Here is a 43,006-nt window from a genome sequence, read left to right as displayed (position 1 = left end):
CCGGCGGGGGGTGGCGGGGTCCTTCTCCAACCCTGCGCGGGGGGGGGGGGCGGGTGTTTGGGGCGCTCCCCCGGCGGGGGGGGGGGGGGGCCGAGCTCCCCCCCCCCCCCCGGGGGGGGGGGGGGGGGGGGGGGGGGGGTCACGCATCGCATGATTCCCCCAAAGGTCCCGCCGCGCATCCCCCTCACCCTAACCCTCTCCCCGGGGGGGAGAGGGAATTAACGCCGACGCCAACCCCCACCCTCATCCCCTACGACCGTCCGCTCGAAGACCTCAAGCCGCAGCTGTTCGAGTCCATCGAGGCCGGCCTCACCACCACCCGCGGCGCCATCGCCGAGACCGGCAGCCTGATCCTGTGGCCGACCGCCGACGAGCCGCGCACCCTGTCGCTGGTACCCCACATCCACGTCGCATTGCTGCGCGCCGACGCGCTCTTCGACACGTTCCTGCAGGCCATGCGCGAGCAGGGGTGGGCGGATGCAATGCCGACCAACGTGCTGCTGGTGTCAGGTCCCAGCAAGACCGCCGACATCGAGCAGACGCTGGCCTACGGCGTCCACGGCCCGAAACGGCTGGTCGTCCTGGTGGTCCATCCATGACGGCCCGCCGGCCTGCCGTCCGACCCGCGAACGAGCCGGCGGCCCGGCTCTACGAGGCGATCCTGCATCTCAGGCGCCTCGGCCACCGGGTGGAGAAATGCGAAGGGCGGCGCGGGCGACATCGGCTGGATGGAGCCGAGATCACCGACGCCGCCCTTCTCGAGCTGGCGATGACCCGCGTCCGCCGGACGGCGCGGGTGCCGTTTTCAGGTCAGGCCGGACGGACGGCGGCCGGGCGCGACACCGCCACCGTCGGCTTGCGGCCGTAGCGCTCGACGCTCAGCCCGTCCATGTCGATCTCGGTCCGGCGGCCGCTGACCACGTCGGCCAGCACGCGGGCCGAGCCGGCGGACATCGTCCAGCCCAGCGTGCCGTGGCCGGTGTTGAGATACAGGTTGCGGATGTGGGTCGGCCCCAGGATCGGCGTGCCGTCCGGCGTGTTCGGGCGCAGGCCGGTCCAGAACTCCGCCTTCGACAGGTCGCCGCCCTTGGGGAACAGGTCGCTGACCACATGGTCCAGCGGCCCGCGGCGGCTTTCGCGCAAAGTCAGGTCGAAGCCGGACAGCTCCGCCGTGCCGCCGACGCGGATGCGGTCGCCCAGGCGGGTGACGGCGATCTTGTGCGTCTCGTCCATCACCGTCGATTCCGGCGCGTGGGCGGCGTCGGTGATCGGCAGGGTCAGCGAATAGCCCTTCACCGGATAGACCGGCAGGTCGATGCCCAGCGGCTTCACCAGCTTGGGCGAATAGCTGCCCATGGCGACGATGTAGCTGTCGGCGGTCAGCGTGCCCTGGTCGGTCAGCACGCCGGTGATCTTGCGCCCGTCGCTTTCCAGCCCGCGGATGGAGACGCCATAGCGGAACTCCACCCCGCGCTTGGCGGCATAGGCGGCCAGCTTGTTGGTGAACTGGAAGCAGTCGCCGGTCTCGTCGCCCGGCAGGTGCAGCGCGCCGACCAGCTTGTCCTTCACATGGGCCAAAGCCGGCTCGACCGAGGTCAGACCGTCGCGGTCGAACAGGCTGTAGGGAACGCCGTAGCGCTCCAGCACCGCCATGTCGTAGCCGGCGGCGTCCATCTGCTTCTGGGTGCGGAAGACCTGCAGCGTGCCCTGGGTGCGCTCGTCATAGGTGATGCCGGTTTCGGCGCGGAGCGCCTTCAGGCAGTCGCGGCTGTATTCGGCGACGCGGACCATGCGGCTCTTGTTCAGCTGATAGCTCGCCTCGTTGGCGTTGGCCAGCAGCTTCAGGCACCAGGACCACATCGCCGGATCCAGCTTCGGCCGGATCACCAGCGGCGAGTGCTTCATCATCATCCACTTGGCGGCCTTCAGCATCAGCCCCGGCGCCGCCCAGGGAGCGGAATAGCCCGGCGACACCTCGCCCGCGTTGGCATAGCTGGTCTCCAGCGCCGGGCCGGCCTGACGGTCGATGACGGTCACCTCATGCCCCGCACGCGCCAGATAATAGGCGGTGGTGACACCGATGACGCCGCTGCCCAGAACGATCACGCGCATGAGACTGGCTCCCAAGGGGATGGATGACTTCGCTTGGGGGAATGGTTCGCAAAGGGCGTGCCAGAGGCGGAAATGGCGGATTTGCTGTGGTGCGGGGGGAGTGGCGGGGAGTGGCGTGTATGCAGATGTTTACGGGGGGAGGGGAAAAGGGGTGTGGAGTGTTGAGGATCAAGGGGTTGGGAAGGTGTAAAGATTTTGATACAGTGTAATGGATTGTGTACAGTGATTGCCGGATGCCCCCTCCCCAACCCTCCCCCGTTTCGCGGGAGAGGGAGTTAGCGCCGAAGCGGCGGAGTTCCCTCTCCCACCGAAGGTGGGGGAGGGTTAGGGAGGGGGCAAAAGCACCCCCTCCCCCAACACCCCGTCCCCCATGCGCATCGAAGTCACCTTCACCGACCGCGTCGGCATCGCCCATGAGATCCTCGCCGTGCTGGCGCTGCGCCGGCTCAACGTCGTCGGTGTCGAGGTCGACCCGCCGCTGATCCACATCGACGCGCCCGGCCTGGACCCGGCGGCGCTGCCCGCCCTGTCCGATGCGCTGCGCACCATCGCCGGCGTGCAGTCGGTGGCGGCCATCGACATGCTACCGGGCACGCGACGGCGGCTGCATCTCGATGCGCTGCTCGCCGCCCTGCCCGACCCGGTGCTGGCGGTGGACCGTACGGGGCGCGTGGTGGTGGCGAGCACCGCCGCCGCCCAGGTCGCGGGATTGCCGGAGTCGCGCCTCGCCGGGCTGGATATTGGCGGGCTGTTCGGCGAGCCGGCGTTGACGCGCGAATTGACCGCCGGCGGCTTCCGCATGTCGGGGCGCGAGGTGACGCTGAACGGCCAGCCCTTCCTGCTGGAGGTGATGCCCATCGTCGATGTGGAAGCCGCGGGCGCCGTCATCACCCTGTTCACCCCGTCGCGCCTGGGCGAGCGGCTCGACGCCATCCAGAATTTCGATGAGGGCGGCTTCGACCGCATCCTCGGCGAATCGCCGCCGGTCAGGGCGTTGAAGGCGCGCGCCGCGCGGGTCGCCGCGATGGAGGCGCCGCTGCTGATCCTGGGGGAGACCGGCACCGGCAAGGAGCTGATCGCCCATGCCTGCCACCGCGCCAGCCCGCGCCGCGACAAGCCCTTCCTGGCGCTGAACTGCGCCGCCGTGCCAGAGAATCTGGCGGAGAGCGAGCTGTTCGGCTATGCCCCCGGCTCCTTCACCGGGGCCCAGCGCGGCGGCAAGCCCGGCCTGCTGGAACTGGCCCATGGCGGCACCGTGTTCCTGGACGAGATCGGCGAGATGTCGGCCTATCTCCAGGCCAAGCTGCTGCGCTTCCTCAACGACGGCAGCTTCCGCCGGGTGGGCGGCGAGCGCGAGCAGAAGGTGGATGTCCGCGTCATCAGCGCCACCCACCGCTCGCTGGAGGCGATGGTCGCCGACCACAGCTTCCGCGAGGATCTGTTCTACCGCCTGAACGTGCTGTCGCTGAGCGTCCCGCCCCTGCGCGAGCGCGGCCATGACATCCTGCTGCTGGCCCGCCATTTCATCGCCCGCGCCGCGGCGCAGGCCCGCCGGCCACCCGGCCGTCTGACCCCGGCGGCGGCGGCGGCGCTGCTCGCCAACCGCTGGCCCGGCAATGTGCGTCAGCTTGAGAATGTCATCTTCCGCGCCATGACCATGAGCGACGGCGGCGCGCTGGACGCCGCTGACCTGGAATTGGCCGGCGCCGGCATGCAGTCGGCCGGGGTGCCGGCGGAGGAGGCGGACAGCTGGGAGGGCGCGGTGGAGGGGTTCGAGCGGACGCTGCTGCGCCGGCTCTATCCGCGCTTCCCGTCCAGCCGCAAGCTGGCCGCAAGGCTGAACACCTCGCACACGATGATCGCAAACAAGCTGCGGAAATACGGCATTCCGGAGCGGTGATGCCGCCGGATTCGGAACGGATCAGTGGCCGCTGGAATGTCCGGATGCCTTGGCCGGAGCGGCATGGCCGTCCGCCGCCGGCTTGGCGTGTCCGGCTGCCTTCTCCGGTGCCTTCTCGGCCGGCTTTGCGGCCGCAGGGGGCTCCAGTCCGGGGGGCGGGCCGCCGAAGGTGATGGTCACCTCGGTCACCGGGCCGGGATCGGGCTGGCTGTGGTGGAAGTTCGCCGATGCGCCGGGGCCCAGGGTCTCGGCCGACGGCTCGATGGTCCAGCTCTGCAGCAGCTTGTGCTCGGGACCGAAGGTGATGACGCGCAGCGGCGGCAGGGTGCGCTCGACATCGGTGCCGTTGGCGACCTCGCCATCGAGCAACAGGACGGTGGTTCCGCCCTCGATCTTCTGTTCGGAACGGATGTTGCGCAGTTCGAGCCCGAAGCCCGGCGGTTCGGCCGGCATGCCGATGGTGTCATAGAGCAATGCTGCGGGCGGCCAGCTGCGAACAATGGCGTCGCGGCCGAAATAGGCGCCGGCAGCGGCCCCGGCAACCAGCAGCCCCAGCAGGGCGAAGCCGATCACCGTGCTGCGCGCCGGCTTGGCTCGCGGCGCCTTGGGCGGTTTGACCTTGGTCTTCGCCGCAGTCTTGGTAGCGAGCTTGGCGGAAGTGGCCGGCCGGATTTCCGTCAGCGCGTCGGGAACCACCTCATCGGGTTCCGACCGGTCGGGCATCTGCCACCAGGTGTGGCCACAGCGGGCGCAGCGAACCTTTCGGCCGTCCTGGCCGAGCGACTCATCGGACAGGGTGTAGCGCGTCGAGCAGGTCGGACAGGAAACGATCATCGCGCCGTCGCAGAAAGGTTACCCCCTGCCTTATAGATAGGAGTGACCCCCGGCGCAACCGACACCGGCGGGACGGCTGTGCCCCCTCCCCAACCCTCCCCCGCTCACGCGGGTGAGGGAGCTGCGGCGGCATCGCAAATCTTCCCCTCTCCCGCGAAGCGGGGGAGGGAGGGACCCGCGGCGAAGCCGTGGGAGGGAGGGGGCAAAAGCCCTTTACATCCCGCCCGGATAGTTCGGCCCCCCGCCGCCTTCCGGCACGACCCAGTTGATGTTCTGGGTGGGGTCCTTGATGTCGCAGGTCTTGCAGTGGACGCAGTTCTGCGCGTTGATCTGCAGGCGCGGGTCGCTGCCGTCGTCGTTGCGGACGATCTCGTACACGCCGGCCGGGCAGTAGCGCTGCTCCGGCGCGTCGTAGAGCGCCAGATTGACGCTAATCGGGACCGACTTGTCCTTCAGCGTCAGGTGCGGCGGCTGGTCTTCCTCATGGTTGGTGTTGGAGAGGTAGACCGAGGACAGGCGGTCGAAGCTGACCTTGCCGTCCGGCTTGGGGTAGGCGATCTTCGGCGCCTCGCTGGCCTTCACCAGGGTGGTGTGGTCGGCGTGGTGCTTCAGCGTCCAGGGCGACTTGCCCTTCAATGCCGTCTCATAGGCCGCATTGGCCAGACCGGCCCACAGGCCCTTCTGGAAGCCCGGACGGATGTTGCGCACGGCGTGCAGTTCCGGCCAGACCCAGGACTGCTTCAGCCGCTCCGGATAGGCGATGACCTCCGGACCGTTGTCGGCGCCGCCGGTCAGATGGTCGAACACCGCCTCGGCCGCGACCATGCCCGACTTCATGGCAGTGTGGTTACCCTTGATCTTCGGCACGTTCAGGAAGCCGGCACCGTCGCCGATGAGGAGGCCGCCGGGGAAGGTCAGCTTCGGGATCGACTGGAAGCCGCCCTCCGACAGGGCGCGGGCGCCATAGGCCAGACGCCGGCCGCCTTCGAAGGTCGGGCGGATCGCCGGGTGGGTCTTGTAGCGCTGGAACTCCTCGAACGGGCTCATGTGCGGGTTCCAGTAGTCGAGGCCGACGACGAAGCCGACCGACACCAGATTCCCTTCCATATGATAGAGCCAGCTGCCGCCATAGGTCTTGGGGTCCATCGGCCAGCCGATGGTGTGGACGATCAGGCCCGGCTTCGACTGCGACGGATCGACCTCCCACAGCTCCTTGATGCCGATGCCGTAGGTCTGCGGCTGGCAATCGCGGCGCAGGTCGAACTTCTCGAACAGGGTCTTGGTCAGCGAGCCGCGGCAACCCTCGGCGAAGATGGTCTGCTTGGCGTGCAGTTCCATGCCGGGGGTGTAGTTGCCGGTCTTCTCGCCGTCCTTGCCGATGCCCATGTCGCCGGTGGCGACACCCTTCACCGCACCTTTGTCGTCATACAGCACCTCGGCGGCGGCGAAGCCGGGGTAGATCTCCACCCCCAGCTCCTCGGCCTGGGTCGCCATCCAGCGGGCCAGATTGCCCAGGCTGATGATGTAGTTGCCGTGGTTGTTCATCTGCGGCGGGGCGAAGGGCGACTTGTAGGCCTTCGTTTCCGTCAGGAAGAGGAAGTGGTCCTCGCGAGCCTTGGTGGTGAGGGGAGCGCCCTTTTCCTTCCAGTCCGGGATCAGCTCGTCCAGCGCATGCGGCTCGAAGACGGCGCCGGACAGCAGGTGGGCGCCCACCTCCGATCCCTTCTCGATCACGCAGACGCTAAGCTCCTGGCCGCTTTCGACCGCGCGCTGCCGCAGGCGGATCGCCGCACTCAGGCCCGACGGGCCGGCGCCGACGATCAGAACATCGTATTCCATGACCTCGCGCGGTTCGCGTTCCATCACCACACTCCCCCACCGTCTTGTTTTGGTACTGTTTCCCTCGGGACGCCCTATGGTGTTTTGCGGGCGCGTGCTTGTAGCACGGTTTGCGCCGCACCCAAATTGGGTATCTGGACATGTAAGACCACACGATCTGTGGTAAGGTCAAACGATGATTGACGTATGCGACATCCTCGACGCGCTGCGCTGGCATGCCGACGTCGGTTGCGACGAGGCCATCGGCGACGAGCCGACCGACTGGGCCGCCCTCACCGCCCGGCCGGTTGGGCGGGCGCCGTCTTCGGGCGCGCCCGCGGCGGGTGCGGCCCCCGGCACCGGTATGGCGCGCGGCCCGTCACCGACTCGGGCGCCCGCCCCGGCGGCCCCCGCCTCCGCACGTCCGGCCGCCCTCTTCGCCTCCCCCGACCAGCCGCTGGGCGCCAGCGAGGCCGGCATCCAGGCCCGTGCCAGGGCCGGAGAGGCGCAGACGCTGGAGGCGCTGGAAGCGGCCCTGCGCAGCTTCGACGGCTGCCCGCTGAAGGCCACGGCGATGAACACGGTCTTCGCCGACGGCAACCCGCAAGCGCCGGTCATGCTGATCGGCGAGGCGCCGGGCGAGGACGAGGACCGGCAGGGCAAGCCCTTCGTCGGGGTCAGCGGCAAGCTGCTGGACCGCATGCTGGCCCAGATCGGGCTGGACCGCGGCAAGGTCTACATCTCCAACATCCTGCCCTGGCGCCCGCCCGGCAACCGCAGCCCGACCCAGGCGGAAATCGCCGCCTGCCTGCCCTTCCTGGAACGGCATGTCGAACTGGTGCGGCCGAAGCTGCTGGTGGCGCTGGGCGGAGTGTCGGCCAAGACCCTGCTGAACCGGGCAGAGGGGATCACCCGCCTGCGCGGGCAATGGAAGACGTATGAAGTCGCGGGAACGGCGGTCCCGCTGATGCCGATGCTCCATCCGGCGTACCTCCTGCGCAACCCTATCGCAAAGCGGGAAGCATGGCGGGACATGCTTGCGTTGCAGCAAAGGATCGGAGAAGAAGGCATCAAGTATTCCGAAGACTAAAATCGATGTCACAGCGCCGCCTAAATCGTTCGTATGACTGCGGTCGCCGCGCAGCACAAATGCCATCGCCCCATGCCGAAAGGCACCTTCCCAATGGGCTAGAGCCTTTTTCCCAGGCTTGTTAAGCCGTTGTAACATTTGCCGAATACCAGCCATGACACATTCCGTGCGAATCCGTTGCTTGCGGTTCGCGCGGTCGTGGGGTATCCCGGAGCCATGCTCCGGATATTTTGCAGTGCAGCATACCGGGTCGCGAGCGCGGCCCCGCTGCGGCGGAACCTTCTGGGGGTGCTGGGTCTCACGGTGGCTTTCACCATGGGACCCGACGGCGCGGTCGGGTTCCGGCCCGCTTGCGCCGCCCTCATCATCCACGCGCCGGACGGTCACGCCGTCGTCCCGCCCGGCGGGGATTCCGTGCCTGACCCCGACAGCCCCGTTTTCGGCGAATCGCTTGGCGATCCGGCCGCGGGGCTCCCCGAAATCGCAGCCCCCTCGTCCGCCGACGGCAGCCCGCTGGCCGCCCCCACGGCGAATGAGGCGCCCGACCCGGCCGGCGTGCCGCTTCTGCTCGCGACCGACGACGATGCCCGCGCCGTCCAGCTGGACGAGGAGGATGCCGCCCGCTACCGCCGCATCTTCGCGGCGCAGGATCGGGCGGACTGGGATGCCGCCGATGCCGAGATGGCGAAGCTGAAGGACCGCCGTCTGGTCGGTTACGTCCTGCGCCAGCGCTATCTCCACCCCGACCGACGCGCCAGCTACGAGGAACTCGCCCGCTGGATGCAGGATTACGGCGACCTCGCCGGGGCGGAGCGGGTCCACAGTCTGGCCCAGAAGCGCCAGCCCGCCGGCCAGCGTGCGCCCAAGCCGCCGCGGGGCGAGGAGCGCGTGCGGCTCGTCGGATCGCTGGAACGGCTGGGCGGCCTGCGCACCGTCGCCAGCAACGACGACGACGAGGACGACAGCGTCACCGTCGCGCCGCGCAGCCGCACCGTGTCCCGCGCCCGCAGCGACCGCGCGGCGGTGGCCCGGGTGGAGGAACTGCTGCGATCCGGCCGCACCGCCACCGCCCTGAGCCTGCTGGGCCAGGACGAGTTCGGCGGCAAGCTCGACACCGTGCAGTATGACGCCGCCCGCGCCCGCATCGCCGCATCTCTCTTCTATGCCGGCGAGACGGCGCAGGCGCTGACTCTCGCCTCGGCCAGCGCCGCGCGGTCGGGCGACATGCTGCCGGAAGCGCACTGGATCGCCGGGCTCGCCGCCTGGCGGCTGAAGCAGACCGACCGGGCCGCACGCCATTTCGAAGGCATGGCCGCGGCCGGCCCGCGCTCCCCCTGGAAGGCCGCGGCTGCCGATTACTGGGCGGCCCGCGCGCTGGCCCGCAAGCCCGGCAAGGAGAAGGAGGCGGCCGAGCATCTGGCCGCAGCCGCCCGCTATCCGCACACCTTCTATGGCCTGATCGCGCTGCGCACCCTGGACGGGCTGGAAAAGGTGCACTGGCAGGCGCCGGAACTGACCGGACGCCAGTTGGCGGCGGTGGCGGCCAAGCCGGCAGGTTCCCGCGCCATCGCCCTGCTCCAGGCCGGTCAGCGCGAGCTGGCGGGAATGGAGCTGCAACGCATCGATCCGCAGGGCGACCAGCTGGTCGAACAGGCGATGGTGGCGCTGACCGACCGCGCCGGCGTCGCCTCGCTGTCCCTGCGGCTGGGCAATGCGGTGGCCGGGCCGGACGGCGCGCCCTATGCCGCCGCGCTCTACCCGCTGCCGCACTGGAAACCGCGCGACGGCTTCGCGCTGGACCGTGCGCTGGTCTTCGCGGTGATGCGCCAGGAATCGCGCTTCGATCCGCGTCTGGTCAGCTCCGCCGGGGCGACCGGGCTGATGCAGATCCTGCCCAGCACCGCCCAGCATGTGCGCGAACGCAACGCCGACATCGGCAGCGACGACGCCAGCCGCGACGCGCTGTTCGACCCGTCCCGCAACATGGAGCTGGGCCAGCGCTACCTGTCGGAACTGCTGGGCATGCCGGAAATCGACGGCAACCTGTTCCTGGCCGCCGCCGCCTACAATGCCGGGCCGGGCAATCTGGCGCGCTGGCGGCGCGACCTGAGCGACATCACCGATCCGCTGCTGTTCATCGAAAGCCTTTCCTTCGGCGAGACACGCGACTATGTGGAGAAGGTGATGGCGAACTTCTGGATCTACCGGCTGCGGCTGGGCCAGGAGACCGCGTCGCTCACCGCCGTCGCCGATGGGAAGTGGCCGACCTACACCGCGGTGGAGGCCCGCCCGACCGAGGTCGCTACCCGCCCGGAGCCGCTGTCCGCGGTCAAGCCGGCGCCCCCCGTCGCGGTGGAAACGGTGGCGGAGCGGGGAGAGGCCAGCCCGACACCCTGACCGCCGGCGCCCCCTTGTCGGGCTCCGGCCCGACATGAGGACACGCCTGCCGCCATGCCGAAGATCGACGAGAGCCGCCCCTTCCTTCCCGTGAACATCGCCGTGGTAACGGTGTCCGACACCCGCGTCGCCGCCGACGACCGCTCCGGCGACGCGCTGGCGGAGCGGATCGCCGGGGCCGGCCACAAGGTCGCCGCCCGCACCATCGTCAAGGACGACATCGCGGCGATCCGTGCCCAGGTCCAGGCCTATATCGCCGATCCACAGATCGATGTGGTGCTGACCACCGGCGGCACCGGCGTCACCGGCCGCGACGTGACGCCGGAGGCGGTCGAGGCACTCTATGAGAAGGCGATCCCCGGCTTCGGCGAGCTGTTCCGCTATCTCAGCTATGCCAAGGTCGGAACCTCCACCATCCAGAGCCGGGCAACCGGCGGCGTCGCCAACGGCACCTACATCTTCGCCCTGCCCGGCTCGCCCAGCGCCTGCCGCGATGCCTGGGACGACATCCTGGTCTGGCAGCTCGACAACCGCCACCGACCCTGCAACCTGGTGGAGCTGATGCCCCGTCTGCGCGAGCATATGGCGTGAGCGGACCGGCTGGATTCTCGATTGCGGCCCTGAACGCCGCGCTGACCCGGCTCCCGCGTCTTGCCGACCTGTCCGCCGACGCGCTGGAACCGATGCCGCTGAAGGGCGTCGCCCACGACCATGTGCGGCTGCGCGGCCGGCGGCTGGTTGCCCGCATCCCGCGCTGGAGCCAGCTCGGCCTAGACGCCTGGACGGCGCTGGAGCGGCAGGCGACCGCCTTTCAGCGGTCGGAGCCGTCGGGCCACACCCCGCGCTTCGCCGGCCTGCTGCCGCCCGGCGATGGGCTGCCGCTCGGCGCTTTGGTGGTGGGCGAGGTGGAGGGGCGTACCCCCGTCCTGCCCGGCGACATGCCGGCCATTGCCCGCGCGCTGGCGGCATTGCACCGCATGGCGCCGCCGGATTTCTTTGAGCCGCTTCCCGCCCCGCCCGACCCGGTCGTCGCCTTGCTGGCGCAGGTCGAACGGCAGGCGGAATGGTTCGACCGCGCTGACCTGTCTCACGAATCTCGTGCCCTGATCGCGGAGGAGCTTGCCGCCGCCCGTGCCGGCGACCTCGCCCCGCCGCGAGAGACCCCGATGCCGCTGACCGCGGTGGGGGTGGACGTGCATCCCGGCAATTTCCTGATCGACGCCCACGGCAAGGCGTGGTTCACCGATCTGGAAAAGCTGCAATACGGCCACCCGGCCAGCGATCTCGCCCATGCCAGTCTCTACACCTCGACCAAGTGGGATCCGGAGGTGAATGCGGAACTGGCCCCGGCAGACGTCGATGCCTTCATCGAGGCCTGGACCATCGCGGTGCCGGGTGACCTCGCCGACGAGGTGCGGCCCTGGCTGAGGCCGCTGCGCCGGCTGACATGGCTGCGCACGCTCTCCTGGATGGCCCGCTGGTCGGTCGAGGGCGCCACCCTGTCTCCCGGCATGCCGGAGGCGTTGCGCGCCCATATGGACGCCCACGCCACCGACATCCTGCGCCCGGAGCGGATCGAAAAGGTGCGGCGGGAGTGGCGGTAGCGGTTGCGAAAAGTGGACTCGCACGAAAGTCTCTTGCCCGCGCCCTGCCGAAAATGATGGGATACCGACTCGGAAAACGAGGTGACGAGAGCATGACGAGTTTCCGACGCCGGTTGCTGCCGATCTCCCTGGCCATCCTGATGGCCGGGACTGCCTTGGCGCCCGCCCTTGCCGCCGGGCCGGCGGCGGGTCCTGCCACGGATGACGGCACCGGTTCCGCGACCGGCAGCTATCTGGCCGGCCGCTACGCCCAGCACCAGGACGACTGGACTGCGGCTGCGCGCTTCACCGCGCAGGCTCTGGCCGCCGATCCCGACGACCCGGCCTTGCTGCGTCGGACCTTCCTGCTGCGGCTGGGCGAGGGGCGGATCGACACGGCCGTCGGCTATGCCAGCCGGTTGCTCGATGAAAAGGGCGAGCCGCAGATGGCGTTGACCCTGCTGGCCGCCGACGCGCTGGCCAAGGGCAAGCTGGACGAGGCCGACGGCTATACCGCCCGCCTGCCGACCGACGGGCTCGGCCGTTTCCTGGCGCCGCTGACCCGCGCCTGGCTGGCAACCGCCCGCGGCAAGGCGGACGAGGCGCTGACGGCGCTGCAACCGCTGTCCGGAGTCCAGGGCTTCGAAGCGCTCTACAACCTGCATGCCGGTCTGATCCTCGACCTCGCCGGCCGTAACGACGAAGCGGCGGCCCGCTACGCCAAGGTGACGGAGACCGATGCGCCGCTGCGCGTCGTGCAGATCGTCGGCAGCTTCATGACCCGCACCGGCCGCAAGGACGAAGCGCGCAAGCTCTACGAGGCCTTCCAGGGCAGCAACCCCGACGGGCTGCTGGTGGAGCCGGCGCTGGCCGCCATGGCGAACGCCCCGTCCGACACCCGCCCGGTCCCCGATGCCCGCTCCGGCCTTGCCGAGGCGCTGTTCGACCTGGGCAGCGCGCTGCATCATGAGAATGCCGACGAGCCGGCGCTGCTGTTCGGCCGCATCGCGCTGCACCTGCGCGACGATCTGGCGCTGGCCCATCTGCTGATCGGCGACATCACCGCGTCGCGCGACCATCACGAGGAGGCGCTGGCCGCTTATAGGCAGTTGGAGAAGGACCCGTTGCTGGGCTGGACCGCCCGCATGCGCGAGGCCGACAGCCTCGCCCGCATGGATCGCAACGACGAGGCCATCGCGGTCCTCAAGGACCTCGCCGCCGAACGGCCGGAACGCACCGACGCGATCACCCGGCTGGGGGACATCTATCGCTACGCCAAGCGCTATGCCGAGGCCATCCCCGCCTACACCACCGCGCTGGAGCGGATCGGCACCCCGCAGGAGCGGCATTGGCCGCTGCTGTATGCCCGCGCCATGTGCTACGAGAAGACCAAGCAATGGCCGCAGGCCGAAGCCGACCTGCAGGCGGCGCTGAAGCTGCGGCCGGACGAGCCGTCGCTGCTCAACTTCCTCGGCTACAGCTGGATCGACCGCGGCGAGCATCTGGACAAGGCCAGGGCAATGGTGGAGCGGGCGGTGGAACTGCGCCCGCGCGACGGCTACATCGTCGACAGCCTGGGCTGGGCGCTCTACACACTGGGCGACTACGAAGCCGCCGTCGCCAAGCTGGAACGCGCGGTGGAGTTGAAGCCGGTCGATCCGACCATCAACGACCATCTCGGCGACGCCTACTGGCGGGCCGGCCGCCGCGTTGAGGCCCGCTTCCAGTGGATGCGCGCGCTGCGCAGCGCCGACGACGACACCGACAAGGCCGCGATACAGGCCAAGCTTGACAAGGGCCTGCCGGAACAGAAGGCCGCCGCGAAGCAGTGAGTTCAGGCCCTCTCCCCCGGGATAGGGTCAGCCCGCCCCTACATAGGGCTTGTACAGGCTGTCGGTCTGCTGGATGTGCTCCACGAACCAGTCCTTCAACAGCAGGATCAGGTCCATGCGCAGCATCGTGGGGTTGTCGCCGTCGAAGTCGCGGGCCAGCTTTTCCACCTCGTCGGCGAAATAGCGGTGGGCGGCGAGGTGGCCGTCCAGTTCGGGATAGCCGCAGCGTTCCATCATCGCCTCTTCCCGCGCGAAATGGACGGCGACATAGTCGCGGAGACTGGCGAGCAGACTGGACAATTCCTCCCGGTTGGCGGGGGTGATGCCGCTTTCCAGCAGACCGTTGAACAGGTCGAGAAGGCGCCGGTGCTCGTCGTCGAGCACGGGCACGCCGACGCTCATGGATTTGTCCCAAACGACGTAGCTCATCGCAGCGATCTCCCCCCTCGCGACCCGCGATCGCAGGCGCATCCCGCGGACTGAGGCGGTTGCGGCCGGCCATGGCTGGGTTGTGGACATCTTGACAGGGATCCTAAAACCGGCAACCGTGCCCGTCCAAGCGGCAAATCCCCGCAGGGGGCGCGGCAAGACGCGCATCGTGCCAAGCCCTCCCCTGCTAAAGCGACAGAGTGACCGATGGCCCTGCTCGACGAGATCGCGGAGAAGAAACGGGCGCTGGACGCCGCGCGTCCCCTGCCGCAGGAGGTCGTGCACGGCATCGCCGACCGGTTCGAGCTGGATCTGACCGTCGCCGCCGCGGCGCTGGAGGAGATTCCGCTCAAGCGCGCGGACGTCAAGGCGATCCTGGAGCGCGGCAGCATTCTGCGCCACCGCGGGGTGGAGGAACAGCGCTTCGTCCTGAACCACCGCGCGGCGCTGGAACTGATGGCCCGGCTTTCCTTCGATCCCTCGGGCGCCGTCACCGAACGCACGGTCACCGCCTTTCACAGCGTGCTCTATCGCGGAATCGAGGACGAGGCCGGAAAATACCGCGACGGTCCGCCGAAGGACGACCCGGCCGAAACGGCTCCCGACCCGGCCAAGCTGCGCGTGTCGATGTCGGCGTTGTCGACCTGGATGCGCAAGTCCGACGCCGGTCCCGACACGGCTTTCGAGGCGCATCACCGGCTGAGCGCCATCCGTCCCTTCCATGCCGGCAACCGGGCGACGGCGCTGCTGCTGTGCAATCTGATCCTGAACCGCGCCGGCTATCCGCCGGTGGTGGTCCAGGCCGACGACCGCGGCCTCTATCTGGACCTCGTCGAGCGGGCCTGGTCGGTCGGCGACAAGACGCCCTTCCGCGACCTGATGATGCGATTCCTGTCCCAGAGCCTGGATTTCTGCCTGGAAGCGGCAGGGAAAGGCGAAGACGAGGCGGACGGAGGCGAGGCTCCCTAAGCGGCCGATCCGGCCGGCAGACGCAGACGCGACGGCCGGTCGGGACCGCTGTGGATCAGCAGGGTGATCGGCAGCGCATCGACCCGGCGGGTCTCGCCCGGCTCCGCCCCGGTGCCGGGATTGACCGGATAGGCCGGGAAACAGGACCCGGCAAGGCTGAGGCGCAGCGCCGATCCCGGCGCGAGCGTGGCGCAGGCCGCCCGCATGCCGATGGTCAGCGGCCGGGTCGGATCGCCCGGCTCCACCCGCGCATGGCCCTGGGTCAGCGGCAGCACCTGCCCGTCGGGCCGCAGCACCGACAGCACGGCGCTGACGTCGAAGGATGGCGCGTCGGCCTCCACCCACACATCCAGCGCCACCCGGCCGGCCAGCATCAGCGATTCGTCCAGCGGCAGGCTGGTGTAGGTCGCGACGTCCGGGCGGCGGTCGACGGCGGCGCGGTCGGGACGCCCGGCGGCATCCGGCACCGCATGGCCGCCCACCGTCGGCACCGGCATGCGCGGGTCGTGCACCACCACGTCGAGCGCCTCCAGATCGGGCATCTCCAACTCCAGCCGCCCTCCCTGACGGTTGGCGAGGCCGTCGCTGGCCAGATGCAGAACCGCTTCGGCCGCCGGCAGATTGGACAGATCGTGCCAGCGTCCGGTCTCCACATCGTGCAGGCGGACCGGTCCGCCGCGATCCCCTCCCTCGCCCTTCAGCACCCGGTCGAACCAGGCCAGTTGCAGCGTGTCGAGCGTCGGCGCCTGCCCAGGCGCGGCGGCGGGTCCCTCGGCGCCCCAAGGACCGACGACCAGTCGCACCGGCGCCCTCTGGCTTGCGGCGAAACGCTCATGGGCGTCCAGCATGCCGGCAAGCCGCGGGTCGTACCAGCCGCCGATCTGCAGGACCGACACGTCGGCCGGCATGGCGTCCTGCATCGCCTTGGGCGACAGCGCGGCCCAGGATGGGCCGGGCACCGGGTTGGTCAGCCAATCGTCGTAATGGGTGTAGCGGGCGTAGTCGCGCAGGGCCTGCGGCCGGGACGGGATCTCGTCGTCGATGGGCAGGCTGCGCGCCGCGTCCGATAGCAACCGGTGCCCGGTTCCGTCCTCGACCCGCCGCGCGGCATCGGCCGCGGTGCGCAGGGCCCAGCCCATGGCGTCGGCCAACCGGAAGGCCCCGCCCTCATAGGCCCAGTCGGAGAAGACATCCCACCCGGCGAAGGCCGGCGTCACCGCGCGCAGGGCCGCCGGCGCCTCGGCCAGCGCCAGCCATTGCGCCATTCCGGCATAGCCGCAGCCGTACATCGCCACAGATCCCGACGATCCCGGCAGGGAGGCCGCCCAGGCGACGGCATCGGCGCCATCCTCCCGTTCCGCCTCGAAGGGACGGAAGCGGCCGTCGGAAGTGCCGCAGCCGCGCATGTCCTGCACCACCACCACATACCCGCGCGCCGCGTACCAGCGCGGATGGGCGTAGTGGCTGGTCAGGGCGGTGCGCCGGCCGCAGGGGACGCGCAGGAGTAGCACCGGCCATGTGCCGGCGGCGTCGGGCCGGTAGAGATCGGCATCCAACCGCACGCCGTCCCGCGTCCGCATCGACACGGTTTCCGGCGGCCGGACCGGCAGCAGGCTGTGGGAGTGGTGGATCACCGGGGCCAGATGGGTCATGGCTGATCGGGCTCGCTCGATGACGAACAACAGATAATGTGTCGTCGTGGCAAAGCCCATGCCAGAGGAGGGAAGGCGATCGGCCTAAATTTTAAGGTCGCGAATCCGGGCATGGAAAGCCCGCTCCCCTTGCGGGAAATGGGCTTTTCCAGGTTTCGCGGCCGTTTCGTGGTCGGTGCCGATCAATGCGAGGATAAATTACAGCCGCCCATTCCCCAGGCCGATGCCGCTTTCACGAGCATACCGCCCAATCAGGCGGCAATCAGCTCGAAACGGTCGACATCGACCATGCCACGGTCGGTGATCTTCAGGTGCGGGATGACCGGCAGCGGCAGGAAGGCCAACTGCAGGAAGGGCTCGGCCAGCGGACAGCCCATGGCGCGGACGGCGGCACGCAGGGACCGGAGTTTCACCTCCACGGCCTCGAACGGCTCCAGGCTCATCAGCCCGGCCAGCGGCAGTGCCAGTTCGCCGACCACCTGCCCGTTGCGCACGGCGACGAAGCCGCCCTGCAACTCGATCAACCGGTTCACCGCGACCCTCATATCGGCATCGCCGGCACCCACCACGCAGATGTTGTGGCTGTCATGGCCGACCGACGAGGCCAGCGCCCCTTCCGCGAAGCCGAAGCCCTGGACGAAGCCGCGGCCGATGTTGCGGTTGCTGCCGTGGCGGGCGAAGACACAGATCTTCAGCAGGTCGCGTGACGGATCGGCCACCATCCGGCCGCCGACCACCGGCACCTCGATCCGCCGGTGTTCGGTCAGGATCTTGCCCGGTTCGAGCCCGATCACCGATTGGACGGAGCCGCCGGCCGGCACGGCGAAATCCTCCTCGGCAACCGGCTCCAGCTTCACCGAATCCAGACCCACCGGCGTCACCGCCGGCCGGCCATCGAAGCTGTGCGGCCCGACGATCTTGCCGTTGCGGATGACGCGGTTGACCGCGCAGTCCTCCAGATCGTCCAGCAGGACCAGATCGGCGCGATGCCCCGGCGCCACCAACCCGCGGTCGTACAGACGGAAGCCGCGGGCGGCCGACCATGTGGCGGCACGATAGACATGGGCGACCGGCGCGCCGAGGCGGATGGCGCTACGGATCAGGTGATCCATGTGCCCCTCCTCCGCGATGTCCAGCGGATTGCGGTCGTCGGTGCAGAAGCCGAGGAACGGTGAGGTCTCCGGCCCGATGACTTCGGCAAGGGCATGGACGTCCTTCGACACCGACCCGTCACGGATCAGCACCTGCATGCCCTTGCGCAGCTTCTCCATCGCCTCATCGGCACTGGTCGTCTCGTGGCAGTTGCGGATGCCGCAGGACAGATAGGCGTTCAGTTCCTTCCCAGTCACCAGCGGGGCGTGGCCGTCGATGTGGCGCCCGTCGAAGGCGGCCAGTTTGTCCAGCACCCCGTCCACCTTGTGGAAGACGCCGGGAAAGTTCATGAATTCCGCCAGTCCCAGCACGCGCGGATGGTCCATGTGGCGGATCAGGTCCGGCGCCTCCAGCCGGGCACCCGAGGTCTCCAGTTCCGTCGCCGGCACGCAGGAGGACAGCTGAACGAACAGGTCGAGCGCCGTGCCCCCGGCACTGTCGAGGAAATAGCTGAGGCCCCTCTCGCCCAACACATTGCAGATCTCGTGCGGGTCACAGATGGCGGTGGTGGTGCCGCGGGGCAGGACGCAGCGGTCGAACTCCTGCGGGGTTACGCAGGTGGATTCGCAGTGGACATGGGTGTCGATGAAGCCGGGAACCACGGTCAGGCCGCGCCCGTCGATCTCCTCCACCCCGTCATAGGACTCGTAGGTGCCGACGATGACCTCGCCGCAGACGGCGATGTCACCCTCCGCGATCTCGCCGGTGACGACGTTGAGGAAGCGCGTGTTCTTGATGACCAGATCGGCCTTCGCCTCACCCAGCGCCTGCCCGATGCGCGTCTTCAGATCGTCCCGCCCCACTGCCCGGCTGACCGACATGTCCCACTCCGCCTGTCGTCTATTCAAAGAGGGAAAGTGGCCCGGCGCGCCGTGCCGTGCAAGCGGCTATCGGCCGGCGCGACGCCGGAGGTCAGGAGAAGTTCTTGCTGCGATGAAGCGCCAGATAATCTTTTTCCCGGTCCCGCAACGGAAGCCTAAGCGGTGCGGGAAGTCCTAGCACAGACCGGTCATTGCTTGAGATTGCGTCCGAAAGCAGCATCGCCCCATCATCCTCGAAAGAGATCAGCCCCCGATCGAACAACGCATCGATGGTCGCCGACAGGATCAGGCCGTTATTGGGATCCAGACGCTCACTGTTTTCGGACTCGCACCAGGGCTTGATATGAGAGGCCCGCAGCGCCTCCGAAACGGCGCAACCGGTCACCGCGCAGGCGTTGTTCCAGCGCTCCAGCAGACGGCGGCGAAACAACCCCTGCCCAATTCGGGCCTGATGTAATGCCTGTCGCTCGGTCTCAGGTAAATCCTCATCCAGAAGCTGGTCGATGTCGTAAGATACAGCGGACTGACCGCCGGAAATTTCATCAAATATATTTTGCCATTCCGGTGTTCTAAGGCTGCGAGGAACAAATTCCATAACCTTTATGGCCATCGCTCTGTCGATAGACTGGTAGCTGTTGAACATAGGCGTGAATATTTCCTTACCGGTGATAGATGGAGCGCTAATCTCTACCACCCCCTCGGGACTTGGCGAATAATACTGCTCCAGAGGGCAAATCCAATTAGGAATCCAATGCACTTCATCTTTCCATTGATTAAGAAATTTCTTTTTGTTTTCTTTATAACATTTTCTGACGAGAGCCTGCTCCCAAGCATCTTCCTTGAAATCGTCGATGTGAAGGTTCTTTACGATGTCCTCACGCTGCTGACGACGGTCCCTATCAATCATACAGGTCGCGCTGCCAGCAATACCGACCAGCTGCTGTATGCCATCATGGGATGCATACATGAACACAAAGATGCTTCCATCATGGTCTTCCACACACGTGCTTTTCAGTCCCTCGGTATGAAAAACCTTTATGCCCTGACCATCGCTGCGGTACTGCATGCGAGGACTGCCGTTCCATTCCTCATGTCCATATCCAAAATCAGCAGGATATCCACTTTTTGCTTTATGGCCGGCTGGCTTCAAATATCCATTTGCATTCCAATGCACCGGCTTCATCACAAAAAGCGTCATGCTTCTTCTCCATTAAAAATGCGAACGAAATATCCCAAAATGGGCGCCAACAAAGCAATCTTAGGTCTATATATCTGCTCTACAGCCAAAAAATATCATATATCGCCACATACACCATCCAAAAGATAATCCACCTCTCCATGCAATCAGCTATTGCTGGATCCGCCAGCGGAATGGGGAGCGGGCCTGTTCCTGCGCATAAGCGGCGAGAACCTTGGCGTTGTCCAGTTCCAGCCCTTCCGCCACCGCACGGCGCATGTTGGTGTGCAGGAACCAGTGGCAGGCATGGGAGAGTTTCGGCAGGAACCCTCGCGCCAGCTTGTGCGGGCCGCCGCGCCCGCTGTCCACACGGCTCAACCCCCGGGCAATCGCCCGTTCGACGGTGCGGTAATAGCAGATCTCGAAATGGACCAGCTGCGCGCCCTCCCTCGCCCCCCAGTTTCGGACATGGAGGCAGCCATCTCCTTCCATGGTCAGCAAGGCGCCAATCGTATCACCGCCTGTTTCTGCGAAAGTCAATGTAAGGGCGTCACCAAAGGCGGCGCAGAGCCGCATGACGAAATCAAAGGTCAGCGCTTGGCGCCGTCCCTTGCGGGCATGGAGGTCGGCCAGCAAATCCAGGAAAACCGCGACATCGGCCTCCCCGACCCGGCTGCCCGGCACGTCGCGAATCCGCACCCCACTCTCGATGATCTTGCGGCGTTCCCACAGCATCACGCTGCGCCGACGGCTCGACAGGGCCGCGGTGAATTCGGTGAAGTCGCCATAACCCGCGTTCCGCCACTCGTAATCGACGGTATGGCGGGTCAGCCATCCCGCCTTCTCGAAACGGGCACGGTCTTCCTCATCCGGAAAGCTCACATGGATGGAAGACAGACCATGATTGTGGGCCAGTGAACGCATAGCCCCTGTCAGTGCATCTGCCACGCCGGATGGCGCTCCCTCCCGCAGCAAAATCCGCGCGCCGGTCACCGGCGTGTAGGGGACCTCCATGACCAGCTTCGGAAAATAGCGTCCACCCGACGCCTGAAAGCCGTCGATCCATGCTTGATCGGGCCAGAACTCGTCCGTGGACCGGTCGCGCAGATAGAGGGGCGCCGCGCCAACTGTCCGGCCCAATGCATCCTTTACGATCATATGGGCGGGGCGCCAGCCATTGTCCGGCCCGGCCAGACCGCTGTCTTCGACCGCGCTCAGATAGGCATGCCGCAGGAACGGCCCCTTGCCGGCGGCACAGGCATCCCATTCCAGCGGGTCGACCCCGGAAATCCCGAACACCATCGCGACCGACAATGGTTCGCTCTGCCGGTCGCCGTCCTGCGCAACCGGTCCCTGTCTCATGACCATGTCGTTCCCTGATTATTCGCCGTCGTAGGGCGGCGCCACCGGAAGCCGTACGCTGACCGTCGTGCCTTCCCCCTCGCGGCTGCGGATGTCCAGCGTGCCGTTCAGCAGATCGACGAAGGACCGCACCAGCGGCAGGCCCAGCCCAGTGCCGCCCGAGCGGCGGGACAGTTGGCTGTCGACCTGACCGAAGGGCTGCAGGGCGATGGCGATCCCGTCCGCATTCATGCCGATCCCGCTGTCGGCCACCTCGATCAGGATTCGGTCGCATTCCGGGCGGACCCGCAGGGCGACGCTGCCGCCGGTCGGGGTGAACTTCACCGCGTTGGTCAACAGGTTCAGCAGGATTTGCTTCACCCGCACCGGGTCGCCCAGCAGGCGGGGGGTTTCGGGGGCGATGTCCTGGGTCAGGGTCAGCCCGCCTTCCTCCGCCCGTTCGGCGATCAGCAGAAGCGAGCTTTCCACGGCGTCGCGCACGTCCATCGGCTGCGGATGCATTTCCAACTTGCCGGCCTCGATCTTGGCAACATCCAGGATGTCGCTGATGACCGCCAGCAGATGCTGGCTCGACTTGCCGATCACCTTGGCGTAGTCGAGGTATTTGGGATGGCCGAGCGGCCCGACGATCTCGCTCTCCATCATCGAGGAAAAGCCGATGATGGCGTTCAGCGGCGTGCGCAGCTCGTGACTCATGTTGGCGAGGAACTCGCTCTTGGCGCGGTTGGCGAGTTCGGCCTGTTCCTTTGCCTGAATCAGCGCCTGTTCGGCGCGGCGGCGTTCCTGGACCTCCTGCATCAAAGCGCGGGTACGCTCGGCCACCCGCATCTCCAGCTCGTCGCGGGCCTGACGCAGAGCCAGTTCCGCCCGCTTGCGGCGTGTGATGTCCTGGCCGACGCAGAGGATGCCCGCCGGCGCGCCGTCGGCCTCCGGCAGCCGGTTCAGGTTCCACAGAAGCACACGCTCGCTCATGCAGTCCTGCTCGCGCAGGGCCTGCTCGAAATTGCGGACCTCCATTCCCTCGGCGGCGACCTTGAGCTGGGCGGCGAAGGCGCCGGTCGGCTGCTCCCCCATCATCTCGGTCCAGGGGCGGCCGATGGCGGTGCCGGGCTCCAGCCCAAAGGCGCGTTCGGCATCACGATTGGCCTCCAGCACACGGCCATCGTCTCCCAGCACCAGGATGATGCTGGCCGCCGTGCGCAGCAGGGAGCGGAAGCGCGCCTCCCCTGCCCGCGCCTCGCTCTGGCGCAATGCGGCTTCCAACTCGGCGATGCGCCGTTCCAGCCGGCGGATGGTATCGGCCGGGTCGCCTCCCGGCGACGGGGCCGGGTCGGCGAAGAAGATCGGATCGGTCACGCCGCGGCGTTTTCCGGCTGCATCATGTCGCCCAGCTTCGCCAGCAGGAACTCCAGATCCTCCGGCGCCAGATCCTCGTACTGGGTCAGGATGCGCTCGATGACGCGGCGGCGGTGGCGCTCGCGGTCGCCGGGTTCGCCGTCATAGGGGGTCTCCTTCAGCACGTCGATGGCGATGCGGCAGGCCGGCAGCAGGGCCGGCGGCAGCTTCGCCTTGTCATACAGCGACTTCAGCCCCAGCCGTCCGGCATCATGGATCAGCAGCCGGGCGTTGGTCAGCGGCACGTTCGCCATGCGCGACATCGCCATCTCGAAGAAGGCGATGTCGCCGGTGCACAGCGAGCGGACCAGCAGCGACGGCGTCAGGCGGCCGGTACGGGCAAGCTGGGTGACCAGCCGGTCCAGCGCCCCTTCGTCGCTCTCCCCGGTGAACAGGGCGACGGTCGCCCGTTCACGGCTTTGCAGGATCAGCTCCGACGCGACCTTCGACGGCAGTTCGTGGTGCGAGACCAGATGCTGGCGCAGCCGTTCCGACACGACGGCGACCAGACGCTCGGCGATGGTGATCGGCAGCTTGGACCGGTGGACCAGCGGATCCTGCACCGCCTCGCTGGCGCCGAAGCGGTCGATGACGCGACCCAGGGTCTGCTCGCCAAGCTCCGCCCCCTCGTTGGCGACCAGTGCCGCGACCGCGTGTTCGGAACCGCTTTCGATCAGCGCGTCGGCGACGACGGCCGGTACGGTCGGGCGTTGGGCGATGGCGGTGCTCTTTGCGTCCGCACCCGTCCGCACGATCTCGACCAGATCGGCCGGTGTCAGCACGGTGGAGACGCTCAGCACCGGGATCGCCACCGCCTCCACATCGCGGGCCAGGGTCAGGGCGACGTCGCGCGGCAGGGATGGGCTCGATTTCAGATTCTCGGCCAGGGTCTGACGGACGCGCAGGACCGTGTCCGTGACCATCACGCGGATGATGTCCTCCGCCAGCATGCGCTCCGACTGCGACAGCTCCGGGCTGTCGAACTGCTGAGCCAGCTTGGCGGCCAGATCGGTCCGGCTGTTCGGCGACGGGTCGGCCAGAAGCCGCGCCACGTCCTGCTGGGTCAGATGACCCGACTTGAAACCGTCACTCATGGGTCCCGGACCCTTCCTGCCCTGGTCCGTCTCCATATGGGTCGCGAACCGCAAAACCCGCGCGAGTGTGGGCGGAGACTTGTCCACAAGGGTTAAGGATCTTCCGAAACGGTTGAACCTTCCTTAACGCCCTGCGGTCATAAGCCCATGGCCTTTGGCCATAAGTCCATGGGAGGAGGAGCCGCTCACGGCATTCCGACGAAGCTGGGCGGCTCCGGCAGGATGGACCGGCGTCGCCGCGCCCCGCGCAGATGCAGCGCCACCTCGGCGATCTGCTGCTCCACAGCGATGTGGCGCTGCGAGGCGACCTCCAGCCCGCGGTCCTCGTAGACGTAGGCGTCGGGATGGCTCTCCGCCCAGCGCTGGATGGCGGCATCGCGGTCGCGCAGCAATTCGACGATGGTCGGGCGGAACAGCCGCATCATCGCGGTGATCCAGCGGTTGGCCGGCCAGGACGGCCGGGCATGGTCGACCTCGAAGGAGTCGAGCATGGCGATCACGTCGTCGGCCTTGTACCAGGTCTCCCCGGTCACCCAGCGGTTGGTGGTGAACAGCCGCACCGGCTGGCCAGCCACGTCCATCGCGATGCCGATCAGGTGGGACAACGCGTCATTGTCGTTGTCCGGGGCCGAGAAATCGGCCAACGGCGCCGGCCGCAACCCCGGCGGCATGCCGTGCGGGCGCAGGAAGGTGTGGAAATGCCCATGCTCGCCGTTGGGCCGTTCACCTTCCGGATGGCAGTGATAGTAATACTGGGCATGGAACTCGGCGTCGTAAACATCGCCGGGCGGATAGTGCTTCCACTCGTACAGCGTGCCGTGACCGCGCAGAAGCTCACCCACCACCGTGTCGCCGGTCTTGGCCAGGACGCGCTGGCACAGGCGAACCTCGCGTCCCGCCTCGGCCATCGCCTCCAACTCTTCGCGGGACACTTCCGACAAATCCGTCATCGCCCGATCCTGCGCTGCGCGAACACCCCTATTACGTACGCGGCTATGCGGGCGTGGCAAGGTCTTTTCGATCATCGAACCTGCGGTTGCGGCGCAGCCTGCGCTCAGGCACTCCACGGCCGCCCGATCAACTGCCGGAAGGGTGGAAACGCTGCGACAGCGACCAGGTCACCAATTCCCCGGTGACCCGGCCCAGCGCCTCGTCGAATGCGGCGATCACGTCGGTGAAGGAGCGTCCGCGCACCGGTGCCGACGCCTCGAAAGTCTCGCCGGCCTCGATCGTCCGGCGCGGCATGGCGACCAGCTTGGCCGACAGGCGCACATGCACCCGGTCGGGCATGGCGGCACCCGGCGTGGCGTATTCGGCCTGGAAATCGCGCAGTTCCGACTTCAGCACATAGTCGGAACGCAAGCCCACCGTGTCGCGCCCGACCGAGACAATGCGTCCGCTGTCTTCGAAGGTCTGGACGATCAGCCCCTGCACCATGTTCGGCGCCCGGTCGGCCCAGGATACGTCGGCGAAATAATCGAGCGAGGTCGGCGTGCGGGCCAGGGCGATACGCGGCGTGTCGATCCCCGCCGCAGCCGACGGCGTCTCCACCAGCAATTGCCAGTCCGCCTTGGGGCCGGGGGCGACGGTGGCCCGCGGGGTCAGGGTGTAGAGATGCGGCGCCGTCGGGTTCAGCGTCGAACAGGCGGCAAGCCCCAGCAGCAGGACCGCCCCCAGCATCCTGCGCACGACAGTCCCTGCCGATCCGCCTCGCTCCATCCTCGCAAGCCTCATTTCCCACGCACCTCCACGCCCTGCCGCGTCCCGCCGAAAAGGAAGTTCGACGGGTCGTTCTCGATCCGCGTGACCACCCGGGACAGCTGGCCCGACAGATCGCGCAGCTGGGTGATCAGCAGCGTCAGTTCATACAGTCCCGTGGCGGTAAAGTCGCGCACCGGCTCGCGATTTTCGGCGACGAGGCCGTTCAGCGTGTCGGAGGTGCGTTTCAGCGACCGCAGCAGCTCGCGCGCCTCGCCACCCAGCTGCTTGGCGGTGCCGTCCACCGTCGCCAGCGTATCGTGCGTCTGGGCCAGCGTGCGGTCAAGCTGTGGCCCGACCGCCTCGAACCCGTTCAGCGTCCGCCGCGCCTGGGCCATGGTTTCCTCCAGACCGGCACTGGCGCGGGCAAGCTCGACGCTGATGGTACGGGCATTGGCAAGGATGTCGCCGATCGCCTTCTGGTTCTCGCCGTTCAGCATCTCGCCAAGCTTGGTGATGACCTCCAGCGAGCGGTTGACCAGCTGCGGCGCGCTGTCCACCACCGCGGTCAGCGAACTGGGCCGCGACGGAATGGTCAGCACCCCGTCGGCATCGGTGGCGGTCAGCCGCTTGCCCCCCATCGCCCCGCCGGAGATCTGGACATAGGCGCCGCCGGTGATCCCCTGCACCTCCAGCGAGGCGATGGAATCGGACATGATCGGCGTGCCGTTCTGCACCTCGATCGTCACCCTCACCCGCGTCACGTTGTCGGGGTCGAGCCGGATGTCCGACACGGTGCCCACTGGCACGCCGCGGTAGCGCACCGGGCTTCCCTGCTGCAACCCGGTGACGGAGCCGGTGAAATAGATGCGGTAGGTCTCGCGCGTCTCGTCCAGCTGGACCTTGGCGATCCAGGCGGTGAAGACCAGCAGGCCGGCGACCAGCGCCAGCACGAAGCTGCCGACCAGGATATAGCTGGCGCGGGTTTCCATGACGTGCCCCTACCCTTTCGCAAGCTGGCGAGCGTCATTGCGCTCTTTCGCGTCGAGGGCCGCGCGGCCGCGCGGTCCGTGGAAATAATCGTGGATCCACGGGTGCGGATCGGCCAGATGCTGGGCCAGGGTTCCCACCCGGATCTTCTTGTCGACCAGCACGGCGATGCGGTCGCAGATCGAGGTCAGGCTGTCCAGATCGTGGGTGACCATGAAGACGGTCAGCCCCAGGCTGCGTTGCAAGCTCTGGATCAGCGTGTCGAAGGCGGCGGCGCCGATGGGATCGAGGCCGGCGGTCGGTTCGTCCAGGAACAGGATGTCGGGGTCGAGCGCCAGCGCGCGGGCCAGACCGGCGCGCTTGATCATCCCGCCGGACAACTGCGCCGGATGCTTGGTGCCGGCATCGGGTGGCAAGCCGGCCATGGCGATCTTCACCCGGGCCACCTCCGCGATCAGCGCCGGGGGCAGGTCGGTGTGCTCCTTCAGAGGCAGCATCACATTCTCCGCCACCGTCATGGAGCTGAACAGGGCGCCGTTCTGGAACAGCACGCCGGTGCGGGCCTGGAGAGCCGTGCGCTCCGCCCGGTCCAGTTCGGCGGTGTCGTGGCCCAGCAGCTCGATCCGCCCGGCGGCGGGCTCGATCAGCCCGAGGATCTCCTTCAGCAGCACCGATTTTCCGGTGCCGGAGCCACCGACGACGCCCAGCACCTCCCCCCGCTCGACGTCGAGGTCGAGTCCGTCATGGACGGTCTGCGGGCCGAAGCGGGTGACCAGTCCACGCACGCGGATGACGGGAGCGCCGGCCATCACACCCCCAGCATGGAAAAGAGGACGGAGAAGACCGCGTCGATGACGATCACCAGGAAGATGCCCTCCACCACCGCCTTGGTGGTCATGATGCCGACGCTTTCGGCGCTGCCGGAGACCTTCAGCCCCTCGTAACAGCCGACCATGGCGATCACCAGGGCGAAGACCGGCGCCTTGATCAGGCCGGCGATCACCGTGTTGATGCCGACCGCGCTGTGAAGCTGGCGGATGAACTGCCCGAAGGTGATGTCCAGCGTGGCATAGGCCATCACCGCCCCGCCGAACAGCCCCATCACATCGGCGTAGAAGGCCAGCAGCGGCAGGGTGATCATCAGCGCCAGCGCCCGCGGCACCACCAGCAGCTCCACCGGATCGAGACCCATGGTGCCGATGGCGTCGACCTCCTGGTTCACCTTCATGGTGCCGATCTGCGCGGTGAAGGCGGAGCCGGAGCGGCCGGCGACGATGATCGCCGTCATCAGGATGCCGATCTCGCGCAGGACGGAGATTCCCAGCAGGTTGACGACATACAGCTCCGCGCCGAAGCGCTTCAGCTGGTCCGCCCCCTGGAAGGCCAGCACCACGCCGATCAGGAAAGACAGCAGCCCAAGGATCGGCAGGGCGTTCAGACCGGTCTGCTCGATGTGGAACAGAACGGACGTCAGGCGCAGGCGCGACGGGCGCAGGATCAGCCGGGCGAAGGTGACGGTGACGAGACCGAGGAAACCGACGAGGTCGAGGATTTCCTTGACGGCGTTCACCGTCGTCTCGCCGGTGCGGACGATCATGTCGAGGATCGGGTGATGCTCGCGCTCTATCGGATGCGGCGGCGCCTTGCCGGCGTCGCGCACGGCATCGAACAGGGCGGCATGCTCCGGCCGCAGACCGACGATCGCCACCGCATGTCCGTTGGCCCCCAGCCGCTCGGCCATCCGGTTCAGCAGATAGGCGCCGACGGTGTCGAGCGCCTCCACCCGCGCCATGTCGAGACGCACCGCGGCACCCTCCTGCGGTTTCGGAGCGCGGTCGAGCGCATCGGACGCTGCGGTGGCAGCATCCAGGGTCCAGCGCCCGGCGGCGCCGATCCGCCACCCGCCGTCCTCCGGTCCGGCATCGATCCGGATCTCGTCCGCCGCCCCATCCGTCGCCAAAGTCCCAGCCACAGGTTCCGCCGCACGCCTCCGCACATCCACCGGTACGTGGCCGGTGCGCCTGGAACGTGGCTGAGCATCGCCGGATGGTCAACCCCATGCGGTAAAATGGCGGCACTGCCAAAGCGTCCATTCCCGCCTTTGCGCCGGAGTTGGCAGCCGCTAGAGTGCCCGGCGGCGGACCGGGCCGTTCATGCCGGCACCTGATTTATTACGGACACGACTTCCGATGAACCTGAAAGACCATATCCGCGGCATCCCGGATTTCCCAAAGCCCGGCATCCTGTTCTACGACGTCTCGCCGCTGCTGGCGAACGGCGGCGCCTGGAAAGCCGCCATCGACGAGCTGGCCGAGGCGGTGCGCCCGCACAAGCCGGATCTGCTGGTCGGAATCGAATCGCGCGGCTTCCTGGTCGCCGCCCCACTGGCGCTGGCGCTGGGCATCGGCTTCATCATGGTGCGCAAGCACGGCAAGCTGCCGGGCGACAAGATCGCCCATTCCTATGACCTGGAATACGGCACTGACACCATCGAGGTTCAGGCCGACGCGGTGAAGCCCGGCCAGCGGGTGGTGGTGCTGGACGATCTGCTGGCGACCGGCGGCACCATGGCCGCCGCCATCAACCTGCTGCGTCAGGTCGGCGCCGACGTCCGCGCCGCCGCCTTCCTTGTTGAATTGACCTTCCTGAATGGCCGCGACCGCATCGACGTGCCCAGCATCTCGCTGACGGCGTATGACGCGTGAGGTCAGCGCCGGGCGCGCCAGCCATCGACGCTGAACCGCCCGGCCCCCGACGCCACCAGTGACAGGAAGCCGCCGATGATGGCGAGGTTCTTCATGAACTGGATCTGCTGCATCTTCATGGCGTCGGGTGCCGCGTCCCAATAGCGGTGGGCGATCAGGGTCGCGGCGACGGTGAAGACCGCGACCGCCAGCGCCGCCAGCCGGGTCCAGGCGCCCAGCACGATGGCAAGCCCGCCGAGCGCCTCGACCAGCGCGCCAACGGGGGCGACGATCGTGGCCATCGGCACGCCCTGGCTCTCCATCCCGGCGATGAAGCCGCCGAGCGCCATCAGCTTGCCGAAGCCGCTCTGCACGAAGATGGCGCCCAGCAGGATGCGGGCGGCCAGCAGCAGGGCATCCTGCCAGGATGTGGCGGCGCCGGTCTCGTAGGCGGTGGCATGGTTCGTCATCGCTTGTCCCTTTCCCAATGGCTTTGGAAAAGGACGGCGGCGGGGCGGCGGTTATTCCATGAAAAATGCGGGATCAGGCGGTCCTCCACAGGCTGATGATCATGACGCCGGCGACGGTCAGGGCGGCGCCGGCCAACTGTAGCCAGCCCATCGGCTCGGCCAGCACCAGATAGCCGAAGACGGCGGCGGCGACCGGGCCGATGGCGCCGCTCAGCGCCACCAGATTGGGACCGACCCGCCGCAGCGCCTCCGCCGTCATCAGCACCGGCAGCACGGTGCAGACCACCGCCATCACCACCGACAGACCGAAGACCGCCGGCGGCAGGTCGAGCGCCGACAGGGGGCGCAGCACCAGGAACTGCAGGATGCAGCAGAGGCAGGCCGCCGTCATCGCATAGGCGGTGAAGCGCATGGAGCCGATCCGCTGCACCACCCGGCTGCTGCCGACCAGATAGATCGAATAGAGGAAGGCGCCCATGAAGACCAGCCCCGCCCCGGTCATGAAGTCGGGATGGCCGGTCCCGACCTCCGACCACACCACCAGGGCGACGCCGGCGTAGGAAACCACCAGCGCCACCACCTCGCGCAGGCCGATCCGCTTGCCGAGGAACAGGGCGGACAGGACCACGACGATGGTCGGGTAGAGGAACAGCAGCAACCGCCCCATCCCGGCCGAGACATAGCGCAAGCCCAGGAAATCGCAGAAGCTGGCGGCGTAATAGCCGGTGATCCCGAGCGCCACGGTCAGGGCAAGGTCGCGCCCGGCGATCGGCGCGCGCTCTCCCTTCTTCACCCCCGACCACAGCGCCATGCCCAGGAAGAAGGGCAGCGCGAAGACCATGCGGAGCATGATCAGGGTGACCGGATCGACGTTGTAGCGGTAGGCCAGCTTGATGATGACCGGCCGCAGCGAAAAGGCGATCACCCCGGCGACGGCAAGGCCCAGCCCGACCAGGATCTGGACCGGCGGCAGGAACCGCGTCGCGGCGGCTTCGGAGGACAGGCTGGACTGGGACAAGGCAGCGGTTCCGGCGGCTGGAGAGGGACCGCCATTCAAGCATCCCCGCCGCCGTTTGGCTTCAACCAAGGCGGCGGCCGGCCATGACCGCCGCCATACCCTGGATTGCGTCAGGCGGTTGCGCCGGCCGCAACGGCGGTGCCCGACATCGGCGCCAGCCCGGTGAAGGTCACCCGCGCCTGCTGGCCGATGGCGATGGAGTGGACGCCGGTCAGGGCCCCGGTGGAGACCCATTGCCCGGCCTTCAGCGGCCGGCCCAGCCGCGCCGCCATGCCCAGCGCGACCGCGACCGCGGCGGCGATGCCGCCCGGCAGCTTGGCGGCGCTGCCGACGCCGACGCTCTGCCCGTCGATCAGCACCTCTGCCCTGAGCGCGTCGGCGCCTTCCACGCCGCCCCCTTCTGTATTTCCGACAATCTCCTCGCCGACGATCAGGCCGGTGTTGTTGCCGAAGACCGAGGTGGAGGCGGTGGGGCCGAGCGTGTTGACGGGCGCCAGCGGCCCGCCCGCAACCTCGATGGCGGCATGGACGGCGGCGATGAAGGCGGCGGCCTCCGCCGGGCTGTAGTCCAGCTTGTCGGCGGGGGCGTCGGCGGCGATGCGCACCGCGAATTCCGCCTCCACGGCGCCGAAGCCGCCGGGAATGACCGGGAAGCTCAGCGGCCCGCCGTCGGCGGCCGATACCGTGCGGGCGAAGATCGGGCCGATGTAGCGCATGGTGCCCAGCGTCTCCTCCAGCGCCGGGGGCACCCGCGCCACCTTCCAGCCGGCGACCTCGTCGGGCCAGGCGGCGGTCGCCGTCGCCTGGATGGCGTAGGCGGTGGCGAGGTCGGCCGGCAGCGGGCCGGGGAAGTCGGCAAGGCCGGCCGCGCTGCGGCGGGCGGCGACGAAGCGGGTCGCGGCCTCGGCGATCACCGGGTCGGCCAGGGTCGGGGCGCTCAGCCCGATGGGGTGCGTGACGGTCATGGGAAGCTTCTCCGCTGAGGGGCGCCGCGACTGTAGCGGTCCAGGCCGATGCGGGAAAGTGCGCCGCACAACAACGGCCCCCAGGGCGGCTCCCGAAAGGCGGGGTGGACGAACCATCCGCTTGCGGAGACACTGGACCGGTCCTTGCCGCGGGAGAGGCCATGCGTTCCGACACCGACGCCGCAACGAAGCTGTTGTTCCGCCGTATAGAGTCGCGGCGCGACGATCTGGTCGCGCTGACCCAGGAACTGATCCGCATCCCCACCGTCAACCCGCCCGGCGACGTCTATACCGACTGCGCCGAGCTGATCGGCCGGCGGCTGGCGGCGCGCGGATTCGCGGTGGAGTATGTGCGGGCGGAGGGGGCGGCCGGCGACAGCGACCGCTATCCGCGCACCAACGTCATCGCCCGCATCGAGGCGCCGCGTCCGGGACCCTGCGTCCATTTCAACGGCCACATCGACGTGGTGCCGGCCGGCCAGGGCTGGACCATCGATCCCTTCGGCGGGGTGGTGAAGGACGGCCGGGTCTATGGCCGCGGCGCCTGCGACATGAAGGGCGGCATCGCCGCGTCGATCATCGCCGTGGAATCGCTGCTGGAGGAAGGGCTGCTGACGGCGGGCGCCCTGGAGATCTCCGGCACGGTGGACGAGGAATCCGGCGGTTACGGCGGCGTCGGGCATCTTGCGAAGCTCGGCTATTTCTCCCGGCCCCGCGTCGATCACGTCATCATTCCGGAGCCGCTGAACGTCGACCGCGTCTGCATCGGCCATCGCGGCGTCTGGTGGGCGGAGATCGAGACCCAGGGCCGCGTCGCCCACGGCTCCATGCCCTTCCTCGGCAACTGCGCGGTGCGCCACATGGGCGCCGTGCTGCACCGGATCGAGACCGAGCTGATCCCCCGCCTCGCCGCCAAGCGCACGGAAATGCCGGTGGTGCCGGAGGGCGCGCGCCAATCCACCATCAACATCAACGCCATCCATGGCGGCCAGCGCGAGGACCATGGCGGCCTGCCCAGCCCGATGGTGCCCGACCGCTGCCGCATGGTGATCGACCGCCGCTACCTGATCGAGGAGGACCCCGAGGCGGTGCGCGGCGAGATCGTCGCCATCCTGGAGGATCTGCGTCGAACCCGCCCCGGCTTCGCGTATGAGCTGCGCGAGGTGCTGGCCTTCCTGCCGACGATGACCGACGCCGACGCGCCGGTGGTGCGTGCGGTGGCCGCCGCCATCGAAACGGTGCTGGGCCGCCCGGCGCAGCATGTGGTTTCCCCCGGCACCTATGACCAGAAGCATGTGGTGCGCGTCGGCCAGTTGAAGGACTGCATCGCCTACGGCCCCGGCATCCTCGACCTCGCCCACCAGCCCGACGAATGGGTCGGCATCGACGACATGGTAAAGGCGGCCCAGGTGATGGCGCTGGCGACGCTGGACCTGATGGGGGGACAGGACGGGTTGCGCTTCTGACCGCGGGAGCGGCGGATGGAACGGCGTGGAACAGGTTTTGGCAGATGTTCCATCTACCGGCGCCGGGAGAAGGAACCGGCGGCGCGGCGGCTCACCGGGCCGGGGTTGAGGTTGGGGTAGTGCTCGTACTCGTTGGCGGTCCAGGGGAAGACACCCTTCGGGCCTTCGGATTCGGGTCGAGCAACAATGGCGGCGATGATCTCGGGATCGGGCGGCATGCGTTCGCGCAGGGCACCGGGGATGTCGTCGTCCAGCTCGGGGACGGTGACGGCGGGGGGATCTGCCGGTTTCGGGGCAGGTTTGGGAGCAGGTTCGGCGGCGGGTTCGGGAGCACGCTTGCCGGCCGGGGCGTCCAGGCCGGCGAAGAGGCCGAGCCGTTCGGCCAGCCAGTGCACCGTCGCCGGATCGCCGGAGGTCACCAGCCGCTCGATCTGCTCGGCGACCAGGACGCGAAGAGAGGACAGGCGCAGTTCGGCCTCGCGGTTCAGCGCCTGCCGCTCCCACCACACCCTGTGACGGAAGTCCTGTGATCCGTAATAGGCGCGCCAGAGCGTGGTGCGGCTGCAGCCCATAGCGCGCGAGACCTGCAGGAAGCTGTTGCCGCGCGCCAGCATGCCGGCGGCCATGATCCATTGCTCGTCATGGAACTGCGATCCGGGAACCAGCGAGCCTTCGGCCGGCACCGGCGGCTCTTCGGCCCAGCAGGGGTAACGGTCGCCAAGAGCTTCGGCGGCGAGGGTGCGGGGATCGACGGGCATGGCAGAACTCCACAAGCGAGGGGGCTTGTGGGGGAGGATACAGGAAGATTTTCCTTTTATGGTGGGGTTTTGCGAAAGTGCGGAGGGTGGCCGATTGGGAGAAATCGGCGGTTTGAAATTGGCCCGGTGTCTAGCTTACGGTGCTGAAGTGATAATGTCCGCAAAGCGCCAGGAGCGGACAACGTTAACTTCTGGAGTCTCCACCGATCCATCAGTAACTTAGTTTTGGTGGACAGTATCCAGAGGATGCCAAGAAACGGCAATTGAGGAACAAGAGGTGATGATAGGGCGTTGACATGTGCCCATGATGGAGTCGGGAGAGGCTCTACAGGTTCAAGAATCCAAGTCATGCAAGTCTCTGTTTTTAAAAATCTCTCAAATGCCATCCATTTCTAAGTTATTCATTGGAATCCTTGGATGATTTGGGAGGTAATGTCTTGCCACATAGAGGTAAAAGCTTGCCGATAATTTCAGAGATTGAAAGTAAAGACGTATTTAGCGCAACTTTATCGGCAAGTGATGGACTAAATCTGGCAACTTCATCTTTCGACACTTCGTGCCAGATGGGCAGAATCCGTGACTGCCCTTGAATCTCAAGAGCAACCAGACCATCAAGCTCCCGTTGTGGCCATGCCTTTGCAAAGAAGTTTTTGGACAGAATTACAATACCAAACCGGGAGCGCGCTAAACCTTGATCGATCCGCCGGCGTAGACTGTCACCCCATGTTATCGAGATTTCGTCATAGAACGGCGTGATGCCGGCGGCCGTTAGCTTTTCAGCAAACGGCCGAACAAAGCTGTCTTTATCCTCTGAGGCATGACTGATAAAAACGTCGTACTCAGGTAAGATGTCATCTTCCATTTTTGTTGCAGGCATTGAAATTGTAATGGGCGCAGCAAAAGCAGATTGCTGTTGATCGCGCAGTTGCTGTTCAAGTTGCTTAAGTTGGCGAGCACGCATATCGTCTGCCTTTTTCTGGTCGGCAGCTGCTTTTTTTCGATCTGAGTCTTCTGCCTTTTCGAGTGATGTCTGTGCGCGATTCAAATCTGCAAGCTTAGATGCGATCGACTTGGCTATATCGGCTCTCTTTTGCTGCACCGATGCTATATCGTTGGATGCACGGCTCGCTTCGTTCATTTTCGAACTAATCGTCGAAGCACTCTTGCTCGATTGAGCGGCGGTCGATGCTCGCACCATCTTAGCCGTGAGGTCGGCCTCTTTTTTTGCTTCCTGCGCATCCTTGACTCGCAAATCAGCAATGTCTTTCTGAATGCGAGCAACTCTATTTCGTTCCGTTGAAACCGACATATAGCTCTCCGCCGATATACCCTTATGGGTTGGATATGTAAATATACAGATAACATTTAGCGCCTTGACAGGCGTGCACGCTTTCAAAGGGAAGCGTCAAAGCATGATACAGCAATCTAGGAGCGTAAAGCAAAAATTGAGCCCCGTTAGCTCAGTCTGTAAAATGGAGGTTTGACGGCAAAGTTGCTACCTAAGTTGAACGTCCGCTTTGGGTCAGAAGCAGACGCAGTTGGCATAGCGAACAGGACCACACCGCACGTGGAGTCCTCCGCCGGCTGCCGCTATGGGGCCGCGTGCTCTTCGATGCAATCGACGCGTTCCGGATAAAACGCCAATTGGTCGCGGATGGCTGCCACGGCGGGATAGGGAGTCTCGTAGGTCCAGACAGCGTTGACCGCGACGCGGTCACCCACGCGCAGGCTGTAGTAAGCGGCATCCCCCTTGTAAGGGCAATGCGTCGAGTGCGCCGTGCGCTCGAAGGCCGTCATGTCGGCATCCGCGCGGGGAATATAGTGGACCATGGGCAAATTCGCCTCGGTCAGCGTCAGGGCGCGTGCCGTTTCGGCGACGACCCGGCCGGCGAAGACGACACGGATCCGATTCGGGTTGGGGACGATGGTGATGGGATGCTCGGGGCCGGGAATTTTCATAGCGATACTCCTTGCTCGCCGGCGGTCGCGCCGGTCATGGCGCTTGCGCCATGCTACTCTGGGCGGTGTGACGGAGCGTTGTCCTCGTTTCACATCCGTGCCACAGGTGGCTCCACCGAAGAAAGATTGGATCTCAATGAGCATGCAGCCATGGGAAGGGCGTGACCGGCTGGTCGCAATCGACATCGAGACGACCGGACGGCGCCTGCCGAGCCTCCAGGACATCCGTAAGGCGCCCAAGGGCCTGCGTCAGCCCGGCATCATCATCGAGATCGGGTGTCTCGAACTCATCCGCGAGGGCGATGGCTGGAGGAAAGCGCGCAGTTGGGAGTCGCGGGTCAACCCCGACGCCCCCCTCCATCCCGACGCCATCAAGGTGCACGGCATCAAGCCCGCCGACCTGAAGACGGCGCCCCGCTTTCCCGAAGTCGCCGACGCGCTTCTCGCCTTTCTGGGCGAGGATCTTCTGGTGGCCCATGCCTATGAGAACGAGATGGACTTCCTAAACTACGAGTTCGCGCGCTGCGGACGCGCCGCATGGGGTGCCGACACCTTCCCGGCCGACCGGTTCATCTGTACCAAGGAGATGTCGCACGAGGCCTTCCCCGGCGCTTCCGGCTCGCTCGATGCGCTGTGCGACCGGCTGTGGCTCGACCGGAGCGATCGCTTCGCCCACCATGGCGCGCTGCTCGACGCTGACCTGACGGCTGACGCCTTCGTCAAGATGGCGTTGGGAGATACCGGCCCGCGCGACGCCGTGTATGAGTGAGGCACGGCGCCCTATTCCGCCGACACGGGCTGCACGGGGGGCTGCACGGGGGGCTGCACCGCCGTCATCTTCTCCAGCAGCCGCTCCACCTCCTCGACCGGGATGGGGCGGCTGAACAGGAAGCCCTGGTAGCTTTCGCAGGCGAGGTCGCGCAGCAGTTGCAGCTGTTCCTGCGTCTCCACCCCCTCGGCGATCACCGACAGGCCCAGGCTGCGGCCCAGGCCGACGATGGCGCGGGGGACGGAGGAGTCGCTGGCGCCGGTCGACAGGTCGTGGATGAAGGACCGGTCGATCTTCAGCTTGTCGATCGGCAGACGGTGCAGATAGCTGAGGCTGGAATAGCCGGTGCCGAAATCGTCCAGCGCGATCAGGACTCCACGCTGCTTCAAGGCCGCCAGGGTCGCCGCCGCCGATTCGACGTCGTCGATCAGCGTGCTTTCCGTCACCTCGATCTCCAGCTCCGGGCCGCTCAGGCCGTTGGCGTCCAGCGCGCGGGCGACCTTGGCCGGCAGCTGGCCGTCGCGGAACTGGGCGCCGGACACGTTGACCGCCACCGGAATCGACAGGTCGAAGCGGGTGCGCCAGCGCCGGATCTGGGCGCAGGCCTCGAACAGCACCCAGTCGCCCATCGCCAGGACCAGACCGGTCTCCTCCGCCACCGGCAGGAAACGGCCGGGCAGGATCATCCCCTCGTCGGGGTGGCGCCAGCGGATCAGCGCCTCCAGGCCGACGATGCGGCCGGTCAGGGTATCGACCTGCGGCTGGTAGACCAGGAACAACTGGCCGTCGCGGATGGCCTGGCGCAGGCTGCCTTCCAGATCCATGCGCTCGCGCGATTTGGCGCCCATCTCCTTGGTGACGAAGCGGAAGCCGTTCCGGCCCTGCTCCTTGGCATGGTACATGGCGATGTCGGCGCAGCGGATCAGCCCTTCGGGATCCTCGGCGTCGTCGGGATACAGGCTGATGCCGATGCTGGGCGTCACCACGAAATTCTGGCCGCCGACGGCGAAGGGGCTGGCCAGATGCGCCACCACCTTTTCCGCCACGCAGGCCGCATCGTTCGGCTCCATCACCCGGCGGACGACGATCAGGAACTCGTCGCCGCCCAGCCGGCCGACGGTGTCGGATTCCCGCAGACCCGATTGCAGCCGGCGCGCCACCGACCGCAGAACCTCGTCGCCGAAGCTGTGGCCCAGGCTGTCGTTGATGACCTTGAAGCGGTCGAGATCGATGAACAGCACCGCCACCTTGGTGCCGTCGCGCCGCCCCTCGCGCAGGGCCTGGGCGATGCGGTCGTACAGCAGAACCCGGTTGGGCAGGCCGGTCAGCGCGTCGAAATGCGCCAGATACTGGATGTGCTGCTCGGCCCGGCGCTTCTCGCCGATGTCCTCGGCGAAGGCCAGGACGAATTTCTGCGCGCCGTCGGCGACGACCGGCTGGAAATGCAGGCTGAAATGGCTGCGCCGGCCGCCCAGCAGCAGGGGCTGGTCGGATTCGAGCTTGCCGCTCTCCCCCTGCAGCGCCGCCTCCAGCGCGAAGACCGACGCCTGATCGCCGAAGCGCAACCGCAGGTCGGTGCCGAGCAGCTCCTGCCGGGGCAGGCCGGCGGCGGCGGCGAAGGCCGGGTTGCAGTCCAGCACCAGCCCGTCGGTGCCGACCAGCGCGATCCCCAGCGGCGCCTGGGTGAACAGCTGCTGCCGTTCAGCCTCCTGCAGGCGGAGCGAGGCCGTCATCTCCCCGGCCAACACCACCGCGCGGGAATGGGTCACCAGCGCCATGCGCAGGACCAGCGCCAGCGCGAGGCTGAGCGCCAGCCCCCCGGCCAGCAGCGCGCCGGGCACCCAGTGCTGCGCGGTGAACAGGCCGTCGGGCAGGCTGTCGTAACGGACGGTCCACACCCGCCCGCCGACCGGCAGTTCCCGTATCAGGCTGATGGCGACCGTGGAGTCCAGCGGGCGGCGGCTGCGGTACAGCGGAAACTCGGCATCCGCCGGCGGCACGTCGAAGATCTCGATGCCGGTGTCCCGGCGGTTCGCGTCGATCAGCCCGTCCACCAGCGGGCCGATCCTGACCGGGGTCAGCACCACGCCGGTGAAGGACGCACGCCGCGCCTCCAGCGACGGCGGCAGCGGATCGCCGCGGTAGGTCGCCTGATAGAGGATGAAGGCGGGGCCGGCCCCGGCCGCCTCGTCGATCTTCAGCGTGATGGCGCGGGTGGCGGCGGGCTCGCCGGTGTCGCGCGCCCGTTCGATGGTGGAGCGCCGGATCGCCTCCGACATCATGTCGAAGCCGATGGCCCGCACGTTCCCTTCGTTGACCGGGGCGGTGAAGATGTTGACCACCCGCTCCGCCCCCGCCGTCTCGGGCCAGATGCGGAAGTCCGACAGGCCGGCCGCCCGCATCGACGCCACCAGATCGCCGGCCCGGCCGGCCGCGACCGCGCGGGCATAGGCGATGGAGATGATGCCGGGATAGCGCTGAGGCATGTCCAGCGCCTCGACGAAGCGGCTCCACTGCGTCCAATGCAGGTCGGGGAAGGTCATCGCCAGCGAGGCGGCGCTACGCGCCACCTGTTCGTACACCCGCAGGCGGTCGGCGAGCTGGCCGTGGATTTCCTCGACCCTCGCGGCGAAGCGGTGCTCCTCCTCCCGGTGCAGCAGGCGGCCGGAATGGAGCATCGCCATCACGGACAGGCCGGCACCGGCAATCAACGCCAGAATGGGGACGGCCACCGGCAAGTTCAGATTGCGAAGGAAGCGACGAAAGGAGGGTTCCGAACCGGCGGCAGGCGGGCTTTCCGCAGTGGGATCCGGCTTGGGATCCAGCTTGGGATCCGGCTTGGGATCGGCCTTGGACGCGGCTGCCGGCTCCGGCATCAGAACTCCTCTAGGATCTTCGGACTGGTCAGCAGCAACTGTTCGATCATCCCCAGGATCTGCTCGATCTTGGTGCGGGTGGCGTCGAGTTCGTCGGCCATCCTGTCGTCGATGCCGGCTTCCATCAGCATGGTGTCGAAGGTGTGCAGCGTTTCGTTGAAAGCCTTCTGCTCCGCCACCAGCACGTCGAACGCCCCGAGCGAGGCGGTCAGGGCCAGCGGCGGGTCGCTGACGAAGGAATGGCTGATGTCGGTGAAGATGGCGATGGCGCTCAGCTTCTGCCGGGTCACCCATTGCGGGAAGTTCGGCGGCAGCTCCTTCCCGGCGACCTCCAGCCTTTCCTGGATCGAGAAGATCAGCCCCTGGATGTCCAGATAGGCCGCCCGGATCTCGCGGAATCGCGGAAAGGTCTTCGGTTTTCCGGCGGCGCGCTGGCGGCCCAGGGCGGCGATATCCTCGGTCAGCTTGCGGGACATCCGAAGCACGACGTCCGTCACCTTCGACATCACACGCCTCCGCTCAACGGACCGCCCCCGCGCATCGCCATCACCGCTTCGCCAACACCGGACCGCCTCCCGTGGCGGCTGCCCTGCCAGACTACACCAGTTCCTTCACCTATCGTTAGTGTTACCGGCGGCCGGGTCAGAAGCCCACCGCCGCAGCCGGTGTCGCACCGCCCGCCAGCCCGGCCTTGTCGAGTTCGTCGAGCAAGGCGATCACCTCCTGGGAGGCGCGCTCCACCTCCGCCACCCCGGCCAGCGCGCGGTCCATGTCGCCGTCGGCGAAGGCGCGGGCGGCGGCCTTGCCGTGGTCGTGGACCCGGCGGTGCGGGGCCTCCAGCCGGACGAAGGCCGAATGGGCGCGGTAGGCCATCGACGACGGGCCGTAATACCACTTGCCCAGCCGGCAGGCCTCGTGGCTCGCCAGTTCGTCCGGGCGCAGGGTCTCCAGCCCGACCAGCATGTCTGCCAGCCGCTTCTTCCAGATGACGTGGTCGACCTTGGCGATCTTGACGATCTTGCCGGGGACGTCCTGTTCCATCAGCTGTTTCAGCTGGTTGCCCAGCAGGGTTTCCACCCCGCGCGTGGCCTGCACGCTGCGCAAAATGGCGGCGCTGTTCGACGCGCTGCTCTCGGCGATGCGGGAGGTGCCGGAGGCCACCTGGTTGGCGGCGGCCGACTGCTGGGTCAGGATGCTGGCGATGTCGGACATGCGCTGTTCGGTGCGGCCGATATGGTCGCCGATGTCGCTCATCCGGTCGCTGACCGCGCGGATCGCCGCCTGCCCGGCGGCGACGGCACGGGTGCCGTCCTCCATCGAGGCGACGATGGCGCCCATTTCCGCCTTCAGGGAGTCGATGCGCAGGCGGATGTCCTCGGTCGCGCGGGCGGTCTGGTTGGACAGGCTCTTCACCTCGCTCGCCACCACGGCAAAGCCCTTGCCGGCCTCCCCGGCGCGGGCCGCCTCGATGGTGGCGTTCAGCGCCAGGAGGTTGGTCTGCTTGGCGATCGCCTCGATGGTGGAGACGATCTCCGCGATGCGTTCGGAGGCGACCGACAGCTCGCCGACCCGCATTGCCGCGCCTTCCACCGCGCCGGCGATCTGTTCCATGCGGACGACCGCCTCCTGCACGGTGCGGCCGCCGTCGGCGGTCACCGTCTGCGCCTGTCCGGCCAGGGCGGCGACATCGCGGCTGCGCGCCCAGATCTCCTGGATGCCGGTCACCGTCTCCTCGGTCGCGGCGGCGATGCCCTGGGATTCGTGATCGACCGCGCGCAGCTGCCCGACCATCTGGGCGTTGGCGACCGCCGCGTCGTTGATCGCCATCGCCACCTCGATGGTCCGGTCCATCAGCGACGACGCGAAGTCGCCCAGCGCGCGGCCGCAGCCCTGTCCGCCCGCACCCGCCGCCGGCAGGCCATAACCCGCAAGCGTCCGGTCCATGTCGAAGGAAACGGCGCGGGCCACCGCCGCCACCGCGCGCCGCGCCATGGCCGGGCGCCAGCGCAGCGCCCCCTGGACCAGTGCCAGCAGGTCGCTGAGCACCACGCCATAGGCGCCGATGTACCAGGAAGACTCCAGCCCGATGCGGCTGTGCGCCTCCCCGGCGGCGCGGCAGCGCGCCTCATGCTCGGGCGAGCCCGCATCCTGGAACATCAGGCGCCAGTGATCGGCCTGTCGGCGCTTCAGCCCGGACAGATCGCCGTAGGCCTGAAGCAGGGCGCGGGTTTCCGGCCAGCGCGACAGGTGGGCATAGAAGCGCTCCGACAGGTCCGGCAGGCTGCGGTCGATCAGCCGCCCCATGCTGGCCAGAAGCCCGCGCTCCTCCGCCTCGAGCCCGAAGAAGCCCGCATCGGCCCCCATCCGCCCGTCCGTCCGCCCATCGCCCGCCATGTCGCTCACCCAATACAGATGATGCGGCGCACAATCGGTGTGACGCCGCATTGGATTGACGACAGTTATATAAAAATTGTCATAAAAGGCAACCCGCCCTCGGCATAGAATCCGCCGAAGGACGGGCATAATGGTCGCACCCGCTATTCTTTCATTCGTTTACGAAAGACTTGATGGCGTCTGCGATCAGTCCGCCGAGGGACAGGGCGTTGGAGGGATGCGGCACGCCGTCGCAGGACAGCGGGCGGCCCAGACCTTCCGCGGCGAAGCGTTCGGCGACGATGTCGCTGAACAGGGCGTGGACGCCGTAGACCTGCACCCGCTCCGCCCCCAGCACCCGCGCCGCGCGGGCGCAGGAGAAGATCGTCTCGCCGGAACTGATGACGTCGTCGACGATCACCACCGGCCGGCCATGGATCGGCGCATCGGGGGGAAGCGCCACCGTCACGTCGCGGTCGCCGCGCCGCTCCTTGCGGCCGACGATGCCGGTGAGGCCGAGCGGCCCGGCCACCGCCTCCACCAGCGGGGCGGATTCCTCGTCGGGTCCGACGATGACGGTGCCGGGACCCACGCCGGCGGCCCGCAGATGCGCGGCGATGGGTGCGGCGCCGCTCAGCGCGATGGAGGGGCGGCCGACGAACACCTCGTCCAGCGTGTGGGTGCGGTGCAGGTGCGGCTCGACGCAGACGAAACGGTCGAAGCAGCGACCAAGCCACTCGCCGACCACCGTCTGGCTGACCGGCTCGCCCGGCCGGAAGACGGCGTCCTGGCGCATGTAGGCCATGTAGGGCGCCACCAGACAGAGGTCGGTCGCCCCCTGGCGCCGCAGGACCGAAGCGGCGAGGGTTAACTCCACCAGCTTGTCGTTCGGCCGGTCGAGCGAGCGGTAGACGATGGCGCGCTCCACCGGCTCCGGCAGGCGGACAAGGCTTTCGCCGTCGGGGAAGCGGTGCAGTTCGGCAATGTGGCAGGGGATGTCCAGCACATGGGCCAGACGGCGCGCGGCATCGGCCGATTCCGGAAAGCCGTAGACGGCCGTGTAAGTGCCCGTATCGCGGGCCATGCCCCATCTCCCTCACCACCTTGGACGGCGGCAAGCTTGGCGCAGGCGGCATGGGCGGGTCAATCATGGCGAAAGGCGGCATGGCAATAGGCGGACAGGCCGAAACCCGGGGCTGTTGCGATGGCACCCTCTCACGGGACGGGCTACGGGATGCACACATCTCAGCGTCACGTAAGACGTTGGAACAAAGCAATTTTGTCGACCGTCATCCCCGCGAAGGCGCACTGCTGTCCGGGATTTTTGAATGGATTGCAGCTGCACGGCAGACACAGCCAGTGT

37 protein-coding genes are annotated in these 43,006 nt (G+C 67.6%); 12 read left to right on the top strand and 25 right to left on the bottom strand.

The window, feature by feature from the left end; all coding sequences use genetic code 11:
* Positions 1–53 precede the first annotated feature (53 nt).
* Both FZ029_RS34015 and FZ029_RS29930 read left to right on the top strand, forming a co-directional pair.
* The gene (locus FZ029_RS34015) at positions 54–599 is read left to right on the top strand and encodes a lactate utilization protein (RefSeq protein ID WP_282184189.1); all 546 of its coding nucleotides are present in this window, start codon (positions 54–56) and stop codon (positions 597–599) included.
* Positions 596–868 (top strand): hypothetical protein, encoded by a 273-nt coding sequence (locus FZ029_RS29930; RefSeq protein WP_149273536.1) that lies wholly within the window; start codon positions 596–598, stop codon positions 866–868. Before FZ029_RS34015 ends, FZ029_RS29930 begins: the two co-directional genes overlap by 4 nt.
* On the opposite strand, the gene FZ029_RS29925 is transcribed toward FZ029_RS29930, so the two are convergent.
* On the bottom strand, positions 811–2,112 hold the full coding sequence (locus FZ029_RS29925) for a D-amino acid dehydrogenase (protein WP_149273534.1): 1,302 nt from the start codon (positions 2,110–2,112) through the stop codon (positions 811–813). The two genes, FZ029_RS29930 and FZ029_RS29925, sit on opposite strands and share 58 nt — an antisense overlap.
* Positions 2,113–2,482: 370 nt before the next feature.
* Between FZ029_RS29925 and FZ029_RS29920 the strand changes: the two genes are divergently transcribed.
* Complete coding sequence (locus FZ029_RS29920; RefSeq protein WP_149273532.1) at positions 2,483–4,012, top strand: sigma-54-dependent transcriptional regulator; 1,530 nt, start codon at positions 2,483–2,485, stop codon at positions 4,010–4,012.
* 21 nt (positions 4,013–4,033) lie between these two features.
* On the opposite strand, the gene FZ029_RS29915 is transcribed toward FZ029_RS29920, so the two are convergent.
* Positions 4,034–4,846 carry a zinc-ribbon domain-containing protein gene (locus FZ029_RS29915; protein WP_149273530.1) on the bottom strand — a complete coding sequence of 271 codons (813 nt, stop codon included), beginning with the start codon at positions 4,844–4,846 and terminating at the stop codon, positions 4,034–4,036.
* A 213-nt stretch (positions 4,847–5,059) separates the two neighbouring features.
* Positions 5,060–6,709, bottom strand: a complete 1,650-nt coding sequence (locus FZ029_RS29910; protein ID WP_149273528.1) for an electron transfer flavoprotein-ubiquinone oxidoreductase — start codon at positions 6,707–6,709, stop codon at positions 5,060–5,062.
* Between the two features lie 151 nt (positions 6,710–6,860).
* Here FZ029_RS29910 and FZ029_RS29905 point away from each other — a divergent pair, with 151 nt between their 5' ends.
* The 5 genes from FZ029_RS29905 (at position 6,861) to FZ029_RS29885 (ending at position 13,566) form a co-directional block, all read left to right on the top strand.
* Positions 6,861–7,754, top strand: coding sequence for a uracil-DNA glycosylase (locus tag FZ029_RS29905; RefSeq protein ID WP_149273516.1), 894 nt, complete (start codon positions 6,861–6,863; stop codon positions 7,752–7,754).
* Positions 7,755–8,042: 288 nt separating this feature from the next.
* Positions 8,043–10,151, top strand: coding sequence for a lytic transglycosylase domain-containing protein (locus FZ029_RS29900; protein ID WP_247892566.1), 2,109 nt, complete (start codon positions 8,043–8,045; stop codon positions 10,149–10,151).
* Positions 10,152–10,205: 54 nt separating this feature from the next.
* A complete protein-coding gene (gene moaB / locus FZ029_RS29895) occupies positions 10,206–10,742 on the top strand; it encodes a molybdenum cofactor biosynthesis protein B (RefSeq protein WP_149200563.1) in 537 nt (178 codons plus the stop codon).
* A complete protein-coding gene (locus tag FZ029_RS29890; protein WP_247892565.1) occupies positions 10,739–11,755 on the top strand; it encodes a phosphotransferase in 1,017 nt (338 codons plus the stop codon). The genes moaB and FZ029_RS29890 overlap by 4 nt, the downstream gene beginning before the upstream one ends.
* A 92-nt stretch (positions 11,756–11,847) precedes the next feature.
* Complete coding sequence (locus tag FZ029_RS29885) at positions 11,848–13,566, top strand: tetratricopeptide repeat protein (protein WP_149273512.1); 1,719 nt, start codon at positions 11,848–11,850, stop codon at positions 13,564–13,566.
* A gap of 27 nt (positions 13,567–13,593) precedes the next feature.
* Here the strand turns inward: FZ029_RS29885 and FZ029_RS29880 are convergent, their stop codons facing one another.
* Positions 13,594–13,995: a bacteriohemerythrin gene (locus FZ029_RS29880; protein ID WP_149273511.1), complete on the bottom strand. Its 402-nt coding sequence runs from the start codon at positions 13,993–13,995 to the stop codon at positions 13,594–13,596.
* Positions 13,996–14,202: 207 nt separating this feature from the next.
* On the opposite strand from FZ029_RS29880, the gene FZ029_RS29875 reads away from it, so the two are divergent.
* On the top strand, positions 14,203–14,964 hold the full coding sequence (locus FZ029_RS29875; RefSeq protein ID WP_149200566.1) for a Fic family protein: 762 nt from the start codon (positions 14,203–14,205) through the stop codon (positions 14,962–14,964).
* Here the strand turns inward: FZ029_RS29875 and FZ029_RS29870 are convergent.
* From FZ029_RS29870 to FZ029_RS29820, 11 genes are all read right to left on the bottom strand, one after another.
* The gene (locus FZ029_RS29870) at positions 14,961–16,616 is read right to left on the bottom strand and encodes a CocE/NonD family hydrolase (RefSeq protein ID WP_149273509.1); all 1,656 of its coding nucleotides are present in this window, start codon (positions 16,614–16,616) and stop codon (positions 14,961–14,963) included. The genes FZ029_RS29875 and FZ029_RS29870 overlap by 4 nt on opposite strands.
* A gap of 251 nt (positions 16,617–16,867) precedes the next feature.
* The gene (gene ade, locus FZ029_RS29865) at positions 16,868–18,589 is read right to left on the bottom strand and encodes an adenine deaminase (protein WP_149273507.1); all 1,722 of its coding nucleotides are present in this window, start codon (positions 18,587–18,589) and stop codon (positions 16,868–16,870) included.
* A gap of 91 nt (positions 18,590–18,680) precedes the next feature.
* A complete protein-coding gene (locus FZ029_RS29860) occupies positions 18,681–19,787 on the bottom strand; it encodes an HNH endonuclease (RefSeq protein ID WP_149273505.1) in 1,107 nt (368 codons plus the stop codon).
* Positions 19,788–19,937: 150 nt separating this feature from the next.
* The gene (locus FZ029_RS29855; protein ID WP_188052117.1) at positions 19,938–21,128 is read right to left on the bottom strand and encodes a GNAT family N-acetyltransferase; all 1,191 of its coding nucleotides are present in this window, start codon (positions 21,126–21,128) and stop codon (positions 19,938–19,940) included.
* An 18-nt stretch (positions 21,129–21,146) separates the two neighbouring features.
* The gene (locus tag FZ029_RS29850) at positions 21,147–22,484 is read right to left on the bottom strand and encodes a PAS domain-containing sensor histidine kinase (protein ID WP_247892564.1); all 1,338 of its coding nucleotides are present in this window, start codon (positions 22,482–22,484) and stop codon (positions 21,147–21,149) included.
* Positions 22,481–23,617 (bottom strand): DUF2336 domain-containing protein, encoded by a 1,137-nt coding sequence (locus FZ029_RS29845; protein WP_149273501.1) that lies wholly within the window; start codon positions 23,615–23,617, stop codon positions 22,481–22,483. The genes FZ029_RS29850 and FZ029_RS29845 overlap by 4 nt, the downstream gene beginning before the upstream one ends.
* A gap of 185 nt (positions 23,618–23,802) precedes the next feature.
* Positions 23,803–24,567, bottom strand: a complete 765-nt coding sequence (locus tag FZ029_RS29840; protein ID WP_149273499.1) for a hypothetical protein — start codon at positions 24,565–24,567, stop codon at positions 23,803–23,805.
* A gap of 127 nt (positions 24,568–24,694) precedes the next feature.
* The gene (locus FZ029_RS29835) at positions 24,695–25,297 is read right to left on the bottom strand and encodes an ABC-type transport auxiliary lipoprotein family protein (protein WP_247892567.1); all 603 of its coding nucleotides are present in this window, start codon (positions 25,295–25,297) and stop codon (positions 24,695–24,697) included.
* A gap of 50 nt (positions 25,298–25,347) precedes the next feature.
* Positions 25,348–26,307, bottom strand: a complete 960-nt coding sequence (locus tag FZ029_RS29830) for an MlaD family protein (RefSeq protein ID WP_149273497.1) — start codon at positions 26,305–26,307, stop codon at positions 25,348–25,350.
* A 9-nt stretch (positions 26,308–26,316) separates the two neighbouring features.
* Positions 26,317–27,114 (bottom strand): ABC transporter ATP-binding protein, encoded by a 798-nt coding sequence (locus FZ029_RS29825; RefSeq protein ID WP_149200572.1) that lies wholly within the window; start codon positions 27,112–27,114, stop codon positions 26,317–26,319.
* Positions 27,114–28,277, bottom strand: coding sequence for an MlaE family lipid ABC transporter permease subunit (locus FZ029_RS29820; RefSeq protein ID WP_247892563.1), 1,164 nt, complete (start codon positions 28,275–28,277; stop codon positions 27,114–27,116). The genes FZ029_RS29825 and FZ029_RS29820 overlap by 1 nt, the downstream gene beginning before the upstream one ends.
* A 217-nt stretch (positions 28,278–28,494) precedes the next feature.
* Here FZ029_RS29820 and FZ029_RS29815 point away from each other — a divergent pair, with 217 nt between their 5' ends.
* Positions 28,495–29,010 (top strand): adenine phosphoribosyltransferase, encoded by a 516-nt coding sequence (locus tag FZ029_RS29815; RefSeq protein ID WP_149273495.1) that lies wholly within the window; start codon positions 28,495–28,497, stop codon positions 29,008–29,010.
* 2 nt (positions 29,011–29,012) lie between these two features.
* On the opposite strand, the gene FZ029_RS29810 is transcribed toward FZ029_RS29815, so the two are convergent.
* The 3 genes from FZ029_RS29810 to FZ029_RS29800 all read right to left on the bottom strand — a co-directional run bounded on the left by FZ029_RS29810 (position 29,013) and on the right by FZ029_RS29800 (position 31,442).
* Complete coding sequence (locus FZ029_RS29810) at positions 29,013–29,459, bottom strand: DoxX family protein (RefSeq protein ID WP_149273493.1); 447 nt, start codon at positions 29,457–29,459, stop codon at positions 29,013–29,015.
* 73 nt (positions 29,460–29,532) lie between these two features.
* Positions 29,533–30,477: a DMT family transporter gene (locus tag FZ029_RS29805; RefSeq protein ID WP_247892562.1), complete on the bottom strand. Its 945-nt coding sequence runs from the start codon at positions 30,475–30,477 to the stop codon at positions 29,533–29,535.
* A 110-nt stretch (positions 30,478–30,587) separates the two neighbouring features.
* Positions 30,588–31,442, bottom strand: coding sequence for a 2-keto-4-pentenoate hydratase (locus tag FZ029_RS29800; protein ID WP_149273490.1), 855 nt, complete (start codon positions 31,440–31,442; stop codon positions 30,588–30,590).
* 161 nt (positions 31,443–31,603) lie between these two features.
* On the opposite strand from FZ029_RS29800, the gene FZ029_RS29795 reads away from it, so the two are divergent.
* Complete coding sequence (locus FZ029_RS29795) at positions 31,604–32,908, top strand: acetylornithine deacetylase/succinyl-diaminopimelate desuccinylase family protein (protein ID WP_149273488.1); 1,305 nt, start codon at positions 31,604–31,606, stop codon at positions 32,906–32,908.
* Between the two features lie 53 nt (positions 32,909–32,961).
* On the opposite strand, the gene FZ029_RS29790 is transcribed toward FZ029_RS29795, so the two are convergent.
* The 3 genes from FZ029_RS29790 to FZ029_RS29780 form a co-directional block, all read right to left on the bottom strand.
* Positions 32,962–33,666 (bottom strand): hypothetical protein, encoded by a 705-nt coding sequence (locus FZ029_RS29790; RefSeq protein WP_149273486.1) that lies wholly within the window; start codon positions 33,664–33,666, stop codon positions 32,962–32,964.
* A gap of 397 nt (positions 33,667–34,063) precedes the next feature.
* Positions 34,064–34,975 carry a toll/interleukin-1 receptor domain-containing protein gene (locus FZ029_RS29785; RefSeq protein WP_149273485.1) on the bottom strand — a complete coding sequence of 304 codons (912 nt, stop codon included), beginning with the start codon at positions 34,973–34,975 and terminating at the stop codon, positions 34,064–34,066.
* 281 nt (positions 34,976–35,256) lie between these two features.
* Positions 35,257–35,625, bottom strand: a complete 369-nt coding sequence (locus FZ029_RS29780) for a DUF427 domain-containing protein (protein ID WP_149273483.1) — start codon at positions 35,623–35,625, stop codon at positions 35,257–35,259.
* Between the two features lie 136 nt (positions 35,626–35,761).
* Between FZ029_RS29780 and FZ029_RS29775 the strand changes: the two genes are divergently transcribed.
* Positions 35,762–36,394 carry an exonuclease domain-containing protein gene (locus FZ029_RS29775; protein WP_149273481.1) on the top strand — a complete coding sequence of 211 codons (633 nt, stop codon included), beginning with the start codon at positions 35,762–35,764 and terminating at the stop codon, positions 36,392–36,394.
* Between the two features lie 11 nt (positions 36,395–36,405).
* On the opposite strand, the gene FZ029_RS29770 is transcribed toward FZ029_RS29775, so the two are convergent.
* The 4 genes from FZ029_RS29770 to prs all read right to left on the bottom strand — a co-directional run bounded on the left by FZ029_RS29770 (position 36,406) and on the right by prs (position 42,727).
* Positions 36,406–39,270 (bottom strand): EAL domain-containing protein, encoded by a 2,865-nt coding sequence (locus FZ029_RS29770; RefSeq protein ID WP_149273480.1) that lies wholly within the window; start codon positions 39,268–39,270, stop codon positions 36,406–36,408.
* A complete protein-coding gene (locus FZ029_RS29765; RefSeq protein ID WP_149200584.1) occupies positions 39,270–39,776 on the bottom strand; it encodes a hypothetical protein in 507 nt (168 codons plus the stop codon). The genes FZ029_RS29770 and FZ029_RS29765 overlap by 1 nt, the downstream gene beginning before the upstream one ends.
* A 136-nt stretch (positions 39,777–39,912) precedes the next feature.
* On the bottom strand, positions 39,913–41,664 hold the full coding sequence (locus tag FZ029_RS29760) for a methyl-accepting chemotaxis protein (protein WP_247892561.1): 1,752 nt from the start codon (positions 41,662–41,664) through the stop codon (positions 39,913–39,915).
* A 151-nt stretch (positions 41,665–41,815) separates the two neighbouring features.
* Entirely contained in the window at positions 41,816–42,727 is a 912-nt protein-coding gene (gene prs / locus FZ029_RS29755) for a ribose-phosphate diphosphokinase (RefSeq protein WP_149273476.1), read from the bottom strand.
* Positions 42,728–43,006: the final 279 nt, after the last annotated feature.

The organism is Azospirillum sp. Sh1, assembly GCF_008365135.1.
GTDB classification, from domain to species: domain Bacteria; phylum Pseudomonadota; class Alphaproteobacteria; order Azospirillales; family Azospirillaceae; genus Azospirillum; species Azospirillum oryzae.
Note: the sequence above shows the minus strand (reverse complement) of the source record. Positions and strands in the feature narration are given on the sequence as shown.

Coding starts and splice junctions, on each gene's coding strand:
- FZ029_RS29760 (WP_247892561.1), bottom strand. CDS start 41,664: ATGGCGGGCGATGGGCGGACGGACGGGCGGATGGGGGCCGATGCGGGC.
- FZ029_RS29870 (WP_149273509.1), bottom strand. CDS start 16,616: ATGACCCATCTGGCCCCGGTGATCCACCACTCCCACAGCCTGCTGCCG.
- FZ029_RS29830 (WP_149273497.1), bottom strand. CDS start 26,307: ATGGAAACCCGCGCCAGCTATATCCTGGTCGGCAGCTTCGTGCTGGCG.
- FZ029_RS29815 (WP_149273495.1), top strand. CDS start 28,495: ATGAACCTGAAAGACCATATCCGCGGCATCCCGGATTTCCCAAAGCCC.
- FZ029_RS29835 (WP_247892567.1), bottom strand. CDS start 25,297: ATGCTGGGGGCGGTCCTGCTGCTGGGGCTTGCCGCCTGTTCGACGCTG.
- FZ029_RS29770 (WP_149273480.1), bottom strand. CDS start 39,270: ATGCCGGAGCCGGCAGCCGCGTCCAAGGCCGATCCCAAGCCGGATCCC.
- FZ029_RS29790 (WP_149273486.1), bottom strand. CDS start 33,666: ATGCCCGTCGATCCCCGCACCCTCGCCGCCGAAGCTCTTGGCGACCGT.
- ade (WP_149273507.1), bottom strand. CDS start 18,589: ATGTCGGTCAGCCGGGCAGTGGGGCGGGACGATCTGAAGACGCGCATC.
- FZ029_RS29915 (WP_149273530.1), bottom strand. CDS start 4,846: ATGATCGTTTCCTGTCCGACCTGCTCGACGCGCTACACCCTGTCCGAT.
- FZ029_RS29840 (WP_149273499.1), bottom strand. CDS start 24,567: ATGACGGATTTGTCGGAAGTGTCCCGCGAAGAGTTGGAGGCGATGGCC.
- moaB (WP_149200563.1), top strand. CDS start 10,206: ATGCCGAAGATCGACGAGAGCCGCCCCTTCCTTCCCGTGAACATCGCC.
- FZ029_RS29875 (WP_149200566.1), top strand. CDS start 14,203: ATGGCCCTGCTCGACGAGATCGCGGAGAAGAAACGGGCGCTGGACGCC.
- FZ029_RS29780 (WP_149273483.1), bottom strand. CDS start 35,625: ATGAAAATTCCCGGCCCCGAGCATCCCATCACCATCGTCCCCAACCCG.
- FZ029_RS29800 (WP_149273490.1), bottom strand. CDS start 31,442: ATGACCGTCACGCACCCCATCGGGCTGAGCGCCCCGACCCTGGCCGAC.
- FZ029_RS29785 (WP_149273485.1), bottom strand. CDS start 34,975: ATGTCGGTTTCAACGGAACGAAATAGAGTTGCTCGCATTCAGAAAGAC.
- FZ029_RS29920 (WP_149273532.1), top strand. CDS start 2,483: ATGCGCATCGAAGTCACCTTCACCGACCGCGTCGGCATCGCCCATGAG.
- FZ029_RS29925 (WP_149273534.1), bottom strand. CDS start 2,112: ATGCGCGTGATCGTTCTGGGCAGCGGCGTCATCGGTGTCACCACCGCC.
- FZ029_RS29825 (WP_149200572.1), bottom strand. CDS start 27,114: ATGGCCGGCGCTCCCGTCATCCGCGTGCGTGGACTGGTCACCCGCTTC.
- FZ029_RS29885 (WP_149273512.1), top strand. CDS start 11,848: ATGACGAGTTTCCGACGCCGGTTGCTGCCGATCTCCCTGGCCATCCTG.
- prs (WP_149273476.1), bottom strand. CDS start 42,727: ATGGCCCGCGATACGGGCACTTACACGGCCGTCTACGGCTTTCCGGAA.
- FZ029_RS29855 (WP_188052117.1), bottom strand. CDS start 21,128: ATGAGACAGGGACCGGTTGCGCAGGACGGCGACCGGCAGAGCGAACCA.
- FZ029_RS29795 (WP_149273488.1), top strand. CDS start 31,604: ATGCGTTCCGACACCGACGCCGCAACGAAGCTGTTGTTCCGCCGTATA.
- FZ029_RS29880 (WP_149273511.1), bottom strand. CDS start 13,995: ATGAGCTACGTCGTTTGGGACAAATCCATGAGCGTCGGCGTGCCCGTG.
- FZ029_RS29860 (WP_149273505.1), bottom strand. CDS start 19,787: ATGACGCTTTTTGTGATGAAGCCGGTGCATTGGAATGCAAATGGATAT.
- FZ029_RS29775 (WP_149273481.1), top strand. CDS start 35,762: ATGAGCATGCAGCCATGGGAAGGGCGTGACCGGCTGGTCGCAATCGAC.
- FZ029_RS29845 (WP_149273501.1), bottom strand. CDS start 23,617: ATGAGTGACGGTTTCAAGTCGGGTCATCTGACCCAGCAGGACGTGGCG.
- FZ029_RS29810 (WP_149273493.1), bottom strand. CDS start 29,459: ATGACGAACCATGCCACCGCCTACGAGACCGGCGCCGCCACATCCTGG.
- FZ029_RS29910 (WP_149273528.1), bottom strand. CDS start 6,709: ATGGAACGCGAACCGCGCGAGGTCATGGAATACGATGTTCTGATCGTC.
- FZ029_RS29930 (WP_149273536.1), top strand. CDS start 596: ATGACGGCCCGCCGGCCTGCCGTCCGACCCGCGAACGAGCCGGCGGCC.
- FZ029_RS29905 (WP_149273516.1), top strand. CDS start 6,861: ATGATTGACGTATGCGACATCCTCGACGCGCTGCGCTGGCATGCCGAC.
- FZ029_RS29765 (WP_149200584.1), bottom strand. CDS start 39,776: ATGTCGAAGGTGACGGACGTCGTGCTTCGGATGTCCCGCAAGCTGACC.